This window comes from Sphingobacterium corticibacter, assembly GCF_003076635.1.
GTDB lineage: Bacteria > Bacteroidota > Bacteroidia > Sphingobacteriales > Sphingobacteriaceae > Sphingobacterium > Sphingobacterium corticibacter.
Genome location: NZ_QDKG01000007.1, coordinates 1 through 57,671, shown reverse-complemented (window position 1 = coordinate 57,671; position 57,671 = coordinate 1). Strand labels below are relative to the sequence as shown.

Sequence of the window (57,671 nt, the reverse complement as noted above, 5' to 3'; positions counted from 1 at the left end):
TCGAAAGTGATATACTCTAATGAGCGAACCTCTTCCGTGTTACGGAATGATTTCTTTCTTTTATCGTAGTATTCTTTGTAGTCGCTATCTGATAATTTGATTTCTGCATCTTTTACAGAAGCGTAATCCAACATCACATATTTGAAGTTCGCAATTTTATTGCGAGAGCTATGTTCTTGTTCTGCTTCTAGCGCTGTCGTATAAATGCTGTTCGACACCAGATTTGAGTATTTTTCATTCAAGCGTTGCGCACGAATACCTTCAAGCAAAGCTTCCCATTGAGCCGCTAACTCAGGATTGTTTTTCGCTTCGCTACTTACCATAGCCACTTGATTTTTGTCAAATTGGCCGGTTTGTGGGTTGGTGAATTGCTGTATGATTTGCAGGGATGGATTTTCGCCAAACACCAAACTGTTCAATTCATCTTTACCGACGGTAATGCCGATTTTCTCGATTTCTTGTTTTAGTAATTCTTCAGAGATATACTGATTCCATACTTGTTGTACGGCATAGCTACGCATTTGTGGAGAGCTACCGCCACCCATTTGCTGCTGAAAACCAGCTACTGCCTGATCTACCTGCACGTTGAAGGTTTGGTAATCGATACCTTCTCCATTTACACTGCCGACTTCGTTTTGGCTCTTCATCCAAAATGGTGTCCCATAATTGATGACGTCACCTAACAAAAATGCTACAATTGCTAATCCAATAACGAATATCACTAAGCCTGCGCGGCTTCGTAAATAGCTCATTAATCCCATATCTATCTATTTGATGTTGTTAATTGCTTGATTTAACTGTTTTTTATCTGTTTCTTGAAAACAAGGCGCAAGATACAATTTTTATTAAAAAATCAATCCTGTCATCAAAAACATTTTGTAACACAGGTCCATAGATTTTAATCGATGTATCGAGGTGTTCTAAAATGGTAGGAAACAATGAGTAGAGCGACCACTTTCCGGTACTGATATACTTGATTAAACCTAACCTTTTATAAAGTATGAGTTAGGTTTAAAATCCGCTTGTTGGGAATAGATTGTTGTCTCGCGTGATCCAATACCCGGTAGGCGATTCCATATCTATGCGTACGAAGTTGGCGTCAGCACTAAAAGAAGTAGCAGCTTGATTACCACGCTCGTCACTAAAAAAGAAAATAATAGGAACCGTATTGTAATAGCGTTGATTTTTCTCGTCGTAGAAAAGCTCTTCTGTCTTGATGACCGATCCATCCGATTTGGTGATCACTACATTGTCGCGAAATTCGGTAAGTTGTTCGCTTTGCCTTAGCAAAGCATAATTAGAAGTAATACGTTGCGTTTCTTGGAGATTCTCGTCGTAGAAAATTATTTTAACACCTTTCTTGAATTCCGAATTGTCGGTGCTATCATGATACACGCGCATTTCTGGAGCAGTCATTACCGCCTTCACTTTTGCAGAATCGCTGTAGGTAACTGTTACGTTGAGCGATACATCCACCGCCTCTTCTTGTGGTATCGAAGCAATGCGGTCAATATCGCGCATATCATTCTCACAAGCGCCAAAGCATATCAGTCCGAGCACCGATCCCCAAAGGAATAACTTATTACGCCATGTACGCGGCCGCATCATGTTAGTCTATGCTACCTCGGATAAACCACGTATCGTTGATCGTGAAGCCCAAGTGAATGTTAATATAACGTTCACGCACTAAGTTGTTTTGTAACGTACCACGTTGTCCGAATTCTCCCGTGATATTCAACATCGAGAATGTACGACCAAAGCTTTTTTGTGCCAGTGGTATACCAAAACCAGCAGAAACTGCCATATCATTGATTCTTTTATTATTTATTGTAACCTCTGTTTGATTGTAACGGAAACCCAATCTATAATCTACAATGTTCAAGTATTTTGGTGAGGTGGGATCTGGCTTAAATTGCCCACCAAGCGCCACACCGATATTTTTGCCTAATGGTGCTTGGCCTGCCGGTTGTCGCGTGTTAGACCAATCTGCATATTTAAAATCAGCACCTACTGTCCAATTATAACCTTTTGATACGGTAATACCGATGTTATGTTTCAGAGGAAGGTTAATACGCTGTCCAAAACTTACTGGACTAATAATCGTGTCCAACGCAATCGCATCCAGCGCACTGCCACCGCCTGCGGTGATAGTACCCATCGAAGTGGTTTCGTTCCTTACTTGGTTATTCAATGTTCCGGAATAACCAATCGTCATGCTCATCCGATTACCCAATGAACGAAAGTACTGCATACCATAATCGAGCATTATTCCGCGCACATAGCGGTTATTCGTCTGAATGGTATTGTAAATTTCTGCGTTATTCGGGAATTCTACCGTCGCTTTGTCGGTCAGGTTTCCAAACAAATAACCTGCATTAGCACCGATACTCAATCCTTTGATGGGCAAGTTGACACCGTACCCGACGTATGCTTTGTTCAGACCACCTTCCCCAGCGATGCTTTTGCGATAGCGTAAATCACCCAAGTTTTGGTCTTCGTACGCATTATACCCGACGTCCGAAAAAGGCAATAAACCAAATGACAAACCACCTGCTTTTTTCAGAGGTATCCCAAAGGTGATATGTCCGAATGCAAAATCTCCCGTGTTATCAGATCCTGAACCTTTGCTTAGTTGCGTGAAGTTGCCATACATACTACCATCAAAGATGGTTCTATTCATCGCTGAATAGGAAGCTGGGTTGGATACGTTTAATGTAGGCATTCCTCCTAGATAGCGTAATCCGGCAGCAATACCACCCATAGAGCGTTGTTGAGGAGTTAAATCTTCTCTCATTTGCCCCAAGCCAAATTGGGAATAAGGAGAATGAGAAGTGGTCGTTTGTGCATGAACAGCCGTTGGCATGAGGCATAATGCGCCAGCAGACAGCAAAATGGAAAAAGCAACCCTTATAAATCTATTTTTCAACGCGTGTTATATTAAGTGTTCTCGGTATCCACCCCGATTTCGAATATTTTCAGGTGAAATTTTGGTACAAAACTATTTAAATTTTAACGCATTCGCCTGATTATCTTGTTAAAAAAGGTTAAACAGCTGCTGTTCAGTTTTTTACAGAAATTGGGAGCAAATGATGCCTGCTATTATTAAAAGGTAAACCGATTCGAAGATCCATTTGCTTTTTGCGTGTGTGAAATAATAAGCAAGGTAGATCGAAAGCGGTGGTACGCAGAGCAAGAAATGGTTAATCGTAATGCCGGCGTCCAAATAGAATGATACGGCTATTAATATTAACATATAGAATAGCAGTTTGAAAGACTTGCGTACATGCACCACACTTTTAAAATATTGATCCTTTAAAACGCCCAGAAACAACAACATCGCAATCACGACTGGCGCCAATGCAATTAGATCGTAATAGTCTACGTGTATCGAGGTGCTAAATGGCGTTGTAAATGGCGAAAAAATGAGCAGAAAATCATCAAACCGATAATTCCAATAATAAGCAACACCGATTAAAAAGTAAATTGTAATAAAACCCAACAGTGGCGTGACCCATTCCCTCCAATCGAAAGGTCTAAATATGAGTAAGCTTGCCCACAATAATAATAACATGATTGTAAAAGGCAAATAGATTAAGCTCCCCAGGGCTACGATGATGCCTAGATCAAACATGCGACCTTGTATATTGCTTAGCTTGTATATCTTAAACAACTTGGAAAGCATCCAAATGGTTAAAAAATTACAAATTAGCGTTGGCGATAGCACTAAAAAAGGAAGAAACAAGCTTACCAATGTCATAAACATCAGCGCCGTGAGAAAGCTCGGTTTGCCCAGAAAGTTATAATAGTTAATGACCCGATTGAGCTGAAATGCCTGAAAGAGTGTCAGAATCAACGTAATAAGCACATTGAGATAGGGCGGAAGACGGTCACCGATTTGAAAGCCGATGAGATTGTGTAGTGCTGGCTCGAGTAGAATCGGCTCGAGCTTATCTGGCAATTGCAAGAATACACCCAAGCACAGAATTAATCCAACGACCGCTACCAGAAGTATATTAAGTGCCGATAGATTACGGTGTTGGCTTATGATCATGGGCAACGTGGATTACTTTCTTTTCTCCAATTTGGCAACACGACGATCCAATGTGAAAAGGTAGGCGGCAACGCCAACAAAAATAATCAACATGACTGCGACTACTATGTAAATCTTTCCTTCGGAGCGTAGCGTAGTAGCCATTTCTACCGGTTGCGCCATGGCCTGCATGATCGCCAACATCATTCCTACGATTAGCGTAATTTGTTTTTTCATAAGATGCTAAGCTGCTGAATTATCAAAAGTGTCTTCCTGTTCCTCGATCAATCGAATTCGGTATCGCATGGTGCCTATCCAAACACCAATCAAGATCCAGCCGATGGCTGCCGTGTAGAATACTGGACGCATATAATTGTCCATATCCAAACTGCCAATCGTCGAGTTACCACCGCTGCCTGGATGCAAAGAATCCGTCAGTTTTGGTAATATATAAATGAGTACAATCATCACCGGAAAGGCGAAGATGTTGTAGATTGCTGATATTTTGGCGCGTTTTTGTTCTTCTTCCAACGCATTTCTCAGTACCAAATAAGCGAGGTACATGAGCGTCGCGATAGCAGAACCATTTAGTTTCGGATCGTTGGGCCAAGGATCGCCCCAAGTTATATAACCCCAAAGCATGCCCGTCAACAAACCGAGTCCACAAAACAAAATACCCGTGTTTACTGCTTCTACGGCAATCAGATCGTGCTTTCTGTCAGATGATCCCAAATATTTGATACTGTATACAACAGAGATTAGGTACAGAAAGATCATCGCAAACCACATCGGCACGTGATAGTACACGTTGCGGATCGTTTCGTTGAGTATAGGAAGTTCAGGAACAGGGCCTAATAATCCGGCTATGACGGAGCTGCCCACCATGATTACCGCCAATATTTTCCACCAGGTTTTTCTCATATTATTTTAAGAAAACAAGATTTTAATCTCGCCAAAGGTAAGGAAATAACAATAAAGAAATAGCAATCGTGATGACATTAATCGCAATCAAAACAAATAACTCGCTGGTGCTGGCAGCGCGTTCTACGCCTTGTATGGCATGCAAAGAAAGTTTGATCAGTACGATCAATAAAGGGATGATGACTGGAAAACTCAGTATCGCCATGATCGTGCTATTACTGCCCGTTTTGGCGCTGATGCCAGATACCATGGTGAATACAGAAGAGAAACTAATAGCACCCAACATGACAGCGGTAAAATAGAGCAATAAATCTTCAATTGGGCTTTTAAAAATCGTACCGTACACTACAAATGCTGTCCCAGATATAATGGTCATTAAGATGGCATTATATACAATTTTAGAAAAGACTAACGCTTTGGGATTTACTAGACTGTAATAATACAAGTACCGGTGTTGTGTTTCCTGTGTGAAACCACGCGAGATCGCTGTGATGGAGGCAAAGAGCAATATAATCCAGAACAGGGCGTTCCAAACGAGCGTATCCACAGATTTGAATGCTTGATAGCATACAAATACTGTGGATACGACGTATAATAAGATGCTGTTGATGGCGGCTTTAGAGCGGCACTCCAGCATGATATCTTTTATCACCAAAACTTTTACTTGCTCCAAGAAATTCATACATCACAAAGATAGTAATGATTATGATGGAGAAGTTGAGGTGTCGCGTAAAAATGTTACGCTTTGTCCAATTCCGACTTTGCTTTAGAAGCGTATTCGCCTGATACGTCTTTTACGTTTCCAGCTGCTTGAGAAGCTTTGTCTGCCCATTCATTGGCTTTTACAGCAGCTCTGTCAATGGCTTGTTTGCCGGCATCTTTTGCTTTGCTTCTTAATTCATCTAGATCTTCTTTTGCTGTTTTTGCAAATTCGCGCGCACGTTTCGCTTCTTTTTTAGATAATTCTTTTACCGAGCGAGTTAGATCCTTCAATCCTTTGTTTGCGTTGTCTAATTGCTTTTTACCATCTTCCGTACCCAATAGATAATATGCCGCAGTACCTACTGCTAAGCCTAAAAGTGCAAAGGCTACTAATCCGTTCTTATTTTTCATGCTTTCTACCTTTTAAAAATCTAATAATCTGTTTTCTAAATTTCAAACAAGACATGTTCCAAAAGGTTTTCAGAAAAGTGAAATTAACAAATTTTAACCTGCCACAATGTCTAGCGATTGTAGAGAATATAAATGATGATAAAGTCCTTGGCATCTGGACATTAGTTCCTGATGTGTTCCTGAGTCGGAAACTGCGCCATTTTCGATCACGAGGATCTTATCAGCATCGCGAATGGTTGATAAGCGATGAGCAATAATAATTGATGTGCGATCGCGCATTAGCTCTTCTAGTGCGAGCTGCACCAACCGTTCGGATTCTGAATCCAGTGAAGAAGTCGCTTCATCCAATATCAAGATAGCAGGATCTTTCAATAAAGCCCGCGCAATGGCAATTCGTTGGCGTTGGCCACCCGATAATTTCACTCCGCGCTCGCCTACCATGGTCTGATATCCTTCTGGGAAGCTCATGATAAAGTCATGCGCATTGGATCTTTTAGCGGCATTAGTGATGGCATCAATATCAGCTTCTAGCTTTCCGTAGCCAATATTCTCGGCAATCGTACCGCCAAAAAGCAGGACATCTTGTGGAACAATCGCGACCTGATTACGGATATCCGTGAGTGAAAAATCTTCCGCAGGCACACCGTCATATAGCACGGTGCCACTTTTAGGATCATAAAACTGCAGGATTAGCGAAGCAATAGTTGATTTTCCCGTGCCGCTTGGTCCTACGATCGCCAATTTCTGTCCAGCGCTTACGTGAAATGACACGCCTTTCAACGTTTGGATATCCGGTCGCGTAGGATAGGAGAATCCTACATTGCTGAAAGTCACGTCGCCACGAATTACTTTCTTAATCACTCTATTCTCGGCAGATATATCTAATTTCTCTTGTTTCTCCGTTAATATTTCCAAGACTCGCTCACTAGCACCTACGGCTCTTTGTACGTTAGCATATAATTCTGGAAAACTACCCATAGAACCCGCTACAAACATGGAATACAGTATATATGTCGTTAGATCACCAACGGTGATGTCGCCTTGCGATACCAATGTAGCGCCGTACCAAATGACGACTATGGCAGCGCCAAATACGCAGAAAATAATAAAAGAAGCAAAGACGCCACGGAAAGTCGCGCCACGCACCGCCAAGCTAACGACCTCGCATAACTTATCGGCATAGCGTGTGGTTTCCCGGTATTCGTTTACAAAAGCTTTTACATTAGAAATGCCCGACAGCGTTTCCTGCACGATGGCATTGGAGTCCGCCAATTTATCCTGTGTTTCTTTCGATATTTTGCGGATGAATTTTCCGAATACGAAGCCTGTCAGTACGATGATGGGCAAAATAGCCAGATTCATTAAAGCCAATTTAGCCGATACAAACACGAGTAGGGCAACGCCAAATGCCAAGCTGATTGTTTGGCGAAGTAACTCCGCCAATGTGGTAGTCATCGTATCTTGAATTTGGGAAAGATCGGATGATATCCGGCTATTCAATTCGCCGACGCGGCGATTGGCGAAAAAATCCATCGGCAAGGCGATCAATTTATGATATACTTCTTGGCGAATAGTAGACAGCGCTTTTTCAGATACTTCTACAAATAGCCGAATGCGAAAAAAAGAGATGACTGATTGAAAAAATAGAATGGACATGGAGATCAGTCCGATTTGCAAAATGCTGGCAGGCAACCAATCGTATTTTTGTTTTCCCTGCGCGGCATCAATCATGGCGCCGAGCAGCGCTGGAAAGGTCAACATCGTTAAGCTGGAAAGAATCAAGAAAACCATCCCCCAAATAAATTTTGCACGATAAGGCAGGATATACCTAAAGATTTGGTAACCCTTCTTCATTACGTCTAAATTCAATTTTGGCTTAGGTAGATCTTCTCCGTTGTTATTGCCACTATTTAATCGTTGTCTCGCCATTTCATCCACTATCCCCGATTATCAGAGGACGCACAAATTTAGCCATTAATCCTATGTTACCTATCAGAGTTCCGTCACTTTTTGGCGGTAGAAATCCGCTTTTGCAGGTAAATGATGTAGATTATTAGCGCCAGCGTTACGATACTAAGTAGATAAAGCCACACGTTATTCTGATGATCTTCTGCGTCTAAGCTGCCCACTTGGCTACGCAGTTTCTCATTTTCCGTCTGTAGTTTGGTGATCGTGCGCATGTAAGCAGAAGATCGTGTGTCGTATTCATCGGCCAATCGTTGAAAGTGATCTTTTTCAAAATCTTTCATGCTCAAGAGCTTTTTAGTCTCTATGAAGATATGATTGTCATTGATCACCACCGCTTTCAAGATATCGATGGATTGCTGCATATCGCGCTTCGATTTAAAAAGGCCAAATACACCCGATTTTTTAAGCACGGATTGATCGAACTCACCAAACTTCTGTTTCCGCTGCTCCAATAAGCTATTTACTTTTGCACGCTGTGTTTCGTAAGATGCCGAATCTACGGTACTTTTTATTTGAGCAAAGTTGGCAGACATTCCCAAGCAAAGCAGCAAAGTGCTCAATGCTATGATCCGAAGCAGCCCCGATTTATTTTTTGTAGCCATGAATTGATGTTATTATAGCGTTGGTACTCCCTGATCACTTATTAGAAAACTCGACCAATATACTCTCATCTTGATGTAGACCAAGTAAATTGCTGGCATTGCCCTTATTGATCGCGATTTCTAAGAAATTACTAATACCGAAGAGACAAAGCTTCTCTCCCTCAGATACTTCATTATAATGCCAACATAGCTGCGTAATGGTCTCATTGCGCTTGAATCGTAAGGTGAATGCTCTGCTGGCCTGCACTCGGTTGAACAGGTCCTTGCTGATGTTGCTGATGACATTGCCAAACGAGTCAATGTAACTTACATGCCCTTTGATCGTGTCGGCTGTATACACCGGCTGCAAAGTACCCTTTAGCACTGGATTATCTATGTGCAATCCAATTTCTTGAAGCGAGCCGCCGCTAGCAATGTGGCAGGCAGCTTTGGTCAAGATGTCGGCCAATGGAAAATGCAGATAACGAAGATCTTGCATGATGTTGATTTCCACGACTTCGTCCGCTTGTTCTTCCCCTAGAATAATTCCGAAGATACCGTTGTCGGCTCCCACGAAGTAGTGCCCACGAAATTTCATCGCGATGTAACGTGATCCCTCTAAGAAGACGGTGTCGATACCAATCAGATGAACCGTGTCTGGTGGGAAATAACGATACGCATTATTAATGACGAATGCCGCGTGCTGTATGTTGAATGAAGGGATTTCGTGCGTAATATCCACTAAATTGACATTAGGCAACAACGTAAGGATACTTCCCTTCAGTGCTGCCTGATAGAAATCTCGATGTCCTAAATCTGTCGTTAAAGTAATTACGCCCATATGCACAATCTGAGAGCTATCTATCCAGTCCCTGTTTTCGTTTCGGTAGATAGCGATGCATCAAATCTTATTCAGAAATGACTAAGCTACAAAAGTAACAAAATCTCTGGCCATGCACAGTGCGTAGTTCTAAATCTTTGCACACAGTTTGTTTAAAAAAATAAAAGAGTAATATAGCGTAAAGTAAATCCAAGAATGTTATTTTAGTACACAGGAGTATGTAGAAGTTTTTTACCTTAAAGGAAAGTAAAATTGAGTGAATTAGTTATTCGACTGGAAGACGTCAATCTTGTAACGCTTTGGGGTGCCCAAAACGAGAACTACGAATTTTTAAAGAAAGTGTTTCCTAAAGTGCGGCTGATCGCCCGAGGTGATGAACTGAAGGTGTTAGGAGAGGAAAAAGAGCAATTGCTATTCAATCAGACTTTTGAGAAGGTATTGGCTCATGTACAACGGTTGCAAAATCTGTCGGCGCTGGATCTGGAAAGCATTGTGAGCGATGTGGTGCCCGCACCCATTCTCAACAACGCTTCGAAAGAGGCTGCCGCAATAGCTGATCCTGCTTTGTCGCGTGGCGAACCGATTGTGTATGGTACCAATGGTATTATTGTACGCGCTCGTACGCCCAATCAGCGAAAAATGGTTGATAGCATTCATAAAAATGATATCCTATTTGCTGTTGGCCCTGCCGGAACAGGAAAAACGTATACTGCCGTTGCCCTAGCCGTTCGCGCTTTGCGCAATAAAGAGATCAAACGAATCATCCTGACACGGCCTGCGGTCGAAGCGGGCGAGAATCTAGGTTTCTTGCCGGGTGATTTGAAAGAAAAGGTAGATCCGTATTTACGACCACTTTATGATGCCTTGGACGATATGATTCCTGTCGAAAAACTCAAAGGTTATCTGGAAAACAGAACGATCGAAGTAGCGCCTTTGGCATTCATGCGTGGCCGTACTTTGGACAATTGCTTTGTGATCTTGGACGAGGCGCAAAATGCAACTGATATGCAGCTCAAAATGTTTCTGACGCGGATGGGGCCTACGGCAAAGTTTATCGTAACGGGTGACTTGACACAGATCGACTTGCCGAAGAAATCGCAATCGGGATTGGCAACGGCGATCAATTTGTTGGATAACATTGAAGGAATTGATATTGTACATCTCACAGGCTCCGATGTAGTGCGGCATAAGTTGGTGAAAAGGATCCTAGAAGCATATGGTGACATCAAACCATCGTAACGCGCTACTCTTTCCTGAAAACTTCGTACTTTAGTCCCTCCATCGTCTACCAGGCATGGGATCAAGTCAAAAAACTGCTTTTTAGAATGAACGCAATAAACGAAACGAACTTTAAATTCAATAAACAAACTGCTTTTTACAGAGGCAAGGTGCGCGATGTATATACTATTGATCATCAGTATTTGGTGATGATTGCATCGGATCGCATTTCTGCTTTCGATGTCGTGTTACCAAAACCAATTCCGCACAAAGGGCAAGTGCTAAATCAGATTGCTGCCAAATTTTTAGCCGCAACAGCAGATATTTTGCCAAATTGGGTATTGAGCACGCCGGATCCAAGTGTTACCATTGGTCGTGCTTGCGAGCCATTTAAAGTTGAGATGGTCATTCGTGGATATCTTTCAGGTCATGCTTGGCGTACGTATCGCGAAGGTGGTCGTTTATTGTGTGGCGTGACCTTGCCAGAAGGTTTGAAAGAGAACGATAAACTACCAGAGCCAATCATTACACCAACGACAAAAGCGGCAGTAGGACATGATGAAGACATCTCCAGAGAAGATATTCTGGCTAAAGGCATCGTAAGCGATGAAGATTATGTGCAACTGGAAAAATACACCAGAGCATTATTCCAACGTGGTACCGAGATCGCGCACGAACGCGGTTTGATCTTGGTGGATACAAAATATGAGTTTGGCAAAAAAGACGGACAGATCTATTTGATCGACGAGATTCATACGCCAGATTCTTCTCGTTATTTCTATGCAGAAGGCTACGAGGAACGCCAAGCTTCGGGAACGTCGCAAAAGCAACTTTCCAAAGAATTTGTACGCCAATGGTTGATGGATAACGGGTTTCAAGGGAAAGACGGACAGCAAGTGCCCGAGATGACCGAAGAAGTGATCTCATCGATTTCGGCGCGTTATATAGAATTGTATGAGCACATCACGGGCGAGCAATTCGTATATCCAGAAGCAGGAGCTGTCAACGAGCGTATACAAGAAAATGTGGATCAGGCATTGACACAAATCATGGCCTAAAAAGAAGGATAACTATGAAATTCACGGTAGAAAAGGGAGAGCGTTTTGTGGTGATCGAGCCGCATGCAACTTGTTTGAATGGGGAAGTAGCGGGTAAGCTGAAAGGCGAATTTATGCTACGTAATACCGGCGGACAACGAAATATTATCTTAGATCTTAATCGCGTAGAATCGGTCGATGAAGATGGAATCCGTGTAGGGCTTCTGGCTCGCCGCCTGTGCAAATCGATGGGCGGTCTTTTTATTTTGGTCAATGTACATGATAATGTACTCAGCTTTATGAAGACCATTGGCTTAGAATCTTATTTCAAAGCAGCCAAAGATGTAGAGAGAGCAAAAGATATGATCTTCGGCAACGAAATTCGTCTAGACCTTAGAGGCGATCAATAATATGCGCTTCTCTGTTCTGATTTTAGGGAATAGTTCGGCCACGCCCATGTACGAGCGGCATCCGACTTCGCAAGTCGTCAATCACAATGAGCAATTGTACTTGATCGACTGTGGAGAAGGTACGCAGATGCAGCTCACACGCTACGGCATCAAAAGCAACCGGATCAATCATATCTTTATCAGTCACCTCCATGGCGATCATTATCTGGGTTTGGTAGGTTTGATTTCCTCTATGCACCTGATGGGGCGCAAAACCGATCTACACTTGTACGGACCAGCACCTTTGGAGGAGATTCTAGCATTAAATTTTAAATACTCTGAAACGGAGTTACGCTACAACCTGATTTTTCACCCGACCAACCCGACTGAAACAGCCGTTTTGTTCGAAAGCAAATTGCTTCGGGTCGAATCATTCCCCTTACGTCATCGCATTGCCTGCACGGGTTTTCGGTTTCAAGAAGGAGAGCGTCCGGCGAAGTTGGATATAGACAAAGTCGCAAAACTCCAAATTCCACCGGCTTTGATTAATGGTATAAAATGGGGTTTGGACTTTACGGACAAGGATGGAAAAGTTCATCCTTCCAGTGAATTAACAACTCCAGCACCTTTGCCTCGTAGTTACGCCTATTGTTCAGATACGGTCCGTATTCCCGATTATCTTCCATCGATACATCGGGCAAATCTGTTGTATCATGAATCCACTTTTCTACATGAAATGAAGGATCGTGCGGTAGAAACCTTTCATACGACATCTTTCGAAGCGGGAGAGATCGCGAAAGAGGCGGAAGTTGGACATTTGCTTTTAGGGCATTATTCTGCGAGATACAAAACCAAAGAGCTAACCTTGCTGTTGGATGAAGCTCGCTCCGCATTCCCCCATACGGATCTTTCGGTAGAGGGAAAATGGTACGAAGTAGAATAATTTCACTTCCATTCAGGCAAAATAGTTCCCATAATTCGTGATATTTTGCTCATATTTACAAAATCATAATATTTCCAGTATTTAGTTAGTAATGTCGTTTAATTTAGACCTTCTTTTAAGGGAAAACATAAAAAATTTGAAGCCTTATTCGTCCGCTAGAGACGAATTTGACGGTGAAGCTTCTGTTATGTTGGATGCGAATGAAAACGCATATGGCTCGCCTTTGAGCCAATCGTTCAATCGTTATCCCGATCCATTACAATTGGCAGTAAAGCAGAAATTGTCCGCTATAAAAGGTGTCAGTACCGATCGTATATTTTTGGGTAATGGATCGGATGAAGCGATCGACCTCTTATTTAGAGCGTTTTGCAAACCAGGAATAGATAATGTTATTTTGCTGCCGCCCACGTATGGCATGTACGAAGTATCGGCCAATATCAATGATATTGCGGTACGAAAGGTGACGCTGACGCCCAATTATCAATTGGATATAGACACCATTGCGGCAGCAATAGACGCGCATACCAAAATTATTTTTATCTGCTCGCCCAACAACCCGACGGGCAATAGCATTCGCCGTCAGGATATCGAAACTATCCTAGTCAATTTCGAAGGCATTGTCGTCTTAGACGAAGCCTACATCAATTATGCTAAGCAGAACTCATTCTTGCCGAGCTTAGCGGAGTTTCCGAATTTGGTGGTTTTACAAACCTTATCCAAAGCGTGGGGATTGGCGGCATTGCGCTTAGGAATGGCTTTTGCCAGCGCAGAAATCATTCAGATTTTTAATAAGATAAAACCGCCATACAACATCAACCAAGCCACGCAAACCTATGCGCTCGAAGCTTTGGAGCGTGTGGATACCGTGAATGAATGGATTAAGGAAACGGTAGAAGAGCGTGCTTTGTTGGTAGAGCAACTTCAACTCATTCCGCAAGTAGAGCACATCACGCCATCAGACGCCAATTTTGTGTTGGTTCGTTTGCAACAAGCGCGACCGCTGTACAATCATTTGGTGAGTAAAGGCATCATTGTGCGTGATCGTTCTACGGTTACCTTATGTGAGGGCGCGTTGCGCATGACGGTAGGTACGCCAGCAGAAAACCAAATTTTGCTCGCTCAAATTAAAGAATTCTATAGTTAATACGATATGTCAGATTTATTGAAGCGTGTCTTATTTATCGACCGCGATGGCACTTTGATTTTAGAACCAGAAGACGAACAGATTGATTCGTTTGCCAAGTTGAAATTTTATCCAGGTGCCTTACAGTACTTACCTAAAATTGCCCAAGAATTAGATTTTGAATTGGTTTTGGTGACCAATCAAGACGGTTTGGGAACCGATTCTCATCCGGAAGACAACTTCTGGCCAGTGCATCAGTTCATTATGCAAACTTTTGCTGGTGAAGGAGTAGAGTTTGCGAGAGAACATATCGACCGCACCTTTCCGCATGAAAATGCAGCTACACGCAAGCCAGGAATTGGTTTGCTAGGCGAATATTTCGATACAGACAATTATAATCTAGCCGAATCCTTTGTGATCGGTGATCGCGTGAATGATGTTAAGCTCGCCCAAAATCTAGGTGCAAAAGCGATCTGGCTGGGTGGCAATACAGCTCTTGGCCAAGCAGAGAATGTCGAGATATCGCCGGATTCAGTCGCCTTGCAGACCACCGATTGGAAGGCAATCTATGAATTTCTGAAATTAGGAACACGTACGGCTTCGCATCAGCGGAAAACTAATGAAACGGATATATCCATCACGATTAATCTGGATGGCAGCGGCAAATCGGATATTGATACCGGATTACCATTTTTTGATCATATGCTTGATCAGATCGCGCGCCACGGCGCGTTGGATCTGACGATTCGCGCCAAGGGTGATCTGCATATAGACGAGCATCATACCATTGAAGATACCGGAATCGCTTTAGGCGAGATTTTTGCGCAGGTATTGGGCGACAAGCGTGGTATTGAGCGCTATGCATTTACGTTGCCGATGGACGATTGCTTAGCGCAAGTGGCACTAGATTTTGGCGGCCGCAGTTGGATCGTGTGGGAAGCGGAATTTAAGCGCGAAAAGATTGGTGATATGCCGACAGAAATGTTTTTCCATTTCTTTAAATCATTCAGCGACGCTGCCCGAACTAATCTCAATATCAAGGCCGAAGGCGACAACGAACACCATAAGATCGAAGCTATATTTAAAGCCTTTGCCAAATCGATTAAGAAGGCAGTACGACGCGATGCAGACAACATGCAGTTGCCAAGTACCAAAGGCTTGTTGTAAGGGATGATTCAGAAAAATACCGACCAAAAAGCATGATTGGAATTGTAAACTACGGAGCAGGGAATATATTTTCATTGACGGCCGCTTTGGTGCGTTGCAATTTGCCATATGGCATGATCAATGAACCAGCCGATTTTGATAAATACGAGCGAATTATTATTCCTGGCGTTGGTCATGCTGGCGCGGCGATGCAAAAGCTGCGTGACTCTGGATTGGCAGAAGCCATTCCTTCGCTGACTAAACCGGTGTTGGGTATTTGTGTGGGCATGCAATTGCTCACCAGCTTTTCGGAAGAAGGCAATGCCGACATGTTGGGCATTTTTCCGATGCGAACCTTGCATTTTCAACAACGCATTTCCGAAAAAGTACCACATATGGGCTGGAATACGACACAAATCCGTCGCGATTGCCGTCTGTTTGAAAGCATAGCAGATGACACGTACTTCTATTTTGTGCACTCGTTTTTTATTGAATTCCAAGAAGAATACACGGCCACCTCGACCAATTACGGTGTCGATTACGCGGCCAGCATCCATAAAGACAATTTTTACGGCGTACAATTTCACCCAGAGAAATCTGGGCCGGCTGGAGAGCAATTGCTCCTGAATTTTGCGGCGCTTTAAACAAACTTAATACGGATGTGCATATGATCGTAAAGGATCACGTGCACATGCTTACCGATTATTCACTATTTTTGAACAATAAACTGATTACTTATCTTGATTGATTCTACCATGTATATTATACCAGCTATTGACGTTTTAGACAAAAAAGTAGTTCGCCTGCGCGAAGGAAACTATGATGATGTCACCCATTATGAGATCTCTTTAGAGGAGCAAATTGAAAAATACCATGCCAATGGTACCGAAATCGTACACATCATTGATCTGAACGGCGCTAAAGGGGATTTCTCTAATCAGCAGTATCTTTTTGAGGTGTTGAAAAAAACGGATATGAAAGTACAGTACGGTGGTGGCGTCCGCAGTATTGAAAAAGTGAAAGAACTGGTAGACGCTGGCGTTTATCGTGTTATCGTGGGTACACAAGCCATCTCGAATCCTTCGTTTTTGGAAGAATTGAGCGCGCTCAATGAAGGCCGTGTTAAATATGCAGATCACGTTGTCGTAGCAATTGATGTACTCGACGAGGTGATCAAGTATTCAGGTTGGTTGGAAAGTTCTCCAATTAAACTGATAGAATACATTGACAAATGTTTGGCGCTAGGTTTCTATCGTTTCTTATGTACAGATATTAGTAAAGATGGTAAGTTGGGCGGAGCTGGTGTCGAATTGTATAAAAAGCTATTGGACCACTCTCCAATCATCAAATTGATCGCATCGGGTGGCATTAGTTCCATGAAAGATATACAAGCATTACAAGATTTGCAACATGTTGAATCGGTAGTCGTAGGAAAAGCGATTTACGAAAATCGAATTTCCATTGATGAAATTAAAGATTGGAACTTAAAAGCTTTGATTAAGTTCTAATATGCTCGCAAAAAGGATCATTCCCTGTCTGGATGTAAAAGATGGACGTACCGTAAAAGGCGTTAACTTTGTCGATCTGCGCGATGCCGGTGACCCAGTGGAGTTAGCGTGGCAGTATTCGCAGCAGGGAGCAGATGAATTGGTTTTTTTGGATATAACCGCCACACACGAAGGTCGCAAAACGATGATCGATTTGGTGAAATCTGTAGCTCGGCAGGTGAATATTCCATTTACTATCGGTGGCGGAATCAATGAATTGAAAGACGCCGACGCCTTGTTGGCTGCTGGAGCAGATAAAATTTCGATCAATTCTGCTGCGGTACGTAATCCAAACTTAATTGACGAACTGGCCAAATCATTCGGAAGCCAGTTTGTGGTCGTAGCGGTTGATACGCGTTTAGTCGATACACAAAACTTGGTGCATTTGCGTGGTGGTCGCGAACAAACGGACATCGTCACCGAAGCGTGGATCAAAGAAGCAGAAAGTCGAGGAGCAGGTGAGATTTTGCTCACTTCCATGGATCACGACGGCACAAAGAATGGATTTGATGTATCTTTGCTGTCCAAGATCAATGCGGCGATCAATATACCGTTGATCGCTTCTGGAGGCGCCGGGAATGAGCAACATTTTGTGGATGTATTCCAACAAAGTGGTGTAGACGCTGCATTGGCAGCATCGGTATTTCATTATGGAGAGATATTGATTCCAGACTTAAAAAATACATTACGAAAAAACCACATCGTGGTAAGAGGTTAAAAAATCGAAGGGATATTTAAGGTTATGCAAGAAGTAGATTTTTCAAAAGGAGACGGTTTAGTTCCCGTAATTGTACAAGACGCGCAAACGCTGGAAGTACTGATGTTGGGTTATGTGAATGAGGAAGCGTGGGAGAAAACCCAAACAGAACGTCGTGTCACCTTTTATTCGCGTAGTAAACAACGATTGTGGACGAAAGGCGAGGAAAGTGGAAATTTTCTGGAAGTGCAGGATCTACATGTAGATTGTGATCAGGATACGATTTTGATCAAAGCCATTCCGGCAGGGCCAACATGCCACACAGGAAGTCGTAGTTGTTTTAATACGGATCACAATCAAAATTTCCTTTTTGAATTAGAGCGCGTGATTCAACAGCGCATCGATTTCCCTATCGAAGGATCGTATGTCAATAGCCTGCGTCAAAAAGGATTAAATAAAGTAGCGCAAAAAGTGGGCGAAGAAGCCGTAGAAACGGTTATCGCAGCCTTGGCGGAGACGGAACACGACTTCATTAATGAATCATCTGATCTGGTATTTCACCTGATCTTATTACTCAAAGAAAAAGGTTTAGGCTGGCGCGAAATTGCCGCCAACTTGGCATCTCGGCACAAGTAAACCCTGCTATTGCATAATATTCTTTTTTCGTCGGCGCAGCGTGAACACCTGCGCCACGATTCCGATCGCACATATTAGTATATTGAACAGAAAGGCTTTGATGCCGATCTGTTCGGTCAAGAAGAAATAGAGAGCAACGACAGCAAGTATGCTGAAGCCGATAATAATCACTACAGAAACCTTTTTCATCACGTGGGAGCTTTAGTAATCGTACACCTATTATCGTAGTACGGTCAAGAATACTACAGCTAAGCACTTGAAATTGTTTTTGTCGAGAACGAAGCCGTATCTTTACGATTATGCCAGATGTCTCTTTACTACATACGCTTCGCGGTCATCAGAATCCTATATTTACGTTAGCAGTAGCTGATAATACCTTGTTTTCGGGTGGCAACGACAAAGGAGTCGTGGAGTGGGATTTGCAGACCATGCAGTTCCGACGGATTTTGTGCGCGGTATCACATTCTGTGTATGCGCTGCATCGGATTCCAAATACAGATTTGCTGGCAATAGGCTTGCGCTCTGGGGAGATCCTGATGGTGAATTATGTAGAGCAGAAGTTGGTGACCAAAATGAAAACAGAATCTGGAGCTGTATTCGCTTTGCAAGCGCTGGCAGAGAAATCGGAATTGATTGCGATTGGCGAAGAGGGCGTAGCTTATGTGTACGATACGGTGTGTTTTAAGCTCCTGTATCGGTTCCGTGTTTCGAAGGAGACTGTGCGTACCATTGCCGTTGATTCAGAAAAATCTACCGTATATTTCGGGGACAAATCCGGTGCGATCTACCAATATGATAGTGCGCAATACGAGCCTAAGCAGCAGGTTTTAGTACACACCATGCCGGTAACGAGTTTATGTGTGGTAGGCGAACAATTGTTTTCTGGCGGCAGGGATGCCAAGTTGTACCAATTGTCTACCGCTGATTTTGCGGTGCAACACGAAATTACGCCGCATATGTTTACCGTATATGGTATCGTTGCTGATGCCGAGCAAACACAAATCGCGACAGCCAGCCGCGATAAAACCTGGAAAATCTGGGATCCAAAGACCTTGACTTTGCTCAAAAATGTGAGTATAGATCGAGGTTATGAGAGCCATATGCTATCGATTAACAGCATTCTGTGGCACGGTCAACAAATCTTTACCGCAGGAGATGATAAGATGATCAAGGTGTGGGAAGTCGCAGCAGACTAAAGATCAGAAGCCGCTGTCAGAATCGTAATCATTTCTTGTAAATATTGCGCATCAACCTCGTCAAAGCTATTTAAGTCGGCGCTATCTACATCCAATACACCAATACAATTTCCTTCGTGCATTACAGGGAGAACAATCTCCGAGCGTGATAATGAGCTGCAAGCAATATGTCCAGGAAATGCATCAACATCGGGAACGATGATCGTTTCGGCCTTTGCCCATGCGGTGCCACATACACCACGATTGTGCGCGATGCGCGTACAAGCTACCGGTCCTTGAAACGGACCTAATACCAACTGCTCTTCTTTTACCAAATAAAAGCCAACCCAGAAAAAATCAAACTGCTCTTTCAAAGCTGCAGCCAAGTTTGCCATATTCGCTACAAAATCCGATTCGTAGTCGATTAATGCCTTGACTTGCGGGATCAATGCTTTATATTGCTCTTCTTTGGTGCCTGTTGCGCGTGTTAAATCTTCGGCCATAGTAGCTATGAGATGCTCGGTAAATGAATGTAATTATAGTTTTTTTAGGGCGGCTTTGATTAGACTTTCTACAGAATGGTCTTCCGTCGACAGCAAAATTTGTTGCATGACCTTTTCTACTTGTGGTTTCGGGAATCCCAACATGATTAATGCCGAGTTAGCCTCTTCATGCGCTGATTGAGTAGGGACGTGATCCAATAGCAAGGCGTTTGGCCCTTCTTTTTTCAACTTATCCTGCAATTCTAGAATCACGCGTTGTGCGGTTTTTGGTCCGATACCTTTGATCCGTTGGATCACGGCAACTTGTCCTTGTACGATCGCTTGTTGAATCTCCTCTGGCGTAATAGAAGAAAGCATCATCCGACCAGTATTTGGCCCAATGCCAGAAACGGAGATCAAGTGATTGAATAAGTGCCGCTCACTCTCTGTCGCAAAGCCATACATGGTCTGCGAATCTTCTCTAACCTGAAAAGAAATGAACAGCTTGCAGCGTTCTACTTCTTTGATCTGGCTAAAAGTGGTCAACGATATGTGCACATGGTAACCCACGCCACCCACGTCAATGATGACGTGGGTAGGGGATTTCAATACCAGTTGTCCGTCGAGGTACTCGTACATAGTTTTTTGTTAGAATATTAGTTTTCTCTGGATTGTGCATCTACCACGGCAATTTTTACCATGTTGACGATCTCACGCACCGAGCTATCCAACTGCAAAACGTGAACCGGCTTGTTCATACCCAATAAGATTGGTCCGACAGCTTCGGCTTCACCTACTTCTTGCAGTAATTTGTAAGCAATATTACCTGATTCTAAGTTCGGGAATATCAAGGTATTTGCTGCTTCGCCATTCAATTTACTGAACGGGAAGTTTGCATTTAACATCTCTTTATTCAACGCAAAATTGGCTTGCAAGTCGCCATCTACAATAATGTCTGGTGCTTTATCATGTAAGATTTTTACCGCTTGACGTACCTTATCGGCTACGCGACCTTCGCTTGAGCCAAAGTTGGAGTACGATAACATCGCAATGCGTGGTGTAATATTAAAGCGCTCTTTCACCGCGTTGTTTACCAAGATGGTGATTTCCGCTAAATCTTCCGGACAAGGATCTTCATTCACGGTCGTATCGGCCAAGAAAATCGGTCCTTTCTTCGTTAGCATCATGTACATACCCGCAACACGGCTTCCTGGTTTTGCACCAATTACTTGTAACGCAGGACGAATAGTATTCGCATAACTGCGTGTCAATCCAGAAATAAAAGTATCCGCTTGACCAAACTCGACCATCGAAGCTGCATAATAGTTGCGGTTGCCACGGATCAATTTTTCAGCTTCTAAACGGCTGATACCACGACGCTGGCGTTTGGTATACAGGTGATCCACAAATTGCTTAAACGTATCTGTTTTCACTTGTTTGCTAGGATCGATGATCTGTGTGCCGTCCAATTCGAAAGCATATTCTTCAATGATATGACGAATGCGTTCTTCGTCGCCCAACAAGATCGGAATAGCAATGCCTTCTTCTTGCACGATTTGCGCTGCGCGCAATGTTTTGTAGTTATCTGCTTCGGCAAATACCACGCGTTTAGGATTGTTCTGCGCGCGGGCAGACAGCGTCCGCATGATGCCATCATCTTTACCTAAGCGCTTGCGTAATTCTGTTTTATATTCATCCCAATCTTCAATCGTTTTGCGCGCTACGCCAGATTCAATCGCCGCTTTAGCTACTGCAATGGATACCTCGGTAATCAAGCGTGGATCGGTTGGTTTCGGGATGACATAATCCTCACCAAAACGAAGATTATTGGTATTATATGCTTGGTTTACTTCTTCTGGAACAGGTTCTTTTGCCAATTTGGCAATAGCATGCACCGCGGCGATCTTCATCTCCTCGTTGATGGCAGTTGCACGTACATCCAATGCACCACGGAAGATGTAAGGGAAACCTAATACATTATTTACTTGGTTAGGGAAGTCAGAACGACCCGTTCCCATGATGATATCGGTACGAGTTGCGCAAGCTAGATCGTACGCGATCTCTGGATTCGGGTTAGCCATTGCTAATACGATTGGTTTAGCCGCCATAGATTGCAACATTTCTGGCGTCAAAACATCTGCAGCAGACAATCCGATGAATACATCGCTATCTTTCACTGCATCGGCTAAGGTCGTAATATCGCGATCCGTTGCCCATTCCGCTTTGCTAGGATCCAAGTTTTCGCGATCACTGCGAATAACTCCTTTACTATCCAACATCACGATGTTTTCTTTTTTAGCACCTACCGCGATATACATCGCAGTACAAGAGATTGCGGCAGCACCAGCGCCGTTTACCACAATTTTTACTTGGCTGATATCTTTTTGTTGTAGCTCACAAGAGTTAATCAAGGCAGCACCAGATATAATCGCAGTACCGTGCTGATCATCGTGCATCACCGGAATATTCATTTCCGCTTTCAGTCTGCGCTCGATTTCGAAACATTCTGGAGCTTTGATGTCTTCCAAGTTGATACCTCCGAAAGTTGGCTCTAAGGCTTTGACGATTTTAACGAACTCATCTACATTTTTCGTGTCCAATTCTAAGTCGAATACATCGATGTCGGCAAAGATTTTAAACAACAAACCTTTTCCTTCCATCACCGGTTTGCCGGCTTGTGCACCGATGTCTCCTAATCCTAATACGGCAGTACCATTAGAAATAACCGCCACCAAATTACCTTTGGCGGTGTACTTGTACGCATCTTCGCTGTTCTCGGCAATCGCCAAACACGGCTCTGCCACCCCTGGTGAATAGGCTAATGATAAATCCCGCTGTGAACTGTGAGGTTTGGTAGGGACTACCGCAATCTTGCCCGGACGACCGGATGAGTGGTAACGTAACGCGTCCTTTTTTCTATTTGAACTGCTCATTGAATTCTGTTTTGATGTATAAGTTTATGTTTGTGGGTACAAATCTATTATTATTCCATGACTTGAAGAACTATTGTTTTAACACGTTCAGTAATTTGAACATACGTTGACGCATAGTCGCCGTGCTGCCTTTGTAATTATTGACAAAAAGGGTGAAGGTCAGCTCTTGCCCAGCCTTGCTAGTCTGAAATCCACTGTAGCCGAGCACGCCGCCAATCGTACCACTTTTCATTTTCATTTGGTTGATCGTAGGCAGACTCTTATAGAAGTCAGCGTACCACGGCCTGCTACAAGCGTATTGCATGATTCGGTTCATCGCATTGGCCGTCACACGGTTTGCAGGCGATAAACCAGAACCATCTAGCATTCCTAGATCCGCAGTAGGAATGCGTAAGGTTTTGTTCCAATGCGCAATAACGTACTGGGCGCTTTCTGCCGTAGTTTTTACATTTTTCTGCTCGCGTCCGATGGTTTTCAATAAGGCTTCACCAAATAGGTTAATGCTTTTGTGATTAAACCAATAAATGATCTCCGCTAATGCGGGCGACTGATGCGTTGCAATGGTTTTGCCTATAGATGCTACATAATTGTGAAGTTTATATGCAGAAGCCGCCACGCCATCTACCAATATGCCTTCCTGTATCAGATTTGCTTTCAAATCGTGTGCGAGCTGATAGGCCGGATCCGGAATAGAGATCTCGATGGTTTTATTCAGGTCTTTGCCATAACTACCTTTTAACAGGATGGAATTGGCGTATGGTGTAGAAAAACCAAATACCTTGTCGCCTGTGCCCGCATTTCCAGTAGTCACTTCATTGCGGATGCTGAGGTAACTCAGATCTACTGATAACTTTTTAATAGCTGCTGGTTTGCCAACCGCTGCGGGCGAGAAAGTAATACCCGCTTTATTCTCTTTCCAATTAAGTCCCGAAACACCAGCTCCATAATAATTGCCAATGTCTGCCGCTGGCCAACCCGTCGGCACTTGATTACCGTCGAATATAGTATCGTCACCAATGATACGACCGCGAATACGTTTAATGCCCAATTGTTTAATCGCAAAAGTCCAATTATCTAAGATATTTTCTGCTTGCGTAGAAGCGTATCGATCACTGCCTAAAGTCGGGTCGCCGCTGCCTTTTATAATAATATCGCCGTCAAGATTTCCCAGTTTATCGATCGCACCAGTGTAAGATATGGTCGTGCTGTATTGATAATCGGAGCCTAACAATTCGAATGCGGTAATGCTCGTTATCACCTTCAAGGTCGAAGCAGTAGCCATTCCAGTATTTGCTTGATGCTCAAATACGACATGTCCCGTTTTTGAATCGGTAACAATCAAGGCGGCCTGCTGTGTCGTCAATCCACCTTCGCTGCGAAACTGATTGAAAGCTGTGGAGATTTTGCTGCTAAGGTTTTGCGCTTGCGTACTAGTGAAGGCTAGTATAATAGAAAGTAGAAAAAGTGATTTTAGCTTTGGCATACAGCAAATATCGGGATGCATTTTGAGAAAGCAACGAAGAACTGGTGTAAGATTAAAAAAGGTCTTACTACTCATTGCAGTAAGACCTTCGTATCTCTCTTATTTATTTAAATAGCTTGAGTTTTCTCTTTCAACCAAGCTCCTTCTTCTTCTGTGAGCAGTGGCGCTAGCTGATTGTACGTCCAATCGTTATATTGATTGAGCCAGTCAATGTGTTTTTGATCCAACAATGCCGTATTTACCAAGTCAGTAGCGATATAGCAGATCGTCAACGTTTCGAAATCCATGAAATCACCAAACTCATTATGAGATAAATTACGGCTCAAAACCAGATTCTCGATGCGGATACCATAAGATCCTTCGCGGTACAAGCCTGGTTCTATCGAAGAGATCATGCCTTCTTCTATCGCGACATCCACGTTTGATGGATTTAAGACTTGTGGTCCTTCATGCACATTCAGGAAAAAACCTACACCATGTCCGGTACCATGTCCGTAGTTTCGCAAGGTTTCCCAGATCGGGCGACGTGTGATTGCATCAATCTGATAGCCGCGTGTACCTTGTGGGAAAACAGCCATAGATCCCTCGATCAGACCTTTTAACACAATGGTATAATCTTCCTTTTCTTCCGAAGTAATGTTTCCCAAAGAGACAACACGTGTAATATCAGTCGTGCCAGAAGTATATTGGCCGCCCGAATCTACCAATAACAATCCGCTAGGTTTTAGTGTAGCATCACTTTTGGGCGTCGCTTTATAATGTGGCAAAGCGCCATGCTCCAAATATCCAGCAATAGTATCGAATGAAATGTCTACAAAACCATCCTGCGCTGCACGAAACGTGCGCAGTTTGTCCGATATGCTGATCTCCGTCAGGTTTTCATTGCCTACATTCTCCTCCAACCATTTGAAGAAACGCGTGAGCGCTACCCCATCTTTCAGCATCGTTTCGCGCGAAAAGCTTACTTCGGTCGGATTTTTCACGGCCTTCAAAAAGGTAGAGGGATTCGTGTCTTCCAAAACCTTCACTGACGCAGGAATGCTTTCGTAAACAGCGTAACAAGTCCGTTTCGGATCAATCAGGATCTGCTCTACGGCCAATTGCTGAACAGCGGTATGCACGCTGTCATATGGTTTTATGTCAACACCTGCGGCATTCAGCGCCGCTTGATCGGCTGCCGACAATTTGGTGTTGTCAATGAAGAGCGTTGCACGCTCCAATTCTATAATCAAGAAACCGAGTACCACTGGATTGCAGGGCACATCATTACCCCGAATATTCAATATCCAAGCCAAGTCATCTAAAGAAGAAATGATATGCGCCTGCACATGCAGCTTCTCCATTTTGAGGCGAATAGCGGCAATCTTGCTGGCCGCATCTTGGCCGGTCGTATCCGGATGAATGAGGTAAGCTGCATCGGTCGGAAGCAATGGTCTGTCTTCCCAAGCGGCGTCTAATATATCTATACCGCCATCGATCGCAATGCCCAGTGGTTCCAACTTTTTTTTGATGGTTTTTGCCAAAAGCAACGAAGTCAGATTACCATCGAAAGCAACGGTATTTCCTTTGCTGAACTTTTCGGCCAGCCACTCTACATATTCTGCTTTGTGCTGTATTTTGAGTTTTACCAATTCAAAACCAGTGTCTATGAGCTGCTCACGGCCTTGCACGAAATAACGCGCATCGGTCCATAATCCCGCAAAATCTTGTGTAATCACCAACGTACCTGCAGATCCAGTAAATCCCGAAGTCCAAGCAATCGCTTTGAAGCGATCGGGAAGGTATTCGCTGATATGTGGATCTGCCGAAGGAATAATATAGGCGTCTATACTGCGCTCCGCCATGGATTCGCGAATAGCTGCCAGCTTTTTAATGTGTTCCATATGTGATGTTGTTTTGTGCTAAAAAATCTACTTAGGTATTTGCCAGAATAGATAATTCTTGCGCCACACGGCCAGCGATCTGTCCGTACGCTGCTGCCACTGGCTCCTGATCGTCCAACAAGATCGGGAAACCATTGTCGCCCGCGTCTGCAACTGCTTTTACGAGTGGTATTTCGCCCAAGAAAGGCACGTTATTTTCGGTAGCTAATCGCTTGCCGCCGTCTTTTCCAAAAATATAATATTGCTTATCTGGCAATTCTGCTGGCGTGAAGTACGCCATGTTTTCAATAATGCCCAAAATAGGCACATTGATACCTTCCATACGGTACATCGCCATTCCTTTGATTGCATCTGCTAAAGCAACATGTTGCGGTGTGGTTACAATCACGGCTCCAGAGATCGGATAAGTTTGTGATACGGTAATGTGAATGTCACCTGTTCCCGGCGGCATATCGACCACCAAGTAATCGATCTCACCCCAATCAGCATCATTGAAAAGCTGTTTGATGGCAGAAGTCGCCATTGGGCCGCGCCATGGAATCGGCTGATTAGGATCTGTAAAGAAGCCAATGCTCAACAATTTCAGTCCGAACTTTTCGATCGGCAGGATTTTGGTTTTTCCGTCTGCGGTTTGCGTGGATTGAGGCTTCGCGCCTTCCAAGCCAAACATAATGGGCAGCGAAGGACCGTAGATATCTGCATCAAGCAAACCCGTGCGAGCACCTTGCTGGCTAAGCGCTAAGGCTAAGTTCGCTGCTACAGTAGATTTACCGACACCGCCTTTACCAGAAGAAACCAAAATAATGTTTTTGATGCCTTTCAGCTGATTGTTGTCGGCAGCGATCACGCGTGAGGTCATGTTGATGTCCACGGCGATCTCTTTGGAAACAAATAGACTGATGGCATTGCGACAAGCATGCTCGATATGTCCTTTGAGCGGACAAGCAGGCGTTGTCAATACCACATCAAACCGGATTTTGTTGGGAAGGATCTCTATATTTTGGATCATGTTCAGCGTCACGAGATCCTTTTTTAAATCAGGTTCTTCGACGTGACCAAGCGCATGTAGAATTTGTTCTTGCGTAATCATTATCTTTCGTTGGAGCTACAAAGCTAAATAATGCGGTGCATACTCTTGTCATTTGGATGTTTTTAATGTTTTTTGTCTATTTTTAACCCGTACTTTCACATCACATTACCCGAAGAAATTCACGTTATGTTTGCAAAGAAGATTCCTATCACCGCGCAACAGAAAAAATGGCTTTTCATTTCTCTGGCTGCTTTGTTGCTCTTGCTGGCGATTGGCTTTATCTATTATTTTTCGGTGCGTCAAGGTTTGTTAGACCGCGCGATGGTTCGTGCACAGAAACAATTAAAGGACGAGTATGGCCTTACGTTGCGCGTGGATGATTACGGCTTCGCCGGATTAAGTACCGTAGCACTAAAAGGCGTGACGGTGATTCCAGATTCTGCGGCGCAGTTAATGGCGGTGGAGCAATTGCAGGTATCGGTCGAGCTGTGGCCTTTATTGCGCAAGCGCATCAAGCTGGAGGCTGTTGGGATGGATCACGCTTCGTTGACCATGGTAAAAGAAGGTGATCGCAGCAACTACGATTTCTTGTTTCGTAAGAATAATGCCGCTACAAAAGATACGACCACTACGAAAAGTAGCTTAGCACAAAAGGTAGATCGTTTAATCCGCCAAGCATTCGATAAGATTCCATCCAATTTAGATCTGCAAGAAGTGCACGTGACCTATCAGGATAGCTCGGGCGTGCAAGGATTACACGTTCCCGAAGGGAAAATGCGCAACGGTCGCTATGACGTGGATGTATTCTTGAATGAGGTGAGTGATAAATGGAATCTCAAAGGCCAGATAGATAGCGATGATGAAGAGTTTAGCGTAACCGTTACGTCGGATCGCCCAGATATGGAAGTTCCTTTCTTGCGTAGTCGATTGGGCTTGGCAGTGCGTTTTAAAGAAGTAACCTTCGATCTGAAAGAGATCAAACGACACGGCAAAGATCAATTGAAATTGTCTGGAAATTGGGAAGTTGAACAATTGCAGGTACAACATCGCAGATTGTCCGAAAAACCCATCGTCGTACCTCAAGCATCTGCCGAAGGAGGTTTTTTATTAGCTGAGAATGCCGTGGAGTTGTTAGAAAACTCCTCGATCAAAGTGCGCGATTTTGTGGTGAAGCCAAAACTCAAATACACCCATACCCCAAGCAAATTGCTGGAATTATCTGTCAGTACAGGCAAGTTTGCGGCACAAGATTTCTTTGATGCGATTCCCAATGGCTTGTTCGAAACCTTGGAAGGCATTCAAGTAAAAGGCAATATCGCTTACCAACTGGATTTTAAAGTGGGTTTCGACAATCCGGAAGATTTGGTATTTCGCTCGCAGATGGATGATCGCGAATTGAAGATTGTACGTTGGGGCAAGGCCGATGTGGCAGCTTTGAATCAGCCATTTGTTCACGGCGTGTATGAAGATACCAGCAAGCTACGCGATATCGTAGTCGCACCGTCCAATCCCAACTTTCGGAATCTGACACAGATCGCGCCGATCTTGCAACGTACGGTATTGAATACCGAAGATCCGTTTTTCTACCAACACCACGGTTTTGAAGAAGAAGCTTTCAAGCTATCTATCGTGACCAATATCAAGGAGCGCGCTTTCAAGCGCGGCGCAAGTACCATTTCCATGCAGCTAGTGAAAAACTTATACTTAGATCGGAATAAAACCATGACTCGAAAGTTCGAAGAGATTGTGCTGGTTTGGCTGATGGAGCGTTCGAAAGTAGTCAGTAAAGATCGCTTGTTTGAAATCTACCTCAACATCATTGAGTGGGGCAAAAATATATATGGTGTTACCGAAGCGGCCAATTATTATTTTGGCAAAACGCCTAATGAGCTGAACATTGGAGAAAGTTTGTTTCTGTCCAGCATTATTCCTCGTCCGAAAACTGGTTTGTCATCTTTCGATTATACCGGGCATTTGAAACCGTGGGTACGCCGGCATTTTAATACTTATGGCTATATATTGTCTAAACTTAATCAGCTGAATGATGTAGAAGTGCGCGAAGCATACGGTTTTTACGGCGTTACGCTGCAACCCAATCTTCGACCGCCAAGACCGTACGGTGTCGTCGATTCTATCCCTTCATCGGATGATTTGCATGATCTCATAGACGGCATTGATGCAGAGGAGCAACAACGGCGTAGTTTGATAGAACGCTTGTTTGGTAAAAAAGAACAAGAAGAAGTAGAAGAAGAATAAACCCACAATACATGAATAATCATATTACGATTGACGATCTGGATTTTGAATTGCTGATCGATAATGACCAAATCCTAAAAAGTACCCGCCTCATCGGTATCGATATCAACGTGAAGTACGAAGATAAGATGCCGGTCTTTATTGGCGTACTCAATGGTTGTTTTATGTTTATGGCTGATCTGCTGAAGCAAATCACGATTCCATGCGAAATGTCTTTCGTAAAGCTATCTTCTTATCACGGCACGGAACAGCAGGATGTCAAAGAATTGTTGGGCTTAGAAATGGATTTGCGCGGGCGGCACATTATCATTGTGGAAGACATCGTAGATACAGGCAATAGCCTGAAACATACGATGGAAGCGTTGGAAAAGTTAGAGGTGCAATCTATCGCGGTCTGTACCTTATTGATCAAGCCGTCCTGTGTTGAATACGAGTTTGATAATATCCTGTACACTGGTTTCGAGATCGAAAAGGAATTTGTCGTTGGCTATGGTTTGGATTACAATGGCATGTGCCGTAATTTGATGCATATCTACAAACAAGTGCCGCTCAACGAAGAAGAAGATAACCGCGAAGCGGAATAAGCTTTTATCTAAACGAACAATCCATGACGTGATCGTTCACCATGCCGACCGCCTGCATATACGCATAGCAGATCGTGGTGCCGAAGAACTTCACACCGCGTTTTTTCAAGTCTTTGGCGATAGCGTCTGATATTGGCGTCGCTGCTGGCACTTCACTTAGCCCATGAAAGTGGTTGGTGATCGGCTGATTGTTGGGCATGAAAGAATAGAGGTATTGGTAGAAACTACCAAATTGCTCTTGAATGGCCAAGAAAATCTGCGCATTGGTGATCGTACTTTTCACTTTCAAGCGATTGCGAATAATGCCGGCGTCCAGTAATATCCTTTCCACATCATCTTCCGTGAATTGAGCAACAGCCACTGGGTCAAAATCCGCAAACACACGACGGTAATTCTCGCGTTTGCGCAAAATGGTGATCCAACTAAGACCTGCCTGCGCAGATTCCAATACCAGAAATTCGAACAATGTACGATCATCAGTCACCAAGCGACCCCACTCTTGATCATGGTAATCTTGGTATAATTCATCTTGGCCGCACCATCCGCAGCGTATGTAGTTTTGTTCTGCCATTCTATTGGTGAAATTACAAGTTTATTTGCAATAATTGCTATTCTTATATCTTCCTATTTATCTTTTGTCAATTCCCGATTAACTCTCTATTTTTACGACGGCATGCACATACGAACTTTTTGGATTTCCTTTTTTGCGACTTTGCTGATATTGCTGTCCTCTACCGAGCATAGTAAAGCCCAGCAATTTAATGTCGCCACAGATTCTGTCGCCCGATTGCAAGATAGTCTTCGTCAGGCATATGTGCAGGATTCTATCCGACAAGTTTACGCCACGCAATATACGGCACTCATATATGATAATCCTTATCGAGAAGGGTTTTTGGATCATCGGTTGCGAGAAGTTTTGAAAACCGCACCGGGTAGATTGTTGGTGTGGGATGAGTATCTTTCTAGATCTGGAAATGAAGTGATCGCAGCAGGGTTGGAGCGACCTCAACGACCTTTGTGGGTGTTTGGTACAGCGATGGCTTTGTTGTTTTTTGTAGGATTAATTCGTTTTATCTTTCCTGCAGATTTTCACATGATCATTGAGGCATATTACCGCGAACGTTTGTTACAGCAGATCAGCAAGGAAGATAGCATCACCACCTCATGGCCTTATATCTTCTTATATGCGGTTTTTAGCTTGACATTGGGCTTATTTATTGTAGTTTATATGTCTGGATTTCGGGATGCCCATTTCCTTACTTTTGCTAATTATCTGAAAGCATCAGGATTGATTGCGGTTCTCTTCATTCTGAAAATATTATTGGTACGTTTCGTTTCTTTTGTTTTCAATCTGCAACGGCTCGTTAGAGAATACATTACGGTTATATATCTGGTATATTTTAACAGTATCTTGTTTCTATTGCCTTTTTTGTTGTTTATTATCCTTTCCCCGGCGGCCTATTTTAATATTATATTAATTCTGTTCGTGATATCGATATCTATTATGTTTATAAACAGGGTTTTGCGAACTGTGTTGCATGTGTTTGGCCAGACGAGGTTTTCTATATCCTATTTAATTATTTATCTTTGCACCTTGGAAATTGCTCCAATCCTATTGCTGATTAGAGCCCTAGGCAACTAAATAATTTCATATTTATGCAGATTGATGTAGAAAGAGCAAAGAAAGTAAAGAGCATACTCGTGACTTTGCCAAGACCTGAAAATGATAAATCTCCTTATTTCGCATTGGCGGAAAAATATAATCTCAAGCTTGATTTTCGTGCTTTTATTCACGTGGAGGGTGTTTCAGGGAAGGATGTGAAGAAGGATAGGATCAATTTTTCAGATTACACGGCGGTGATATTCACCAGCAAAAATGCGGTTGATCACTTCTTTCGTGTGTGTGAAGAAATGCGCTTCGAGGTATCGGCAGATATGAAATATTTTTGTATTACGGAGGCTATTGCGTTGTATCTTCAAAAGTATATTCAGTATCGTAAACGGAAGATTTTCTTTGGTAAGCAGACCGCTAAAGACTTGGAAGATGTGTTGAAGAAGCATAATACTGAAAAATTTCTTTTCCCATGTTCGGACGTCGCCAACGAAGAAACACAAAATTGGTTGCAAGATAATGGTTACGATTCGACGCCGGTTGTTCTTTTTAAAACGGTGATTAGTGATTTGAATGATTTGAAGGAAGTTTTCTATGACGTCATAGTATTCTTCAGTCCTTCGAGCGTACAGTCTCTATTCGAAAATTTCTCTGATTTCGTACAAAACAACACGCGTATTGCGGCATTTGGCGCCACCACACAGCAGGCTTTATTAGATCATGGTTTGATCCTTGATATCCCGGCACCTACTCCAGAATCACCAAGTATGACGATGGCGGTGGAGCACTACATTAAGACAGTCAATAAATAGGCAATCGCCGAAAAACATAAAAAAGGATGACAATTGTCATCCTTTTTTAATAAAATGCATTCTAAGTAGTATCTACAGCTTATTTAGAATGATTCTCGTCACTTATCGATCTCAGATGCGCTTGGGCTGATTTTTGTAGTGATTATTTTTTATGTTTGTACTTATATAAAATAGTTGAGCTTGTGAAACTAAAACCAGTAGAAAGCATCGAGGGAATATCGGCTAAAGATTTTGTTAGAGATTATCTGAGCAAAGGTCAGCCTGTGCTGATCAAAGATTTTATACGTAAAGACAGCCCGTGCTGGACAAAATGGAACTATGAGTACTTTAAAGAAATAGCAGGGGACGAGAAAATAAATGTGTACGGACGTGAGGAGGAAGGACAACAACATGCTGCCAGCCCACCGATCGGACAAATGACCTTTGGTGAATACCTAGATCTCATTCGAAAAGAACCTACAGAACTACGTTTATTCCTGTTCAATCTGATGAAGATCAGACCTGAATTGAAGAAAGACGTGCTTTTTAATGATGTAACTGGGGGCAAGGTATTACAGTGGTTGCCTTATATGTTTTTTGGGGGTGAAGGATCTGCTACACGAAACCATTTCGATATTGATATGTCGCATGTATTTATATCGCAGTTTCAAGGCTCGAAGCGGATTTGGGTTTTCCCCAATAATCAATCCGAGCTAATGTACAAATTGCCTTATAACTTCCATAGTATTGTCAACTTGAAAACTGGCAACCCAGAAGAATACCCAGGCTTGAAATTGTTGGATGGCTATGAAGCAGTCATTAATCCAGGCGATACGCTGTATATGCCAGCTGGATGGTGGCACTACATTCAATACGATACCGAAGGATATTCTATCTCTGTACGGGCATTGCCTAATTCGTTATCCGAAAAAATCATTGGTGCACGAAATCTATTTGTAACCCGCCATTTCGATGATGCCATGCGTAAAATATTTAAAGATCGTTGGTTTAACTACAAGATCGATATGGCCAAGCGCCGTGCCGAGCGAGCTATTCGTAAGCGCACAAAGAATTAAATAAAAAAGGAAGACTTATTGTCTTCCTTTTTTTGTTGGACACTGCATCATGGAGTTAATCTTCACTATTGTAGTCCAGTCCTTCCATAACACTGTTGCGGTAGAATAACGTATATGGATCGCTCGGATACACATGCATATCTGCCTTGTGTTTGAATGGGACAGTTGGATCGAAGATTTCCTCTAAGGTTTTGCGTAGAAAGCCGACAAATTCCTCTTTCTGTTCGCGTAAATAATCGCCTTCCAATGCGCCCATATCCTTGCTGACGAATAGCGTACCATCTTCGCGCATACGGCGTGCGACATATAGATGCGGTTCTAGGTTGCGCAATCCCGTTTTCTCCTCGAACACATAGGTGTAAAACAGCGTTTGGATCAACGCCTTGTGGATGTCGTTGGTGCCTTCGGTTAGTGCAAACACAGTTTCCGCACTTTCCTCATCCGTTTTATTCTTCGCTTTTTTGAAAGCTACTTTATCAGCACCCGTTTTATAATCTACAATACGGGTTTTCACTTCGCCATCTTGCGTCACGACCTCATCAATTCGGTCAATGATGCCGTATATCTTAATGTATTCGGTTTTTCCTTGCACCGTAATCGGGAGGTCGAGGTAATAATCTTCGCTATTTTCCAATTCGATAATGCGAAATGATTGGTACTGCTCGATATCGTATTCCAAATACATACGAATGTAGGCCGAAGCGATCTGCAGCATGATGCGCTGCAAGCTGTTCAAATCAGCCGCCGTTTCGTACGTGGTATGGTATTGATGACCGATCTCTTGCACCACCATCGTTTCAATCTGTGGAATGTTTTCTTCTAAGCGCTTGGTAGCGACAAAGTCCCTCATTCCCCGATAAGGGGTGAAAATTTTTTCCATCACTTCGTGAATGATAGAGCCCAGATTGTTGATCTCAAATTCCTGAGATACCGAAGGCGGCTCTTTGATGCCGGCAATATGCTTTAGGAAAAACTGTAAAGGCGATTGCAAATAGGTCGTGAAGCCAGTAGCGGAGATATGGCTGGTCTTATCGCGCAGGTAATTGTTGTACAGGTTGTCCCAGATCTTTCCGGTTTTTTCAATAACCAATTCGGATTCTTGCACCGGGAAAGAAATCGGCTGTTGCTGTGTATGATGAACGATGTTAAATTGGCTCTCAAATGCCAATTGCTTGATAAATCGGCTTTCCTCGCCCGAACTATTCTCATCCACGATGCTATTATAAAACAGGTGAATGGATTGGCTGTATTGAAAATGACGATAGAAGATATACGCTGACAACGCATCTTGATTGGCCAGAATAGGCAATCCGTAAGCACGGCGCAGATTGTCAGGCAGGAAAGTTGGCGAATTGGTTGTTTTGGGTAAAATACCTTCATTGGCGCCCAAGATATAGACGTGGTCGAAGTTCAGACTACGGCTTTCTAACAAACCCATAATCTGCACGCCTTGCAGCGGATCGCCTTCAATGGCAGCCGAGATCGGCATCAGCGCTTTGCGAATTAGGCCGATCTGAAAAGGAATATTCAACGGGCCAATTTGATCCATCCCCAGCAAGAGTTGCTGCAGCACGCGTCGTGTTTCGAATAGCAAGGTATAATCGATCTGCAAAGCAATGCCCTCGCTGCTGGTCGATTCCTGCAGTTTTTCCAGCATCGCGACCATCGTCGGTATGAGTGCTTTCGATTCGGCGACCGGCGCAAAGAAATCGGGAACAACAGCGCTGCTGATCTGCAACACATCCAATCCTACTTCAAAAAGTTGCTTATCCAGTACTTCTTTCTGAATGCTATTCTTTTGTTCGCTGGCGATCTTGATCAGCGGATGGCTCAGGAAACTTTCGATAAGCGGGTAGGGCAGTTTATCTTTCTTGCGCCAGCTTACCTCTTCCTGCACAGTGAGCCATAGATCCAGCAAGCCGTATAAAGGCGATTGCATCAGCGGAAAACCAGTCGTGATGTTTACCTTGATAGCAGGCAAACTTTGCAAAAGCGGCACAAGTAAACTTTCATCAGCCAGTAAGATCGCGGAGGATTTGCCTTCTTGTTCGTTTTTCTCTAAGATTTGGTAAAGCAGCTTCGCTTGACTTACGCGTCCAAGTGCGGCATACAAATGGATGTCATCACGCCGTTGCCCAATTACATGTGGGGCTTCGCCCAATGAATTGACGAGTTGGCTTACATTCCGTCTGATAAAGAGTCCAGCTTCTTGCATCGTATCTTCGACGTAGTAAGCATCCGTATCAAAGTAGAATAAAGCTTTACCTTCGTCTTGCCATCGTTTGAACAAGGTCGATTCCACGCGGTTCAACGCATTAAACCCGACAAAAAGTACTTTCTTGTACGGAGCAATGAATTGCTGCTTGGTAGCACGGCCTTCGGCTAACTCCCGATACAGCGTCGGATAGTTTGTTTGCTTTTCTTGCGCCAAACGCACTTTGAAGCGACTGTATAATTGCGGCAACCGCTTCCACAATTGTAAAAATCGCTGCTGCACGCAGGTGTGCCCCGCCATGGAGAACGATTGCCAAAACTGGCGGATGTATCCTTGTTGTTCTGGCGTGAGGTGCTGGAATTCTAAATCAATCTTTCCCGTGTCATACAATTCGGTGTAAATCTGATCTACCGCGACCAATTCATAATCCAACTGACTGAAATCACTCAAAATCAATTCGGCAATGGGATAAAACTCTTCTGGACTTTCAGGCTCGCGACCTTCTTGCTGCAGCAGTTCATTATGAATCTCATACAGATAAAAGAATTGCCGCAAAGCGGAAGCATCTGTTTTGTCCGTCGCTTGTTTGAAAAACTCTTGAATGGTGAAAAACTGTGGCGACCAAATCGCTTGTCCATACACTTCAGAAAGATATTTCTTGAGGTAGGTGATCGGACGTTTATTATTGAACACGATGGCGATTTCGGACAGATCCTGTCCGAATCGCTGCTGTATATCTTCGGCTACTAATTGTAGGAATGGCTTCATGAGATTGTCTGCTGTAAATGTGTTGCTCGGCATGGCTATACGACCTCCTGTAATTGATTAGAAATGGCGTAATACAGGAATCCCTTCACGTTTTGATAGCCCAAATTGCGCAGCGCCTGCATGTATTTGTCAACCTGCGCTTGATGCCCGACATAATCGCCTTGCGTAAACTTAAAATCAAGCACGATGGTATCTGTAGCGTTGGTAAATACCTTGTCCGGACGAATTGTTTCCCCGTCTTTGGTGATAATGCTCGATTCATTCCAGATTTTGTAATCCTGCGTGAGCCATTCGCTGATGCGGGGATGATGCCATACTTGATAAATGTGCTTGCGCAATTCTTCCTTATCGTCTTTCGCCAAGATTCCTTCTTCAATGTATTGTGCGATGCGGGATTCGATCTCCAGTTCGCTCGCCACTTCAGATAGAATTTCGTGTGCCATGATGCCGTATTGCGCTGCTTTCTCTACTTGCGGTAGCGTAGCTAATGATCGGCGGCTGGATTTGCTCCAAGCTTGATCTAGTTCTGCAGAAATCGGATATTGGGAAATCGTAATGCTATTGTTGTCTGTCGAAATAGCAGCTTCTGTTGCTTTAGTAGCGGCCGAATCGTGAATCCGGAGTTCCGCATCTTCCACCAGAAAAGGGCTAGTGGTGGTATCCAACACTTGATAGAGTGCATCGCTGATGTATTCGTTTTTAATTTCCAATCCGCTGATTTCACCAGTCTTTTTGTCGATCGTTTCTTTGAAAAATGGCGCCGTGATGTACAAATGTTTGATGGCGCGCGTCGTGGCGACATAGCAGGTATTGAGCGCATCCATATAATTGAACAGCATTTCTTCGAAATACTGTTTGTAGAAGAGTGACTGCCCTAAACTGGATGTGTATTTTAGTGGGATTTTGCCCAAAGCTTCGAATGGTGTGCCATCGGCGTCGATCCAAAAATCGCCTAAGGCCATGCCATCAAGCTTCCAAGCCGCAAACGGCAACATCACCACATCGTACGCCAGTCCTTTGGATTTGTGTACCGTAGTGACTTCGATCGCATCGATCTTGCCGCCTGATGGTAGCACGGCACGATGGCCATCTTCTTCCCAGTACGTCAAGAATTGATGGATACCGCGCTCGCCATTGGCCGAAAATCCAGCGACCAAGTCTTTGAAAGCTAATAAATACGGAATATGAAGATTGTCTGGCTCGGTAAAGCCAAAAATTTCGATTAATCGCTCGATGAGTTGTACCAAAGGCAGCTTCGGCCATTGATCCCAAAACTCAATCAATTGAGAAGGTAAGATGGCGTGTAAACGCTGTATGTCATTCTCCCGAAATAATAACCATTGATCTTGATCGAATACTTCTTGGCGTTGCAGTATTTGGTAGAGATAAGCCATGTTGGCTTTGTGTACCGTGTGCTTGGCAGAATTATACACCAAGGCGCGCAGCGTTTCGATGAAAAGCTGAATCGCATCATTGGCCTGTAAACTGAGGGCATCGCCAGAAATCACCTCAAAGGATAGATTGGTGCTTTGCTTATAAGCCATCAATGCCTGAATCACATCCTGTGCTTCTTTGTTCCTGCGTACCAAAATACCAATCTGATTCGGGCGGTATTTGCCTGAGGAAATCCATTCGCCAATCTGCTCACACAATTTTTGTGTTGCATCAGCGGCCACACGGTTGCTGCGGTACCGGCCGTCGGTCACCGGAAGATAGACCAGATCAATTTCGCCTTGCGGCTTATCAGATCCTTGTTTTCCAGCAGGAACGGCTTGATGACTGTTTTCATACGCTTTGATCAACATATGGTCGTTGCCAGATTGATGCCACCAGGATAAATCTTCTTCGTTCAAGGCTTCTTGGACCTGTGCATTCAGTACTTGTTGCAAGTGTGTCGGTAATCCCGCGTAGATGTAATTATTGAATTGAATAATGTTGGGCAAGCTACGGTAATTTACGTCCAACGTTTCGCTTGCGATAAAGCCAGGCTTGTCCTGTTCGCTCAAATGAAATGCTGCTCTAACCTGTTCTTCCACTTGCTGCAGCAAAATGCGCCAGTCACCATTGCGCCAGCGATAAATACTTTGCTTTACATCGCCCACCACCAAATGCTCGCTCAGCTGTCGGTCGGCATTTCCCAAAGCATTGATGAGCAAAGGGCTGTAGTTTTTCCACTGCGTGCGGGAGGTATCTTGAAATTCATCAAACAGAAAATAGCGAAAACGACTGCCGATCTTCTCCCAAATAAAGGTAGGATCGTTGTGGGCATCCAATCCGAGCTTGCTAAGCAGTAACTGCGAATCGGAGATGAGCTGTGCACTATTTTCTTTGCGCCAGCGCGCCAAGAGATCACTCATTTCTTTGAGCAAGCGCAAGAAATATAAGTTGGCCTGCACCGATTGATACGCCACGAAAGTCGGGAAGAGTTTTTCCAGTTCAGTCATGTTCTGTAGCACGGGATTGAACTGAGCCATCAAATCGTGGCGTACTTGCTTTTGCTGATCGGTGAAAGCATCTTCGTTGTCGATAAGTTTGGTGTATCTCTCAATGGTTGCTTTGAGCTCACTGGCAGATAACTTATGTACTTGTGGTCGTAGTTTGCTAGCCGCAAAAAGTGGATTGCGCGATTTGCCTTTGAGCTCGTCGCCTTGCACTCCTGATGCGGTATACGTTTCTTGAAAAGTGCGGATAGCTTCGGCCAAGGCGTCGGTGTAGCCTTTGGTCATGGTTGCGCTTTCCTGATTAAGGCTCTCAAAAACTTGGCGCGCATCGTTTTGCAAGATGTGGGCGTCAAACTCTTGGAAGTTTTCTGAAAAGATCAACCCCGCCAAGGATAGGAGTTGCTGGCGATAATTCCAGTTTTCGTTGTTGGCGATTTTCTTCTCGGCGTATTCGATGATCCATTCCAACAAATCCGGACGATCGTCTAGCAATTGATTGAGCATCACGGTGAGTTCGGCCTTCACCTTGTTGATATTCATCTCCACCTTATAGCCGGCATCCAGGTGCAACTCGTAAGTGAAGCTGCGGATTACCTTTTGGGAAAATCCATCAATGGTACTCACGGTGAAATGGCTGTAATCGTGTAATATCCTCCGATATACTTGGTGTGCCTTCTGTTGGATGCTAGTTTCCGTCCATTCGGGCGATTGTGTTAGCAGGATATTTCTGAAGTCGGCAATTTTGCGATCTTGATTGCCCTCGGCCAACCCTTGCAGCACGGAAAGAATACGCTCTTTCATTTCTGCGGTGGCTTTATTGGTAAAAGTAACCGCCAAAATCTCGCGATAGCTATTCTCATTGTGTAATAGCAGTGTGAGATAATGAATGGTCAGGCTAAAGGTCTTACCCGAGCCGGCGGATGCTTTCAGAATCTTTAATGGAGGGACCGTCTTCATACTGTGAAGGTAACAACTACCGCTGGCATTTGGAAAAAGCAGCAGCAAGCTCGATTGATAGATTTCATTTTGTCTTTACCAATCAAATAGTTACCTTTGCGTCCCCTCTTGTGATAAGCTCGGGGGATATGTTGAATACATAAATAATATTAAAGAAAATGGCAACTAAAATCAGATTGCAAAGACACGGTAAAAAAGGAAAACCTTTTTACTATGTAGTAGTGGCAGACTCTCGTGCTCCACGTGATGGTAAATTCATCGAGCGTATTGGTTCGTACAACCCAAACACTAATCCAGCGACTATCGTATTAGATTTCGAAAAATCTTTGGATTGGGTGAACAAAGGTGCACAACCTACAGATACTGCTCGTGCTATTCTTTCTTCTCAAGGTGTTTTGTACAAAAAACACTTGCAAGGTGGTGTGAAAAAAGGTGCTTTTGACGAAACAAAAGCAGAAGAACTTTTCACTACTTGGACTGAAGGTAAAGCATCTCGTGTAGAAGGTGAGAAATCTACATTAGCATCTTCTAAAGCGGAAGCTAAGAAAGCTGCTCTAGCGGCAGAAGCTAAGAAAAAAGAAGACAAAGCAGCGGCTATCGCGGCTAAAAATGCACCAGTAGCAGAAGAAGCTCCTGCAGAAGAGGAAGTGGAAGCAGCTGAAGGCACGGAAGAAAACACAGAAGAAACAGAAGGATAATTTCTGCTTTTTTAAAGTATTCAAGAAAGCCGATCCCGCAAAGGATCGGCTTTTTTCGTGACCAAAGGGAATGCTTTAGACAAAGACCCTGCTCCGTGATTTTACTGTTTAAAGTTTCTAGATACAAAAGGAAGACAATAGTAAAGGGCCGAATGCCAATACAGCGCGTCGTGAGCACCATCTCTAATCCGAAATTCGACGGGGATATTTGCTTTGCGCATCGCGCGAAAAAAATCAATGTTCGAATCCAATAGGAAATCGTCGTCACCACAATCAACAAACCATTTTACACTTTTCAATTCCTCTTTTTGCTGGTCTGTTGCGTTGATCACATAATCCACACAGCTGTTTTTAACGACGGATTGCGATAATAGGGAGAATTTGTCATCCGCTTTTGGCGGTGTTGAGCTATTCGGCATGGCCATCAAGGCACTCATGGCATAAACAGAGCTGTACATATCTGCATGGCGTTGGCCATAACTAGTACTTCCACCGCCACCCATTGATAATCCCGCAATTGCTCTATTCTGTTTGTTGCCAATCACACGGTAAGTGCTTTCTATATGTGGTACAAACTCTTGGTAAAAGAATTGCTCGTAATTCCACCCTGGCATATCAAAATAGCCATTCCACTCTGTTTTAGGATCGCCGCCTGCATTAGGGCTTACAATAATCATCTCGGTAGATTCACCACTAGCGACGAGTTGATCTTGTACTTCACGTACATCATATTTTTCGAACCAAGTAGTGTTTACGCCAGATAGTCCGTGTAAGATATACAGGATAGGATATTTCTTCTGCGGATTATTCGCATAATCCTTGGGTAAATAGATGGTATAAGCCCTGTCTGCGTTCAAAATTTCGCTGTGAATCGTTTTGGTTTCTACCGTACTTTTGGAAGTTTGATTTTGGGCGCGAAGGCCAATAGACACCGTCAGCAAAAGCAATACGAATAGGTTGTATTTCATAACTAAAGTGAATTGAGGTATCTGTAAATATATAGAATTTTGGTCAGCCTTTTAGTTCGTGTTATTCGCCACATTGGTGCTCACTATCGGTGTATTGGATTCAATAATAATGTTGGGGATCAGAGGTAGCGTTTGTTTCCAAATCCCAGATACTTCGAATCGATGACCCGACTCTTCATTTTGAATGGTAAATGTGTATTCACAGACCCGCTCCACGTATGTCATTTTGCCGCTTAATTGCGTTTTTCTGTACGGGGCTACATCCAAATAAGTACGTGATTGGTTTTCGTCTAGATAGAATGTTTGCGTAGTTCCGTTTTGATACTTTACTGGTGGCGACCACCGAGAACCGCCGTCAACGATTAATTCTTGCATAAACAACATAGAATCCTGCTCGCTACCAAGCCAATCGAAAGCTCCATATTCATTGCTCTCAAATGTAGAATTATGTTTTACATTTTTAAAAACATCTTCGGTCGGCAGGCTCTTCATTTCAGAAGAGTTATTCATCAACTGCAGTGGAGTGCATTCATGGTCACTTGTGTATTTCTTTCTGAATTCTTCCAGCTCGGTAAATTTCCGGTCGATAATTCTATAGCTGCTGCCACGGTGTTGTATGATCTTAATTTCATCTTTTTGTCCTTTGGAATTTAGGCCAATAAGCACTGTTCTTGGTGTCTGCTCAAAATTTTCTTTTAATCTCAGAAATAGAGCTGTACCATCGGTTGATTTAGCCATATGTAGCCAGCCATTTGCAGCATATGCCGTATCCTGACCATTTAGTCTTAATGCTTGGCCACTGCTATCCAATAAATTGATTTGTTGATCTTCTAGTTTTACATAATCTACCATCCAATCTGTCCCAGTCACCTTGATATGTGTAGCCATGCCGCTATTGGCGGTAAAGTCCTTAAAGGTTTCTTCAATCAAAGGAAGTGCTGATGTAGTGTCTTTTTTGCAGGAAAAGATCGCTAAAGAAAAAAAGGTCGATAAGACAAATAATAATACGAGTCGAAAATAATTTAGTTTCATAGATAATATTGCGTATAGTGTGTTGACTGTCAGATAGACAGATCATTATAAGTCAGCAACTAAATATAGGGAATTATTCCTAAATACCATTGTGGCAACTACCTAACTGTAGTATCGTCAGAAGGCTTAACTACAAAGTTAGTTCACATTTTATCATTCTTTTTAAGGGGTTTTTGCTATTTTCCGCCACAAGATCATAATAATTAACTTAGACATATCTGCCTCAAATTCCCCAGCGGAGTATTTTCGAAACGGATACACTTGATAAACACATGAAAACATATTTTTCCTTTTTACTGATAGGTGTTTTATTAACAACAGCTTGTGCAAATAACGCTCCGCAAGACGCAGACCCCATACCCAAACAAGATACTTTTACGATGCTGTCACAAGAAGTAGGCGAAGAAAGAGTAATGAACGTGTGGACGCCAGAAAGCTATCAGACCAGTGGCGATTCGCTCATCGTCGTATACATGCTCGACGGAGGAATTCAAGAAGATTTTCCGCATGTAGCCAACACGCTGCAAGAATTGATACAAGCGCAGAAAATTCCGCCAGTCTTACTAGTAGGTATTGAAAATACACAAAGAAGAAAAGACCTAAGTGGGCCGACAAGTATCGAGCAGGACAAAGAAATTGCGCCTGTTGTCGGTGGTTCGAAGCAGTTTAGGGCTTTTGTTAGCAATGAGCTAATTCCTGAAATCAACAAAAGGTATAGAACAACAGACAAGAAGGGCATTCTTGGAGAATCTTTGGCAGGGCTTTTCGTGACGGAGACGTTGTTGTTGAATCCAGAAATATTTGATTTTTATATGGCCTTCGATCCTTCGTTGTGGTGGAATGACCAGTACCTAGTGAAAACGGCCAATCAGCATCTAGAGCAATTTCCCGACTCGCACAAGACTTTTTGGTTTGCGGGGTCGGGTGCAGAAGATATATCTGCAAACGCTAGAAATCTAGCTGAAATATTGAAAGCTAGGGATCAGAAAAATCTCAAGTGGAAATATGCTGACGAAACGAATGAAACGCATCAAACCATTTTTAGAGCGACAAAAGAAAAAGCGATCATCTGGACATTGAATAATTTGTAACGACCCTTATTCTGAATACTTATGATAACATACATTTCGATACTGAGAGGGATAAACGTAAGCGGACAAAAATTGGTTAAAATGGATGTGTTGAAGCGCATGTATGAAAACCTAGGTTTTGAAAACGTGTGCACCTACATTCAAAGCGGCAATGTCCTGTTTTCATCGAAAGAAAGCAATCCGAAAGAGCTGGAAGATCTTATCTCTTCGGAAATCCAAAAAACGTTTGGATTTGAAGTACCCGTATTGGTACTCAACCTTAAAACCTTGGGAGCAATTATAGAGAATAATCCCTATGTAAGTGAAGGAGAGAAGGACGTAGCTCATTTGCATGTTACTTTTTTAGCAGACAATCCATCGGATTTCGACTTAGATAGTATTCTCCAAAAGAAACAACCAGAAGAGGAAATCGCGATAACGACTAACGCTGTATACTTGTATTGTCCGAATGGTTATGGGAAAACAAAGCTTCATAACAGTTTTTTGGAAAATAAGCTGAAAGTCAAAGCGACTACACGTAATTGGAAGACGACAAAAGAGTTACTAAAAATGGCACAAGCTTAAAGGCTGCTACCATTTTTTATTCAAGGCAGATGTCGTCCATTAAGCTGTCGCGCCAAATGCTTACTTTTGCGCTATGACTATCAATGAATCATTCTACATAGGGTATATCTCTAAAACACGTGGCCTCAAGGGCGAATTGCAATTCTTTTTCGAGTTTGAAGATTATAAAGAGTTGGATTTCGATGTGCTTTTCGTAGAGATTAACAAGAAATTGGTGCCTTATTTTGTAGACCAGATCAAAGTGCAAAGCAATAGCACCGCTTATATCAATCTGGAAGACGTGGATCATATTGATAAGGCTCAGCCGTTGGTGCGCAAGAAAGTGTACCTATCAAACGATAAAATGCCGGTGCGCGATCCAGATGATTTTAGATACAGTGACTTGATCGGTTATGAAGTAGTAGATAATCAAGAAGGCAAACTAGGCGTGATCACAGGAGTACAAGAATTACCACAACAGCACATTGCCACGGTAGATATGGATGGTAAAGATTTGATGTTTCCGCTCACAGAACAATTAATCGTGAATATTGACAAAGCCGAACGGCTCTTGGAGGTCGATCTGCCAGAAGGCTTGGTGGCCTTGTATCGCGAGATATAACAAAATCCCCGACGAGCCGTCGGGGATTTTGTTATATTAGACCAGGATCTACATAAATTATGACCACACAACCTCGTTATTACTCTTTAGATATTTTTCGCGGTGCTACCGTCGTTTTGATGATTCTGGTAAATAATCCCGGTAGTTGGTCGCATATGTTTGCACCATTGCAGCATGCGCCTTGGCATGGCTGTACACCGACTGACTTGGTATTTCCCTTTTTTCTATTTGCCGTAGGCAATGCCATGGCTTTTGTGATGCCACGTTTGCAAGAAGCGGGAGCGGCTACTTTTTGGAAAAAAGTGTTGAAGCGCGCGGTATTGATTTTTCTCATTGGATTGGGGCTCAATTGGTTTCCTTTTGTTGCTTGGTCTGGCGACGATTTGGTTTTCAAAGAATGGGTTAGCTCAACGAATGCTGATCAAGGCATTCGCATATTTGGAGTTCTGCAACGTATCGCGATTGCTTATTTGGGTGCTTCCATATTAGCCTATTATCTAAAGCCAAAGGTTTTACTCTATACCGCTATTGGATTATTGTTTGGTTATTGGGCGCTTTGTGCAATTTTGGGGACTGGAGATCCATATTCTTTATCGGGTTGGTTTGGCACAGAGGTCGACAAATTGCTGCTTGGTGTGCCACATATGTATAAAGGCGAAGGTGTGCCTTTCGATCCAGAAGGAATTGCGAGCACATGGCCGTCGGTCGTGCAAGTAATTTTTGGTTATTTGACTGGCGTGTTTATCCTAAAAAGGGGAGAAGTGTCTTGGCTTTGGAAAAAAGTGCCAAAATCGGCAGAACGGCATTTTAAGTTGATTTCGAGCCTGATGGTCACGGCTTTTATCGTTTTGGTATTAGGCTGGGTGTGGTCTTTAGGTTTTCCGATTAATAAAAAAATCTGGACAAGTTCCTATGTGCTTTATACAACTGGGTTGGCGATAATGACTTTGAGTGCTGTGATTTGGTACACGGATTTGCAGGGAGCGCGTAACGCACTCACACGGTTTTTCGACGTGTTTGGGAAAAATCCGCTCTTTATTTTTGTATTAAGTGGCATGTTGCCTCGAATCTCTGGCCTAATGCGAATACAGCAAGGCGTGGATGAAAATGACCTACCCATATATACTACACCGCTAGGATGGTTTTATGATAATGTATGTGTGCCATTACCTGGGCTACCAGAGGTCGGTTCGTTTTTTTATTCTTTGTGTTTTCTGGTGGTGATGTGGCTTATTTGCGCTATTCTCGACAGAAATAAGATTTACATCAAGGTGTAGAAAAGTATATATAGGCATAGCTACGATTATGATCTTGTCTATTCGGTTGAGATTTAATATCTTTGCAGCCAATTAACAATTTTTATTTACGCTTTTATATTATTCAAGAATGTATTTAAGTAAAGAGTACAAAGCAGATATCTTCGCAGAGTTCGGAGGTGGAGCAACAAACACAGGTTCTGCAGAAGGACAAGTCGCTTTATTTACTAAGAGAATCGCTCACTTAACAGAGCATTTGAAAAAAAACAGAAAAGATTTCAATACGCAACGTTCCCTACAGAAATTGGTAGGTAAACGTCGTTCATTGTTAGCTTATTTGCACAAAAAAGATATCGAAAGATACCGTGCGATCATCAAAGGCTTAGGCTTGCGTGAGATCATCAAATAAGTTTTAGTAAAAAACAAGACAGAAGCCATCCGATTTATCGGATGGCTTTTTCTTTTTATCCAGCCTCTAGAAAATTCAATAAGCTAACGATATTATTATGTACCTTTGTGCTGAAATAAAAAGTCTTAGTATTTTCGGTATGTCGCCATGATGAAAACATACCATAATGAACACAAAATGAGTTATAACGAAATCAAAACAACTATCGATATGGGCAATGGTGCTCAGATCGAACTTTCTACTGGAAAGTTGGCCAAGCAGGCAGACGGTTCAGTAGTGTTGAAACAAGGAAGCACCATGCTGTTGGCAACAGTGGTGTCTGCCAAAGAGGCAAAACCAGGAGTGGATTTTCTTCCATTATCTGTAGATTATCAAGAAAAATATGCAGCTACCGGACGTATACCTGGTGGTTTTTTACGTAGAGAGGCAAGATTGTCTGATTACGAGGTATTGATCTCTCGTATCGTGGATCGTGCGCTACGCCCATTATTCCCTGAAGATTATCACGCAGATACGCAGGTAATGATTTCTTTGATCTCTTCAGACAAAGAAGTAATGCCAGATGCTTTAGCAGGTTTAGCAGCTTCTGCTGCGATCGCGGTATCGGATATTCCTTTCAATGGGCCAATTTCAGAAGTTCGCGTAGCGAAAATCGATGGCCAATTGGTGATCAACCCAGTACGCTCTGAATTAGAGAAAGCAACTTTAGAGTTCATCGTAGCCGGATCAGCACAGGATATCGTGATGGTAGAAGGTGAGGCGAATGAAATTTCTGAAGCAGAAATGGTAGAAGCAATTGCTTTTGCACATGATGCGATCAAAAAACAAGTAGCTGCGGTTGTAGCATTGGCAGAGCAAGTGGGTAAGACGGTAAAACGTACGTACAGCCACGAACCTACTAATCCAGAATTGCGCGAAGCGATCTTCAAAGCAACATATGATCAAGTATATGCTGTCGCAAAATCAGGTTCTTCTAAACACGCTCGTTCGGAGCAGTTTGCTACTATCGGCGCGGCATTCTTCGAAACATTAGGCGAAGAGGTCGATGCAGATACAGCTTTCTTAGCAAAAAAATATTTCCACGATGTACAGTATGATGCGGTACGTAACCTTTTGTTAGACGAAGGTATCCGTTTGGATGGCCGTAACTCGACAACTGTTCGCCCGATCTGGACAGAAGTAGATTACTTGCCTGCAGCACACGGTTCGGCGGTATTTACACGTGGTGAAACGCAATCATTGACTTCTGTTACTTTAGGAAGTAAAGATGATGAGCAAATGATTGATGGTGCATTCATCAACGGATATAATAAATTCATCTTGCACTACAACTTTCCAGCATTTTCTACGGGCGAAGTAAGACCTAATAGAGGTCCTGGTCGTCGTGAAGTTGGTCACGGTGCATTGGCAATGCGTTCTTTGAAGCAAGTATTGCCTGCTCAAGACGAAAATCCATACACGATCCGTATCGTTTCTGATATCTTGGAGTCAAATGGTTCATCTTCGATGGCTACTGTTTGTGCGGGTACTTTAGCATTAATGGATGCCGGTGTCAAAATCAAAGCGCCAGTTTCTGGTATCGCGATGGGATTGATCTCTGATGAGAAAACAGGTAAATACGCCATTCTTTCGGATATCTTAGGTGATGAAGATCACTTAGGTGATATGGACTTCAAAGTAACAGGTACAGCAAAAGGTATTGTTGGTTGCCAGATGGACTTGAAGATCAATGGTCTGAAATGGGAAGTGTTGACGCAAGCATTGGATCAAGCAAAAGAAGCGCGTCTTCATATCTTGGGTGAGATGAACAAAACGTTGACAGCTCCTCGTGAAGATTACAAATCTCATGCGCCTCGTTTGGTATCGATCACGATCGATAAAGAATTTATCGGTGCGGTTATCGGACCTGGTGGTAAAATCATCCAAGAAATGCAACGCGAAACGGGTGCGACGATCTCTATCGAAGAGGTGGACAACAAAGGTGTTGTACAAGTATTCGCAGACAACAAAGAAGCGGTTGACGCTGCGTTGGGTCGTATCAAAGCGATCGCGGCTAAACCAGAAGTGGGTGCTGTATACGAAGGTAAAGTGAAATCTATTATGGCTTTCGGTGCTTTCGTAGAAATTATGCCAGGTAAAGATGGTTTATTGCATATCTCCGAAATTGATTGGAAACGTCTTGAAAATATGGACGGCGTATTCACCGAAGGAGAGATCGTAAAAGTGAAACTATTAGATGTGGACAAACAAGGTAAATTGAAGCTTTCTCGTAAAGCATTATTGCCACGTCCTCCACGTGAAGATAAACCAGCAGCTGCTACACCAGCTGAATAGTTCGGTTTTTCTATACAAACAAAAGAGGCTCGCCAATTGGCGAGCCTCTTTTGTTTTGGCATTTAATCCTCACTTATATGCCGAAGGATTCGGTCTTCAAATGTCTGTATTTCTCGCCTATTGGCGAACCAGTTGAAATCTCGATTCATTAGTCGGATAGTGCTATTTTTTCTACTGGTGAAGCTTACTAATGCGACTTCTGCACATGTATCACATTCCCAAGATGAGGTAATGATTACTTGCACGTACTCATCTCTATCTGCATAATAGAAATCAATTCTATCTTGAGAAGATGGATCCGAAGAGTACGCATTAGTAAATTGTAGACTTGCTGTGTCTCGAAATAGATTGGGACTAATTCGGTGCAATTTCGCCAACCTTAACTTAACATCTTCCAGCGGATGGTGAATAGTCCATGTTTCTGCGAATGGATAGCTCCCCGCAAAACCTCCTATATTTCTTCTACCTAGTTCGTATAGAGATAAAATAGCTATTACACTAAGCGTTATGGTAATGGCTTTTCTGAAGGGTTTATGATTTTTAATCATGTATTTTGCCTTTTGGATGTCCTAAACAGTGCTGAAAGCAATATAATCGAATAGGCAAACATCAACCAAGAACCAAATGTGTTGCCGTCGCTCTCGGGCATATTGGGAAATACTTCTGCGAAGAACTGTACGCAGACTGTATCCAGTATCATTCCTGGCAACACCATGACCGCTGCGGATTTGATACTCTCCAGATGATTTAAATCAAATCGTTTGAATACGGAAATTGCCAAAAAGCCTAATACAGGAATAAGCATTAGATACAGTGTTAACAATACTACGGTATTGTCGGTAATAAAAAAGTACTGTCCTGCCACGCGAAAAGCTATGGTCGCTAAAAGCCAGACGGTAAAGCCAACAATAAAGCTGAAGAGTATATAGTTTTTGTTTTTCATGTTGTTTATAGATTATCCAAATACAATTGTACAGCTAGATTTGCAATTGCATTATGTACGCGAAGTTAACTATTTGTGGCTGTTGATTTTTTTGAAATTAGGCTAATTAAGATTGATGTGTGAATCGGTGTTTAGGACTGTTGACTACTGTAAACAATTGAGGCTCGCCAACTGGCGAGCCTCTTTTGTTTCTGCAAAATGACGAATCACTTACATCATCATTACTGATTCTATCTGTGATACCGATTTGTAATAATTGATCACTTCGTCAGCAGAGTTTACATACGTTTCTACAGTGATGGATTTGTACTTACCACCGCTAGATTCCTTAAATGTAAACTTCGAACTAGTGTGTTTAAAAATCTCGCGGATCTCTGGTTCCTTATCAAAGGCACTTTTCACGATAAACTTAAACTTATATACGGAAGGAAATTGCTCGACATCGAGCAATTTCTCCTTAAAATTTTGATAGAAATCTTTATCATTTCCATCTTCCATATCCTGGACATTGATGTTGCTAAAATCTGACATATATAATCCTTTCTCCTTGTTTAGCAATAAGTATACTTATCTTTTGTGTTATTTACCAAACTTTTTGTTTGGTTTGTTGCTCATTTCAAGCTCCAACTTGCCACCTTGCATCAATTCCTCGTGGGTGATGTGGGTGCGTGTTAAGGCTTTACCATTTAGCTTCGCTGATTTAATGTAGATATTAGCGTCGCTTTGGTTTTTTGCATCAATTACAAAAGTGTTGCCATTCGGCAAATTGATCGCCGCATGCTTCATACGTGGAGATCCTAATACATACTCACCACTCATTGGGTTAGCAGGATACAATCCCATGGATGAAAATACGTACCAAGCGCTCATTTGTCCAGCGTCGTCATTTCCACAAAGACCATTCGGCGCCGAAGTGTAGTTTTGTACCATTGCTTCATTCACCAATTTAGCTGTTTTCCAGTGCTCGCCAGCCATCGCATATAGATAAGGTACGTGGTGGTTTGGCTCATTGCCTTGCGCATATTGGCCAATTAATCCAGAGATATCTGGCGATGCATTGTCTAATTCTTCTGGCAAGTTGATGAATTCATCCAAACGATCGATGAACGCTTGTTTTCCGCCTAGTAATCCCATCAAGCCATTTACATCATGCGGCACTAACCAAAGGTACTGCCATGCATTGCCTTCACAATAATCATTTTTGCGGTGCTCCGCCATTAAAGGATCAAACGGACGACGGAAATCACCATTGGCGTAGCGACCTACAAAAAAGCGTTCATCTTTGTCGAAATAGATTTCATACAATTTTGAGCGTTTTTTGAAGTACTCGGCATCTTCTGTTTTGCCCAATTTCTCGGCAATACGGTATACGCCATAATCTGCAATCGCATATTCTAGTCCCCAAGCAACGGCCTCATTGTCCATGCTATCAATTGGAATAAAGCTCAGTTCGCGCACGAATTTCAATCCGTAATCATCGCCCATGGCAGTAGTTTTCACGGCTTCCCATAGCAATTCGTGATCTTTCTCATCGACTAAACCTTTCAAGAATGCATCGGCAATGACAGGAATAGCTGGTAAGCCGACCATCGTATTGGTTTCATTGGCCCAAAGATGCCATACGGGCAATTTGCCTTGTTGCTGATAAATTGACAAAAACGTCTTTACAAAATCCGATGTTACTTTTGGTTTCTCCAAAATCGTCATCAATGGGTGTAATGCACGGTACGTATCCCACAAAGAGAAGATCGTGTAATTTACAAAGTCTGCATTACGGTACACCTGTTTATCTGTACCCATGTAATCGCCATTGTGATCGTCAAAGATCGTAGGGGCAAAATAAGAATGATATAAAGCAGTGTAGAATACTTTCTTTAGATCATCGGTGCTTTCGTAATCGATTTTGCCAAGTGTTGTATTCCATTTTGCATCTGCCGCAGCAGTCGCTTCTTTAAAATTCCAGTTCGGGATTTCCTTTGCGATATTGTCTAACGCATTTTCGGTGCTTACCGGTGAAAGTCCCACTTTCAACTCAATGGTATTGTCTTGTGCTGCATCAAAGAAAAGCGCTGCCTTAATAGCTAAACCTTTGTATGTGGTGTAGCCCGTTTTAGCTAAATCGCCATCAAAGTACTTCACATTTTTGATTGGTCTGGAAGTTTTGATCGCAAAATATACTTTCTGATCGGAGGCCCATCCCGACGAGAAACGGTAACCGACAAAGGTCGTTTCGTCGATCTGTTTCAAATACGTATCTGTCGCTTTGTCCCAGTTCATCCGGAAACCAAGATCTACTAATACGTGTGCATTATCCGTATTATCGTAAATATATTGATGATAACCGACGCGCTCCGAAGCCGTCAGATTAGCTTTTACTTTATAATCGTCTAAGTATACGCTGTAGAAACCGGGTTTGGCTGTTTCGTTCTCTTTTTTGAAATGCGAGCCATAACCAGTATGCATTTTATCAAATTCTGCTGGTTTTAGTTGGAGTTGCCCCGTTGCTGGCACAACCATGATGTCATTCAGGTCACCAATACCTGTACCGCTTAGGTGGGTATGCGTAAAGCCGAGGATATCATTACTTTTATAATTATAACCGCTACACCAGTCCCAACCGTTGAACTTGTCCCATGTTTGTGCAATCTGTGTTGGTCCGAGTTGTACACCGCCAAATGGTACGTTTGCTCCCACAAATACGTGCCCATGTTCCTCAGAGCCGATAAATGGATCGACAAAAGCGGTCGGCTTTTGTTGTGCATGCGCAGTCGACGCAACTGCGATAGCCAAAATGAATTTAGCTTGTTTAATTAGTTTTCTTAACATCTGTGTTTAGGAATATTGAATATGTAAATCTACAAAATTTATATTGACCACTATTAAAACCTTTTAGCAAAAATGTCAAGAAATAAATCTTCATGTTTGCTAAAATTTTTGCTAAAAAAACTATAAATTGGACAAAAAACAACCCTAACAATTATGAGCAAGAGAATCCTGATTAGTGATATTGCTAAATCACTCGGCGTATCAGTCACGACCATTTCTTTTATTCTAAATGGTAAAGCCAAGGAAAAACGGATTAGTGATGCATTGACCAATCGGGTATTAGAATATGTCAAAAAAGTAGGTTACAAGCCTAATCAGCTGGCGCAAAGTCTGCGTACGGGGCAAACCAAAATATTAGGATTGCTAGTCGAAGATATTTCCAACCTATTTTTTGCGAATATTGCCAAACATATTGAGGAATCTTCATATGCCAGTGGTTACCATTTGCTGTATTGTAGTATGGGGAATGATACGGTAAAGGCCAGAGAATTGATCCAATTATTTTACGATCGTCAGGTAGATGGTTTTATCATTACACCAACTGAGGGTTTGGAGGATGTGGTCGCGTTACTTTTAAAAAATAATGTTCCAGTCGTGTTGTTTGACCGATATATACCGCAAGTAGAAACCAATTATGTGGTATCCGATAATTTCAATGGTTCATTTCGGGCAACTAAGCATCTTTTGGAGAATGAAGATAACCGTCGTATTGGTTTTGTGTCACTATACTCTGATCAGACGCAGATGCGAGACCGAATGGATGGTTATATGAAAGCATTGGATCAATATCAGCGGCAAGCTTACATCAAAAAGATTCAAATTGATGAACAGGAAGATATTGCCATGGCGCAGATTTTTGAGTTCATCGAAGATAATAAACTGGATGCCGTGTTATTTGCTACCAATTATCTAGCAATTACTGGGCTGAAAGTGAATAAAAAGTATGGAAAGCTACCAGCGATGGTTGCTTTCGATGATCATACCTTATTTAAGTTGCACGAGCCAGCCATTTCGGTGGTATCCCAACGGATTGAAACCATTGCTGAAGAGTTGGTAAAAGTATTACTGCGGCAGATCCGTAACCCGCAAGCCGATGTAAAACACATCGTAGTGCCCTGCGATCTGAAAATCCGAGATTCTTCGACGGCGAAAATTAAGTAGGAAGCCGCTATCAGACCGTATTCAGTATCTGGATCGCATGCTCCAACGTTTCGTCTTTTTTGGCAAAGCAAAGACGAAGCGTTTGTTGTTCTATACCATTATGGTAGAAAGGTGCTAGCGGAATAAGTGCTACACCGTACTTCTCAATCAGATGTAGGGCAAAATCCATTTCTGATTGATGGCTGATCGCTGAATAATTAAGTAATAAGAAGTATGTACCTGAGGAGGGCATAATCTCAAATCGAGAAGATGTCAGCCCTTCCATGACGATATCCCGTTTTCTTTGCATAAACTGGGATAACTCTTGATAGTAATCTGGATTGTCTAAATACTTTGCAATGGCATGTTGCATCGGTGTATTCACACTGAAAACATTTTGCTGGTGTATTTTTCGAAATTCAGCCGTGAGTGCTAGTGGTGCTATCACATAACCCAATTTCCAGCCGGTACAATGCAAAAGCTTTCCAAAAGAAGCGACTACAAAACTGTGTGCACGAAGATCGCTGAATAATATGGCCGATTGATGTTGTTTTTCATCATATATAAGATGTTCATACACTTCATCGCTAAGCACAAAGAGACCGTTATTGACTACCATTGTTTGTAATTGCAATAAATCATCGGTTGTCCACGCCACACAGCTAGGATTTCCGGGATTGTTAATGATTATCATACGGGTTCGATCGCTGACTAGATCTGCTACCTGTTGCCAATCTATGCTGAAATCGGGGGCAGACAATTGTACTGGGATCACTTTGCCGCCAAAAAGTTCGACCGTTGGGCGGTAGCAATCATAAGCCGGTTCGAATATAATGACTTCATCACCGTGACGTATTATAGTAGCTATGGTGCTGAATATACCTTGGGTCGCGCCATTGGTAATGGTAATCTCACTCTCGGGGTCCACATTTACTTGATAGAAGCTGTGATATTTCTCGGCGATACGCTGGCGAAGTAATGGAATGCCTGGCATTGGCGCATATTGATTGACCTGCTGATGCATCGCGGAACTGACCAAATCAAGTAATTTTGGGTCTACAGGATAGTCTGGAAAACCTTGCGCAAGATTAATAGCCTGATGTTTTTGCGCCAAAGCAGTCATTTGAGAAAATATATTGATGCCTTGTTGAGGCAGTTTGGAATTCCACGTTTTCATATACTGAATTGTCATTTTACTAGTTTGAGTATAGTATACGAATATAGCACTGTTCTTTCTCATTCTTATTACGTTGCAGTTAAAAATATGCTTGTATAGTATTATTGGTTTCTTGTGAATCGTTAAGTGTTAGTTGTTTTGTCGTGATCTTATTCCGGGTTTTCTCTTTTAAGAACTGGTGGTTTTGAGATAAATTGTCAGGTGAGATTATTTACGAAGTAATAATTATATCACAAAGTATCATATCTTGTCAAATGATTGAGCGGATATTTTTACATTATTTATTTTAGATATGTCACAGTGTATCTTAAAAAAATAGAGTTGTATAGTGTAATAGATTTCTTTAAGCGTGTTTTTTTTGTTTTCAAAATTAACTTTTTAATGTACTTTTGATTCTTTGTAGCTAAATACTTTTTCTCTAATGAAGGCTTTTTTGTCCGTTAAGATTTTTGCGAGGTTGTGTTTTTCGTGTAAAACCATGGTATTTATGTGTGAAGATTATTTATTTCATTTATTATAAGTCTTTTGATTATGAGATCTATTGGGAAATTGTTGTTGGCTTCAATGACGTGTCTGCTATTTGCGCAAGGATGTATAAGAGAGAAGATGCCACCTGTAGTAGCCCTACCAGTGGAATTAGCCCCGCTTCTGGATGCTCTTACAAACCTTTCGGGCGCTCTCGAATTAGTTGATAATGACTGTGGTACTAGCTATGAAACTGTATTAAAAGAGCTAAGCATAGTGAGAAGAGAATTTGATGTTGTCGTTAGGCAAAATCCAAATCTAATTCCCCGTCGCGAGGATTTTGATCAACGCTTCAAAAATCTGCAAACAGAGGCTACTTATATCAAACAAGCTTGTCGACATGAAATTTTTGTGACGCCTTTATTTATCTCTACAGATCACATGGGTGGTGCATTGGGAGAATGGAGGGCTCGCATAAATTTTATTATAGAAAACCTTAGTGCACCAGTTTCTGTGCAACACGAAGTTATACGTGTTAATCTTACGGATGTGGATATAACGCCTGCTACTCCCATAGGAACAAATTTTCGTGATTGTACAGAAGGTTTTTGTCCAGAAATGATTGTTGTGCCTGGTGGAACATTCATGATGGGCGCGACGCAAGAGCAACTGAATCTTTTCAAAATAAGTAAGGATCGTCGTCACTGGGAATTGCCACGGCATCAAGTTACAATTCCGCGACCCTTTGCTGTAGGAAAATATGAGGTTACCTTGGCGGCATTTCAGGCTTTTGTTGATGAGACTGGTTATGAAGTTATTGGCGGTTGTCGGACATATTTGCCTGACGCTGATCCAACAGGCCAAACTTTCCGCGCTAATATCAGTTATAAGGATATAGGCTTTCCCACTCCGGCCAATTCTCCTGTCTCTTGTATTACAAAAGAAAACGCTAAAGCTTACACACATTGGCTATCCAAAAAAACGGGTAAAAATTATCGCTTACCGACTGAAGCGGAATGGGAGTTCTTTGCACGTGCAGGTACAGAAACAGCATATTTCTGGGGTGATGAGATTGCGCTAGGTACAAATTTCGCCAATGTTTATGATCAATCAAGTATTACGGCTAATGATTTTCGAGCAAATGGTAATTCCTTTGAGCCGTACCCTGGTTCTGATGGTTTTGCATACAAAGCACCAATCGGGTCTTTTCCTCCAAATGCTTTTGGTTTACATGATGTTATAGGTAATGTAAGAGAATGGGTAGAGGATGTGTGGATCGACGATCCAATTGGCAACTATGTTGGTGCACCAACAGATGGTTCAGCACGTAAAGATGGCCTAACTCTGTTTGGGTTGTCTCGTGGTGGCGGCTGGTATTATCAACCTTCTACTACTCGATCATCATATCGTGATGCGTACCTTTCTTCGGAAATGAGGGGCACAACATGGGGTTTTCGTGTAGTACGCGATTTATAAATCAAATTTTGTTAGATTAAAAAAATAGTGACTTAAGCCCTTCGCTGATATATACTAAGGATGCTTTGAACTTTGTCTATTAAATTCACATTTAGTAAATTCATCTTTTATCGAAAGATGTTGCTTGCTGAAGCAGAATTTCAAGATATGTTTTGGACTTTCTTAAGATTAGATCAAGGTGCCAAATAGAAACCTTAGCCCCATCTACATAAGCTTGATAATTATGCCTATTGCTTTAATACCCATTGTATACCTAATGTGGTTATCGTCATTTGGGAAATGTTGTTCCTTATCACATTTAAAGGGAAATATAATCTCGATGAACTTTTAGCTTCAATTTTTCAGCTTCGCGATTAATACTTCTATCGTAGAATAAGGGCGATTTAGAGAATGATGGACTAAAGGCTTTGGTAAGTAGAATTATTGTCTCAAAAAAAATCTCTCTCTTTTTAAGGTAGTTAGCTTTGCTAAAACAGGAAATAGTAAAAAAGGTTTTGGAGGAGCGAAAGTTTATTCTACCTTTGCACCACTCCGCAAGGGAGGAACGATATTGAAAGGATAGAAAAAGCGAGTTTACGGAGGCGTTAGCTAACAAAACGAGCGGATTCGGGAAGCGGAGATCGCCAAAAATATTTTCAAAATAAATTTGGAAGATCAGAAAAGATTCCTACCTTTGCAATCCCATCTGAGAGGAAGGGAAACAAAAAAAGAAACGTTAAGCTCGATAGAGTAAAACATAAAGTGCCAAAGCGCGATGCGGCGGCGAGAAAGTTCTTTAAAGAAATGATCATGATGCGTGGTGAGTAGTTTAGCTT

52 protein-coding genes (1 of these 52 running past the window's edge) are annotated in these 57,671 nt (G+C 42.6%); 25 read left to right on the top strand and 27 right to left on the bottom strand.

The features are described from left to right. The 11 genes from DC487_RS15470 to DC487_RS15420 form a co-directional block, all read right to left on the bottom strand. On the bottom strand, positions 1-752 hold the 5' end (the start) of the coding sequence (locus DC487_RS15470; protein WP_239016403.1) for a peptidylprolyl isomerase. The gene continues 1,342 nt to the left of window position 1, outside the view; the window shows 752 of its 2,094 coding nt (coding positions 1-752); its start codon is at positions 750-752; its stop codon lies off the left edge, out of view. Between the two features lie 259 nt (positions 753-1,011). Further along, complete coding sequence (gene lptC / locus DC487_RS15465; protein WP_116776879.1) at positions 1,012-1,608, bottom strand: LPS export ABC transporter periplasmic protein LptC; 597 nt, start codon at positions 1,606-1,608, stop codon at positions 1,012-1,014. Position 1,609: 1 nt separating this feature from the next. Beyond that, a complete protein-coding gene (locus tag DC487_RS15460) occupies positions 1,610-2,926 on the bottom strand; it encodes a hypothetical protein (protein WP_133228656.1) in 1,317 nt (438 codons plus the stop codon). A 141-nt stretch (positions 2,927-3,067) separates the two neighbouring features. Then, positions 3,068-4,051, bottom strand: coding sequence for a DUF6427 family protein (locus tag DC487_RS15455; RefSeq protein ID WP_116776877.1), 984 nt, complete (start codon positions 4,049-4,051; stop codon positions 3,068-3,070). Positions 4,052-4,063: 12 nt separating this feature from the next. Then, complete coding sequence (locus DC487_RS15450) at positions 4,064-4,267, bottom strand: CcmD family protein (RefSeq protein ID WP_116776876.1); 204 nt, start codon at positions 4,265-4,267, stop codon at positions 4,064-4,066. 6 nt (positions 4,268-4,273) lie between these two features. Beyond that, a complete protein-coding gene (ccsA, locus tag DC487_RS15445) occupies positions 4,274-4,951 on the bottom strand; it encodes a cytochrome c biogenesis protein CcsA (protein ID WP_116776875.1) in 678 nt (225 codons plus the stop codon). A 22-nt stretch (positions 4,952-4,973) separates the two neighbouring features. Then, positions 4,974-5,633: a heme exporter protein CcmB gene (locus tag DC487_RS15440; RefSeq protein ID WP_116776874.1), complete on the bottom strand. Its 660-nt coding sequence runs from the start codon at positions 5,631-5,633 to the stop codon at positions 4,974-4,976. Between the two features lie 56 nt (positions 5,634-5,689). Continuing rightward, a complete protein-coding gene (locus DC487_RS15435; protein WP_116776873.1) occupies positions 5,690-6,064 on the bottom strand; it encodes a YtxH domain-containing protein in 375 nt (124 codons plus the stop codon). 93 nt (positions 6,065-6,157) lie between these two features. Beyond that, positions 6,158-7,993: an ABC transporter ATP-binding protein gene (locus DC487_RS15430; RefSeq protein ID WP_116776872.1), complete on the bottom strand. Its 1,836-nt coding sequence runs from the start codon at positions 7,991-7,993 to the stop codon at positions 6,158-6,160. Positions 7,994-8,067: 74 nt separating this feature from the next. Further along, complete coding sequence (locus tag DC487_RS15425; RefSeq protein ID WP_133228653.1) at positions 8,068-8,634, bottom strand: hypothetical protein; 567 nt, start codon at positions 8,632-8,634, stop codon at positions 8,068-8,070. A 34-nt stretch (positions 8,635-8,668) separates the two neighbouring features. Beyond that, a complete protein-coding gene (locus tag DC487_RS15420) occupies positions 8,669-9,454 on the bottom strand; it encodes an SAM hydrolase/SAM-dependent halogenase family protein (RefSeq protein WP_116776870.1) in 786 nt (261 codons plus the stop codon). Positions 9,455-9,706: 252 nt separating this feature from the next. On the opposite strand from DC487_RS15420, the gene DC487_RS15415 reads away from it, so the two are divergent. The 10 genes from DC487_RS15415 to hisIE all read left to right on the top strand — a co-directional run bounded on the left by DC487_RS15415 (position 9,707) and on the right by hisIE (position 18,190). Then, positions 9,707-10,693 (top strand): PhoH family protein, encoded by a 987-nt coding sequence (locus DC487_RS15415; protein WP_116776869.1) that lies wholly within the window; start codon positions 9,707-9,709, stop codon positions 10,691-10,693. Between the two features lie 86 nt (positions 10,694-10,779). Next, a complete protein-coding gene (locus tag DC487_RS15410) occupies positions 10,780-11,730 on the top strand; it encodes a phosphoribosylaminoimidazolesuccinocarboxamide synthase (protein WP_116776868.1) in 951 nt (316 codons plus the stop codon). A gap of 14 nt (positions 11,731-11,744) precedes the next feature. Further along, positions 11,745-12,119: an STAS domain-containing protein gene (locus DC487_RS15405; protein WP_116776867.1), complete on the top strand. Its 375-nt coding sequence runs from the start codon at positions 11,745-11,747 to the stop codon at positions 12,117-12,119. Between the two features lies 1 nt (position 12,120). Beyond that, entirely contained in the window at positions 12,121-13,041 is a 921-nt protein-coding gene (locus tag DC487_RS15400; protein ID WP_116776866.1) for a ribonuclease Z, read from the top strand. A gap of 91 nt (positions 13,042-13,132) precedes the next feature. Continuing rightward, positions 13,133-14,185, top strand: coding sequence for a histidinol-phosphate transaminase (gene hisC, locus DC487_RS15395; RefSeq protein WP_116776865.1), 1,053 nt, complete (start codon positions 13,133-13,135; stop codon positions 14,183-14,185). Positions 14,186-14,191: 6 nt separating this feature from the next. Further along, positions 14,192-15,331: a bifunctional histidinol-phosphatase/imidazoleglycerol-phosphate dehydratase HisB gene (hisB, locus tag DC487_RS15390; RefSeq protein WP_116776864.1), complete on the top strand. Its 1,140-nt coding sequence runs from the start codon at positions 14,192-14,194 to the stop codon at positions 15,329-15,331. 32 nt (positions 15,332-15,363) lie between these two features. Then, a complete protein-coding gene (gene hisH, locus DC487_RS15385) occupies positions 15,364-15,954 on the top strand; it encodes an imidazole glycerol phosphate synthase subunit HisH (RefSeq protein WP_116776863.1) in 591 nt (196 codons plus the stop codon). Positions 15,955-16,065: 111 nt separating this feature from the next. Continuing rightward, on the top strand, positions 16,066-16,818 hold the full coding sequence (locus tag DC487_RS15380) for a 1-(5-phosphoribosyl)-5-[(5-phosphoribosylamino)methylideneamino]imidazole-4-carboxamide isomerase (protein ID WP_116776862.1): 753 nt from the start codon (positions 16,066-16,068) through the stop codon (positions 16,816-16,818). A gap of 1 nt (position 16,819) precedes the next feature. Beyond that, positions 16,820-17,575: an imidazole glycerol phosphate synthase subunit HisF gene (gene hisF / locus DC487_RS15375; RefSeq protein WP_116776861.1), complete on the top strand. Its 756-nt coding sequence runs from the start codon at positions 16,820-16,822 to the stop codon at positions 17,573-17,575. A 24-nt stretch (positions 17,576-17,599) separates the two neighbouring features. Continuing rightward, a complete protein-coding gene (hisIE, locus tag DC487_RS15370; RefSeq protein ID WP_116776860.1) occupies positions 17,600-18,190 on the top strand; it encodes a bifunctional phosphoribosyl-AMP cyclohydrolase/phosphoribosyl-ATP diphosphatase HisIE in 591 nt (196 codons plus the stop codon). Positions 18,191-18,196: 6 nt separating this feature from the next. On the opposite strand, the gene DC487_RS15365 is transcribed toward hisIE, so the two are convergent. Continuing rightward, a complete protein-coding gene (locus DC487_RS15365) occupies positions 18,197-18,379 on the bottom strand; it encodes a hypothetical protein (protein WP_116776859.1) in 183 nt (60 codons plus the stop codon). A 110-nt stretch (positions 18,380-18,489) separates the two neighbouring features. On the opposite strand from DC487_RS15365, the gene DC487_RS17295 reads away from it, so the two are divergent. Then, a complete protein-coding gene (locus DC487_RS17295) occupies positions 18,490-19,386 on the top strand; it encodes a WD40 repeat domain-containing protein (protein WP_165799111.1) in 897 nt (298 codons plus the stop codon). Here the strand turns inward: DC487_RS17295 and DC487_RS15350 are convergent. From DC487_RS15350 to DC487_RS15325, 6 genes are all read right to left on the bottom strand, one after another. Then, positions 19,383-19,868 (bottom strand): GAF domain-containing protein, encoded by a 486-nt coding sequence (locus DC487_RS15350; RefSeq protein ID WP_116776858.1) that lies wholly within the window; start codon positions 19,866-19,868, stop codon positions 19,383-19,385. The genes DC487_RS17295 and DC487_RS15350 overlap by 4 nt on opposite strands. Before the next feature lie 33 nt (positions 19,869-19,901). Beyond that, positions 19,902-20,486, bottom strand: coding sequence for a Holliday junction branch migration protein RuvA (gene ruvA, locus DC487_RS15345; RefSeq protein WP_116776857.1), 585 nt, complete (start codon positions 20,484-20,486; stop codon positions 19,902-19,904). Between the two features lie 17 nt (positions 20,487-20,503). Beyond that, entirely contained in the window at positions 20,504-22,780 is a 2,277-nt protein-coding gene (locus tag DC487_RS15340; protein ID WP_116776856.1) for an NADP-dependent malic enzyme, read from the bottom strand. Positions 22,781-22,850: 70 nt separating this feature from the next. After that, the gene (dacB, locus tag DC487_RS15335) at positions 22,851-24,263 is read right to left on the bottom strand and encodes a D-alanyl-D-alanine carboxypeptidase/D-alanyl-D-alanine endopeptidase (RefSeq protein ID WP_165799110.1); all 1,413 of its coding nucleotides are present in this window, start codon (positions 24,261-24,263) and stop codon (positions 22,851-22,853) included. A gap of 107 nt (positions 24,264-24,370) precedes the next feature. Then, positions 24,371-26,146 carry an aminopeptidase P family protein gene (locus tag DC487_RS15330; protein ID WP_116776854.1) on the bottom strand — a complete coding sequence of 592 codons (1,776 nt, stop codon included), beginning with the start codon at positions 26,144-26,146 and terminating at the stop codon, positions 24,371-24,373. A 31-nt stretch (positions 26,147-26,177) separates the two neighbouring features. After that, positions 26,178-27,236: an Mrp/NBP35 family ATP-binding protein gene (locus DC487_RS15325; RefSeq protein ID WP_116776853.1), complete on the bottom strand. Its 1,059-nt coding sequence runs from the start codon at positions 27,234-27,236 to the stop codon at positions 26,178-26,180. Between the two features lie 126 nt (positions 27,237-27,362). On the opposite strand from DC487_RS15325, the gene DC487_RS15320 reads away from it, so the two are divergent. Beyond that, a complete protein-coding gene (locus DC487_RS15320) occupies positions 27,363-29,432 on the top strand; it encodes a transglycosylase domain-containing protein (RefSeq protein ID WP_116776852.1) in 2,070 nt (689 codons plus the stop codon). Between the two features lie 11 nt (positions 29,433-29,443). After that, a complete protein-coding gene (gene hpt / locus DC487_RS15315) occupies positions 29,444-30,016 on the top strand; it encodes a hypoxanthine phosphoribosyltransferase (RefSeq protein ID WP_116776851.1) in 573 nt (190 codons plus the stop codon). Positions 30,017-30,020: 4 nt separating this feature from the next. On the opposite strand, the gene DC487_RS15310 is transcribed toward hpt, so the two are convergent. Beyond that, positions 30,021-30,587: a DNA-3-methyladenine glycosylase I gene (locus tag DC487_RS15310; RefSeq protein WP_116776850.1), complete on the bottom strand. Its 567-nt coding sequence runs from the start codon at positions 30,585-30,587 to the stop codon at positions 30,021-30,023. 102 nt (positions 30,588-30,689) lie between these two features. On the opposite strand from DC487_RS15310, the gene DC487_RS15305 reads away from it, so the two are divergent. The 3 genes from DC487_RS15305 (at position 30,690) to DC487_RS15295 (ending at position 33,495) form a co-directional block, all read left to right on the top strand. Further along, positions 30,690-31,658 carry a DUF4271 domain-containing protein gene (locus DC487_RS15305; protein ID WP_116776849.1) on the top strand — a complete coding sequence of 323 codons (969 nt, stop codon included), beginning with the start codon at positions 30,690-30,692 and terminating at the stop codon, positions 31,656-31,658. Positions 31,659-31,672: 14 nt separating this feature from the next. Further along, entirely contained in the window at positions 31,673-32,440 is a 768-nt protein-coding gene (locus DC487_RS15300) for a uroporphyrinogen-III synthase (protein ID WP_116776848.1), read from the top strand. 182 nt (positions 32,441-32,622) lie between these two features. Beyond that, positions 32,623-33,495 carry a cupin-like domain-containing protein gene (locus DC487_RS15295; protein WP_116776847.1) on the top strand — a complete coding sequence of 291 codons (873 nt, stop codon included), beginning with the start codon at positions 32,623-32,625 and terminating at the stop codon, positions 33,493-33,495. A gap of 55 nt (positions 33,496-33,550) precedes the next feature. Here the strand turns inward: DC487_RS15295 and DC487_RS15290 are convergent, their stop codons facing one another. Together DC487_RS15290 and DC487_RS15285 are read right to left on the bottom strand one after the other, a co-directional pair. Beyond that, positions 33,551-36,511, bottom strand: a complete 2,961-nt coding sequence (locus tag DC487_RS15290; protein ID WP_116776846.1) for a PD-(D/E)XK nuclease family protein — start codon at positions 36,509-36,511, stop codon at positions 33,551-33,553. Between the two features lie 2 nt (positions 36,512-36,513). Further along, entirely contained in the window at positions 36,514-39,876 is a 3,363-nt protein-coding gene (locus tag DC487_RS15285) for a UvrD-helicase domain-containing protein (protein ID WP_116776845.1), read from the bottom strand. Between the two features lie 158 nt (positions 39,877-40,034). Here DC487_RS15285 and DC487_RS15280 point away from each other — a divergent pair, with 158 nt between their 5' ends. Beyond that, entirely contained in the window at positions 40,035-40,574 is a 540-nt protein-coding gene (locus tag DC487_RS15280) for a 30S ribosomal protein S16 (RefSeq protein WP_116776844.1), read from the top strand. 101 nt (positions 40,575-40,675) lie between these two features. On the opposite strand, the gene DC487_RS15275 is transcribed toward DC487_RS15280, so the two are convergent. Beyond that, the gene (locus DC487_RS15275; RefSeq protein WP_116776843.1) at positions 40,676-41,542 is read right to left on the bottom strand and encodes an alpha/beta hydrolase; all 867 of its coding nucleotides are present in this window, start codon (positions 41,540-41,542) and stop codon (positions 40,676-40,678) included. Positions 41,543-41,593: 51 nt separating this feature from the next. Beyond that, positions 41,594-42,574: a hypothetical protein gene (locus DC487_RS15270; RefSeq protein WP_116776842.1), complete on the bottom strand. Its 981-nt coding sequence runs from the start codon at positions 42,572-42,574 to the stop codon at positions 41,594-41,596. Between the two features lie 272 nt (positions 42,575-42,846). Here DC487_RS15270 and DC487_RS15265 point away from each other — a divergent pair, with 272 nt between their 5' ends. The 6 genes from DC487_RS15265 (at position 42,847) to pnp (ending at position 48,829) form a co-directional block, all read left to right on the top strand. Next, a complete protein-coding gene (locus DC487_RS15265; RefSeq protein ID WP_116776841.1) occupies positions 42,847-43,665 on the top strand; it encodes an alpha/beta hydrolase in 819 nt (272 codons plus the stop codon). 21 nt (positions 43,666-43,686) lie between these two features. Next, complete coding sequence (locus DC487_RS15260; RefSeq protein WP_116776840.1) at positions 43,687-44,229, top strand: DUF1697 domain-containing protein; 543 nt, start codon at positions 43,687-43,689, stop codon at positions 44,227-44,229. Between the two features lie 73 nt (positions 44,230-44,302). Then, positions 44,303-44,830 carry a ribosome maturation factor RimM gene (rimM, locus tag DC487_RS15255; protein ID WP_116776839.1) on the top strand — a complete coding sequence of 176 codons (528 nt, stop codon included), beginning with the start codon at positions 44,303-44,305 and terminating at the stop codon, positions 44,828-44,830. A 59-nt stretch (positions 44,831-44,889) separates the two neighbouring features. Beyond that, the gene (locus DC487_RS15250; RefSeq protein WP_116776838.1) at positions 44,890-46,107 is read left to right on the top strand and encodes an acyltransferase family protein; all 1,218 of its coding nucleotides are present in this window, start codon (positions 44,890-44,892) and stop codon (positions 46,105-46,107) included. A gap of 109 nt (positions 46,108-46,216) precedes the next feature. After that, complete coding sequence (rpsO, locus tag DC487_RS15245; protein ID WP_116776837.1) at positions 46,217-46,495, top strand: 30S ribosomal protein S15; 279 nt, start codon at positions 46,217-46,219, stop codon at positions 46,493-46,495. A gap of 177 nt (positions 46,496-46,672) precedes the next feature. Continuing rightward, positions 46,673-48,829 (top strand): polyribonucleotide nucleotidyltransferase, encoded by a 2,157-nt coding sequence (gene pnp / locus DC487_RS15240; RefSeq protein ID WP_116776971.1) that lies wholly within the window; start codon positions 46,673-46,675, stop codon positions 48,827-48,829. Positions 48,830-49,373: 544 nt separating this feature from the next. On the opposite strand, the gene DC487_RS15230 is transcribed toward pnp, so the two are convergent. The 3 genes from DC487_RS15230 to DC487_RS15220 all read right to left on the bottom strand — a co-directional run bounded on the left by DC487_RS15230 (position 49,374) and on the right by DC487_RS15220 (position 52,598). Continuing rightward, positions 49,374-49,772: a DUF5367 family protein gene (locus tag DC487_RS15230; RefSeq protein WP_116776835.1), complete on the bottom strand. Its 399-nt coding sequence runs from the start codon at positions 49,770-49,772 to the stop codon at positions 49,374-49,376. A gap of 210 nt (positions 49,773-49,982) precedes the next feature. Beyond that, on the bottom strand, positions 49,983-50,303 hold the full coding sequence (locus DC487_RS15225) for a DUF493 domain-containing protein (RefSeq protein WP_116776834.1): 321 nt from the start codon (positions 50,301-50,303) through the stop codon (positions 49,983-49,985). 48 nt (positions 50,304-50,351) lie between these two features. Further along, entirely contained in the window at positions 50,352-52,598 is a 2,247-nt protein-coding gene (locus DC487_RS15220) for a GH92 family glycosyl hydrolase (RefSeq protein ID WP_116776833.1), read from the bottom strand. Between the two features lie 153 nt (positions 52,599-52,751). Between DC487_RS15220 and DC487_RS15215 the strand changes: the two genes are divergently transcribed. Beyond that, positions 52,752-53,759 carry a LacI family DNA-binding transcriptional regulator gene (locus tag DC487_RS15215; protein WP_116776832.1) on the top strand — a complete coding sequence of 336 codons (1,008 nt, stop codon included), beginning with the start codon at positions 52,752-52,754 and terminating at the stop codon, positions 53,757-53,759. Positions 53,760-53,769: 10 nt separating this feature from the next. Here DC487_RS15215 and DC487_RS15210 read toward each other — a convergent pair whose 3' ends face one another. Next, on the bottom strand, positions 53,770-54,915 hold the full coding sequence (locus DC487_RS15210; protein ID WP_116776970.1) for a methionine aminotransferase: 1,146 nt from the start codon (positions 54,913-54,915) through the stop codon (positions 53,770-53,772). Between the two features lie 531 nt (positions 54,916-55,446). Between DC487_RS15210 and DC487_RS15205 the strand changes: the two genes are divergently transcribed. Then, on the top strand, positions 55,447-56,856 hold the full coding sequence (locus DC487_RS15205; protein WP_116776831.1) for a formylglycine-generating enzyme family protein: 1,410 nt from the start codon (positions 55,447-55,449) through the stop codon (positions 56,854-56,856). Positions 56,857-57,671: the final 815 nt, after the last annotated feature.

Excerpts from the sequence above, each read along its gene's own strand:
- lptC (WP_116776879.1), bottom strand. The coding sequence starts at position 1,608 with ATGATGCGGCCGCGTACATGGCGTAATAAGTTATTCCTTTGGGGATCG.
- DC487_RS15455 (WP_116776877.1), bottom strand. The coding sequence starts at position 4,051 with ATGATCATAAGCCAACACCGTAATCTATCGGCACTTAATATACTTCTG.
- DC487_RS15450 (WP_116776876.1), bottom strand. The coding sequence starts at position 4,267 with ATGAAAAAACAAATTACGCTAATCGTAGGAATGATGTTGGCGATCATG.
- ccsA (WP_116776875.1), bottom strand. The coding sequence starts at position 4,951 with ATGAGAAAAACCTGGTGGAAAATATTGGCGGTAATCATGGTGGGCAGC.
- DC487_RS15440 (WP_116776874.1), bottom strand. The coding sequence starts at position 5,633 with ATGAATTTCTTGGAGCAAGTAAAAGTTTTGGTGATAAAAGATATCATG.
- DC487_RS15435 (WP_116776873.1), bottom strand. The coding sequence starts at position 6,064 with ATGAAAAATAAGAACGGATTAGTAGCCTTTGCACTTTTAGGCTTAGCA.
- DC487_RS15430 (WP_116776872.1), bottom strand. The coding sequence starts at position 7,993 with ATGGCGAGACAACGATTAAATAGTGGCAATAACAACGGAGAAGATCTA.
- DC487_RS15425 (WP_133228653.1), bottom strand. The coding sequence starts at position 8,634 with ATGGCTACAAAAAATAAATCGGGGCTGCTTCGGATCATAGCATTGAGC.
- DC487_RS15420 (WP_116776870.1), bottom strand. The coding sequence starts at position 9,454 with ATGGGCGTAATTACTTTAACGACAGATTTAGGACATCGAGATTTCTAT.
- DC487_RS15410 (WP_116776868.1), top strand. The coding sequence starts at position 10,780 with ATGAACGCAATAAACGAAACGAACTTTAAATTCAATAAACAAACTGCT.
- DC487_RS15405 (WP_116776867.1), top strand. The coding sequence starts at position 11,745 with ATGAAATTCACGGTAGAAAAGGGAGAGCGTTTTGTGGTGATCGAGCCG.
- DC487_RS15400 (WP_116776866.1), top strand. The coding sequence starts at position 12,121 with ATGCGCTTCTCTGTTCTGATTTTAGGGAATAGTTCGGCCACGCCCATG.
- hisC (WP_116776865.1), top strand. The coding sequence starts at position 13,133 with ATGTCGTTTAATTTAGACCTTCTTTTAAGGGAAAACATAAAAAATTTG.
- hisB (WP_116776864.1), top strand. The coding sequence starts at position 14,192 with ATGTCAGATTTATTGAAGCGTGTCTTATTTATCGACCGCGATGGCACT.
- hisH (WP_116776863.1), top strand. The coding sequence starts at position 15,364 with ATGATTGGAATTGTAAACTACGGAGCAGGGAATATATTTTCATTGACG.
- DC487_RS15380 (WP_116776862.1), top strand. The coding sequence starts at position 16,066 with ATGTATATTATACCAGCTATTGACGTTTTAGACAAAAAAGTAGTTCGC.
- hisF (WP_116776861.1), top strand. The coding sequence starts at position 16,820 with ATGCTCGCAAAAAGGATCATTCCCTGTCTGGATGTAAAAGATGGACGT.
- hisIE (WP_116776860.1), top strand. The coding sequence starts at position 17,600 with ATGCAAGAAGTAGATTTTTCAAAAGGAGACGGTTTAGTTCCCGTAATT.
- DC487_RS15365 (WP_116776859.1), bottom strand. The coding sequence starts at position 18,379 with ATGAAAAAGGTTTCTGTAGTGATTATTATCGGCTTCAGCATACTTGCT.
- DC487_RS17295 (WP_165799111.1), top strand. The coding sequence starts at position 18,490 with ATGCCAGATGTCTCTTTACTACATACGCTTCGCGGTCATCAGAATCCT.
- DC487_RS15350 (WP_116776858.1), bottom strand. The coding sequence starts at position 19,868 with ATGGCCGAAGATTTAACACGCGCAACAGGCACCAAAGAAGAGCAATAT.
- ruvA (WP_116776857.1), bottom strand. The coding sequence starts at position 20,486 with ATGTACGAGTACCTCGACGGACAACTGGTATTGAAATCCCCTACCCAC.
- DC487_RS15340 (WP_116776856.1), bottom strand. The coding sequence starts at position 22,780 with ATGAGCAGTTCAAATAGAAAAAAGGACGCGTTACGTTACCACTCATCC.
- dacB (WP_165799110.1), bottom strand. The coding sequence starts at position 24,263 with ATGCCAAAGCTAAAATCACTTTTTCTACTTTCTATTATACTAGCCTTC.
- DC487_RS15330 (WP_116776854.1), bottom strand. The coding sequence starts at position 26,146 with ATGGAACACATTAAAAAGCTGGCAGCTATTCGCGAATCCATGGCGGAG.
- DC487_RS15325 (WP_116776853.1), bottom strand. The coding sequence starts at position 27,236 with ATGATTACGCAAGAACAAATTCTACATGCGCTTGGTCACGTCGAAGAA.
- DC487_RS15320 (WP_116776852.1), top strand. The coding sequence starts at position 27,363 with ATGTTTGCAAAGAAGATTCCTATCACCGCGCAACAGAAAAAATGGCTT.
- hpt (WP_116776851.1), top strand. The coding sequence starts at position 29,444 with ATGAATAATCATATTACGATTGACGATCTGGATTTTGAATTGCTGATC.
- DC487_RS15310 (WP_116776850.1), bottom strand. The coding sequence starts at position 30,587 with ATGGCAGAACAAAACTACATACGCTGCGGATGGTGCGGCCAAGATGAA.
- DC487_RS15305 (WP_116776849.1), top strand. The coding sequence starts at position 30,690 with ATGCACATACGAACTTTTTGGATTTCCTTTTTTGCGACTTTGCTGATA.
- DC487_RS15300 (WP_116776848.1), top strand. The coding sequence starts at position 31,673 with ATGCAGATTGATGTAGAAAGAGCAAAGAAAGTAAAGAGCATACTCGTG.
- DC487_RS15290 (WP_116776846.1), bottom strand. The coding sequence starts at position 36,511 with ATGCCGAGCAACACATTTACAGCAGACAATCTCATGAAGCCATTCCTA.
- DC487_RS15285 (WP_116776845.1), bottom strand. The coding sequence starts at position 39,876 with ATGAAGACGGTCCCTCCATTAAAGATTCTGAAAGCATCCGCCGGCTCG.
- DC487_RS15280 (WP_116776844.1), top strand. The coding sequence starts at position 40,035 with ATGGCAACTAAAATCAGATTGCAAAGACACGGTAAAAAAGGAAAACCT.
- DC487_RS15275 (WP_116776843.1), bottom strand. The coding sequence starts at position 41,542 with ATGAAATACAACCTATTCGTATTGCTTTTGCTGACGGTGTCTATTGGC.
- DC487_RS15270 (WP_116776842.1), bottom strand. The coding sequence starts at position 42,574 with ATGAAACTAAATTATTTTCGACTCGTATTATTATTTGTCTTATCGACC.
- DC487_RS15265 (WP_116776841.1), top strand. The coding sequence starts at position 42,847 with ATGAAAACATATTTTTCCTTTTTACTGATAGGTGTTTTATTAACAACA.
- DC487_RS15260 (WP_116776840.1), top strand. The coding sequence starts at position 43,687 with ATGATAACATACATTTCGATACTGAGAGGGATAAACGTAAGCGGACAA.
- rimM (WP_116776839.1), top strand. The coding sequence starts at position 44,303 with ATGACTATCAATGAATCATTCTACATAGGGTATATCTCTAAAACACGT.
- DC487_RS15250 (WP_116776838.1), top strand. The coding sequence starts at position 44,890 with ATGACCACACAACCTCGTTATTACTCTTTAGATATTTTTCGCGGTGCT.
- rpsO (WP_116776837.1), top strand. The coding sequence starts at position 46,217 with ATGTATTTAAGTAAAGAGTACAAAGCAGATATCTTCGCAGAGTTCGGA.
- pnp (WP_116776971.1), top strand. The coding sequence starts at position 46,673 with ATGAGTTATAACGAAATCAAAACAACTATCGATATGGGCAATGGTGCT.
- DC487_RS15230 (WP_116776835.1), bottom strand. The coding sequence starts at position 49,772 with ATGAAAAACAAAAACTATATACTCTTCAGCTTTATTGTTGGCTTTACC.
- DC487_RS15225 (WP_116776834.1), bottom strand. The coding sequence starts at position 50,303 with ATGTCAGATTTTAGCAACATCAATGTCCAGGATATGGAAGATGGAAAT.
- DC487_RS15220 (WP_116776833.1), bottom strand. The coding sequence starts at position 52,598 with ATGTTAAGAAAACTAATTAAACAAGCTAAATTCATTTTGGCTATCGCA.
- DC487_RS15215 (WP_116776832.1), top strand. The coding sequence starts at position 52,752 with ATGAGCAAGAGAATCCTGATTAGTGATATTGCTAAATCACTCGGCGTA.
- DC487_RS15210 (WP_116776970.1), bottom strand. The coding sequence starts at position 54,915 with ATGAAAACGTGGAATTCCAAACTGCCTCAACAAGGCATCAATATATTT.
- DC487_RS15205 (WP_116776831.1), top strand. The coding sequence starts at position 55,447 with ATGAGATCTATTGGGAAATTGTTGTTGGCTTCAATGACGTGTCTGCTA.